Origin of the sequence: Sulfitobacter sp. CW3 (genome assembly GCF_019392245.1) — a bacterium.
In the GTDB taxonomy this organism is placed as follows: Bacteria; Pseudomonadota; Alphaproteobacteria; order Rhodobacterales; family Rhodobacteraceae; genus Sulfitobacter.
On sequence record NZ_JAHXRL010000002.1, the window covers coordinates 625,909 to 674,526 of the forward strand.

Here is a 48,618-nt window from a genome sequence, read left to right on the forward strand (position 1 = left end):
CTTTTCCAACATGGTGCGCAGCGCCTCGGAAGCCGCGCTTGAAACCGTGCGCGCAGGCGAGGCAACAGCGCAGGCCGGACTGCGCGGCGAGGCCGACACCCAAAATGTAGTGGAAGCAATGTTGGCGATGGAATCCACCGTCAAAGTGGCCGTTTCCGTCCGCGACCGCTTTGTCGAAGCGTATCAGGAAATCCTGCGGATGCCGATCTAGGCCATGACAGAGGTCGAAGCCTATGATGTCATCTCAGACACCGTGTTGGCCGTGCTTTTGGCATCCGGTCCGGTGCTGGGCGTGGCGCTGGTTATCGGGCTTGTGATCGCATTCTTTCAGGCGCTGACCCAAATTCAGGAAATGACCCTGACTTTCGTCCCCAAGATCGTAATGATCTTTGTGACCCTGCTGGCCGCGACCCCCTTTATGTATGCCACGCTCAAAAGCCTGTCGGACACGGTTTTCGATCTAATCGGGAGCGGCGGGCTATGAAAGGCGCACGGTCGTTGGTTTGGGCCGGAGTGTTGGCGCTGATGTTGTGCAATGCGGCAGGGGCCGAAGGCTGGGCGCGGTTCTATGTGCCCACCCAAAAACCCAGCGTCGCACCATCTGCCAACAGCCGTTCGGCACGCGGTGACGACATTGGCATCTGCATCCGCGAAATTCTTGCTGCACAAGCCCGCCACGGCATCCCCGACAACCTGCTGTTGGCCATCGGGCTGCAAGAAGCGGGCACCCGGCGGAACGGGCATTTCACGGTCTGGCCCTTTGCGGTCAACGCCGCTGGCACGGGGCGTCTTTTCGACAACCGTGCGGCCGCGCTGGAATGGGTGGCGAAACGGCAGCGGGCGGGCGTGCAATCAATCGATGTGGGATGTATGCAGATTAACCTGCGCTGGCATCCCGACGCCTTTGTTGATGCCAGCCAAGGGTTCGATCCGCGTACAAATGTCGATTATGCGGCGCGGTTTCTGAAACGGCTGCACAAACGCACCGGCGACTGGATGCAGGCCGCAGGCGCGTATCATTCGTTCGAGCCACAGTACCGCGATGCCTATCTGAGCAGGCTGCAAAGAAATATCTCGGCTGCAAACGCCGGTTTGCCGGAATTCATCGCGCTCGCCAGTGCCACGGGAACATATCGTGCCGCCCCCCGCACCGCGCCGCGTAAACCTGCTGGCAGCGTAGCGGTCGCGCGGGGCACATGGGGTGCCGAGTTGGGCGGGGATGAAAATTCACGCACCTCGCTATACTCGGCCCAAGAAATCCAACCCGTGCTACCACAGTTCACGACCATCACCTCCGAGACAACGGGATGAGCGATACACCTCCTTCCACGCTGCCAAGTCTGGCCATGCTGCGCGCCAACAAAGACATCGGTTTTGCCGTCGGTATGGCGCTGGTGCTGGCCGTTCTGTTCCTGCCGCTCCCCCCGATCCTGCTGGATTTGGGGCTGGCGCTGTCGCTCTCTCTTAGTGTGCTTATCTTTATGGTGGCGCTCTGGATTCCCTCACCGCTCCAGTTCAACTCCTTTCCCACGTTGCTGCTGGTCACCACCATGTTGCGGCTATCGCTCAACGTCGCCTCGACCCGGTTGATCCTTAGTCAGGGCCATACCGGGCTGCATGCCGCTGGTGACGTGATCCAAGGCTTTTCCAAGTTCATCGTGGCAAATAACTTCGTCATCGGTGTGGTGATTTTTGCGATCCTCATCGTGATCAACTTTGTCGTCATCACCAAAGGTTCGGGCCGCATCGCCGAGGTCGCCGCGCGGTTCTCTCTTGATGCGATGCCGGGCAAGCAGATGGCGATTGACGCCGACATGGGTGCAGGTCTGATCGACGAAGACGAGGCACGCAAACGTCGCAAGGAACTGGAAGACGAAAGCGCCTTTTTCGGGGCGATGGACGGTGCATCGAAATTTGTACGTGGCGATGCGGTCGCTGGGCTTATCATCACCTTGATCAACGTGATTGGCGGCATTCTGATCGGTGTCCTGCAACGCGGTATGTCTGTGGGCGATGCGGCAAATGTCTTTACCTCATTAACCATCGGGGACGGGCTGGTCAGCCAGATTCCGGCGCTTGTCGTGTCTCTTGCTGCCGGTCTGATCGTCACCAAGGGCGGTACGCGCGGCGCTGCAAACGAGGTGGTTCTGAACCAACTGTCGAGCTTTCCCAAGGCGCTTTATATGGCGGCCCTGTTGCTGTTTGGCATTGGCCTATTGCCGGGCTTTCCGCTGTTTGTCTTTGCCGTTCTGGCAGTCGCAATGAGCGTTCTGGGCTATTTCATCCAACGCGCCGCAGCGGAAGCCGCCATTGAGAAAAGCCACGCGGAAGCGCTGGAAAAACAGCAAAAATCCATCCCCGACGCCGATGCCAATTCGATGCGCCTGGACGAGCTGCGGCTGGTCATGGGCGAAGGATTGGTGGGACTGGCCAACCGGCCTGATGCGGTGTTGCCGAGCAAGATTAAATCCCTGCGCAAACATTTTGCCGAGGAATACGGATTTCCGATGCCGTCGGTCAGGATCAAGGACGACCCGACCCTGCCCATCAACAGCTATACCTTTCAGGTGCACGGCGTGGACGTGGCACGCGGCGATATCCGCGCCAATCAGATGATGGTGATCAATCCTGATGGTGCCGCACTGCATCTGCCCGGGGAACAGACCCGCGAGCCGACATTCGGGCTGGATGCGCTGTGGGTGGATCAAAACGTTGCAGGTCAGGCCGAGGCCAACGGGTTTACCGTGGTCGACCCCGAAAGCGTCATTACCACCCACCTGACCGAAGTGGTCAAAGAAAACATGGCCGAGCTGCTAACCTATGGCTGTGCCAAGGAAGCCATTGATGGGCTGGACCGCAATTATCAGAAACTGGTGTCCGACCTGCCTGTGCCATCGCCCGCGATCATGGTGCAACAGGTGTTGCAGGCATTGCTGCTGGAACGCGTATCCATCCGCAACCTGCCGCTGATCGTCGAAGCCATGGCCGAGGCCACACGTCAAACCAGCAAGCCCACCTTGATCCTTGAAACCGTTCGCCGCCGCCTGTCGAGCCAGATTTGCCAAGGGCTGGCCGATGATCAGGGTTTCGTGCCGGTGATCACTCTGTCGCCCGCATGGGAGACCGAGTTTATCGAGGCGGTAAAAATCGTCGGTGATGATCGCACCTTTGTCATGTCGCCAAAACGGGTTCAGGAATTCGTCCTGCAAGCCCGCCAACAAATCCAACGGTTTGCCAGTGATGACGCGTGGCCCGCGTTGATGGTCAACCCCGAGGCCCGGACCTATGTGCGTTCGATGCTCGAGCGGGTCAGCCCCATGACGCCGGTTATTTCCAACGCCGAAGTGCACCGCAAAGTGTCGTTGCGGACGGTCGCCACCATCGGGTCTTAAGCAGTGGATCTCTCTGCCTTTCTGACGGACGCGCTGATGGGGTACTTCGTGGTTTTTGCGCGGCTAGGGGCGACCTTGCTGTTTATGCCGGGCTTTGCCGAACCGTCAATCCCAGTGCGCCAGCGGCTGCTGTTCGGTCTGATCCTAAGCGCTGCACTGTATCCCGCCACCGGCGTGGGCCCCATCAGCGAGGACCGCCCCACAGCGCTTTTGTTGATCTTTGGCGCGGAAATCACCATCGGGCTGTGGATCGGTTTGGTCGCACGAACATTGATGTCGGCGATGCAATTCGCGGGCTATCAGATCGCGCTGATGTCAGGCCTTGCCAATGCGCTTGCCCCGAATATCGGTGCCTTTGAGGGGGCAACCAGCATGGCGGCGATGCTTTTGGTCGGGGCCACCGCATTGATCTTTGCCACTGATCTGCACCATCTGATTATTGAATCGCTGCTGATGTCTTATCAGGTGTTCCAACCGGGAAATTTCATGCTGTCCGATCTGATGGATCAATACGCGCGCGCGGTTCAGTACAGCCTGTACCTTGGCCTATCGATTGCCGCGCCGTTTTACGTGGCTGGGCTGGTGCTGAACGTCGGAATGGGTCTGGCCAACCGCATGATGGCCAGCCTGCAGGTCTTCTTTATCGCGCAGCCTTTGCTGATCGCGGCGGGGTTGGCATTGATGGTGCTGGCAATCCCGACCATGATGCGCGGGTTCCTTGAACCCTTTGCGGAATGGCTGGCAACCTACGGATTCTAGATAAATGTCGGAAGAAGACAAAAGTTCAAATACCGAAGAACCGACCGAAAAGAAATTACGGGACGCGCGCAAGAAAGGTGACGTGCCGCAATCACGTGAAACCGGCACCGCCATGGTCGTCTTTGCGCTGCTGTTGATCTTGACCTTTGTACTGCCGGAATCGGCCAGCCGCCTTGTCGAGGCACTGCAAAGCCCGCTGTTGGGGGCCGGCGTGACCGCCATTGGCACGGGTGATACAGGCGTTGCCGAAGCAGGTATTGTGCTAAAAACGCTGGGCTTTACGCTTGGCATGGCGATGGTCCCGATTGCAGCGATCATGGTACTGGCCGCGCTTTTCGGGGTCATGGTTCAGGGCGACACGGTTGTCGCAGTCGAGCGGATCAAACCAAAACTGTCAAAGCTTAACCCGTTGTCAGGGTTCAAACGGCTGTTCTCGGTCGATGCTTTCGTTGAATTCCTCAAGAACACGGCCAAGGTTCTTGTCATTGGCGCGCTCACCGTCTGGGCGGTGCGCGACGTGGCCCAACAGCTGGGACAAGCCCAAGGGCTCCTCCCTGAAAGTCTGGCTGCGGCGACGCTGGACAAAGTGCGCTGGATTTTCATTGCCACCACGGTGTTTCTGGTCCCGATCGCGCTGGCCGACATTCTGTGGAAACGGTCGCAATGGAAGAAAAAGCAGATGATGAGCCTGAAGGCTGTCCGCGATGAACACAAAGACAGCGAAGGCGACCCGCATATTCGCGCCAAACGCGCCGATCTGCGGCGGGCGCGGGCACGGCAGCGGATTGCGCAGGCGATCCCGACCGCCAGCGTTATTCTGACCAACCCAACCCATTTCGCCGTCGCGCTGAAATACGAACAGGGCAAAGATGACGTGCCCGTCTGTGTTGCAAAAGGTGCCGATGTGATGGCGCACCGTATCCGTGAACTGGCGCGCGAACATGACATACCGATGATCGAAAACCGCCCCCTTGCGCGGGCGTTGCACAGCACAGTCGAGGTCGATCAGCGCATCCCGATGGAACATTGGCAGGCCGTGGCGGAAATCATCGGGTTTGTGATGGACATGCGGCGGAACGTTCGGCGCAAGCCGCCCGAAGGTTCGACCCTGCGCGACCAGTAACAATCAGCGCAGGCGCAGACCCTCAAGGTTCCTGTCGGCGGGCAGCTTTGAACGCTCGAGGATGATCTTGGTGATCAGCCGGGCACGTACCAGACTAAAGGCCCCCATGATCTGCGCCGCGTCACGTTCAGGCATGGCGCCGATCACCTCTACTGCGGTCTCGATGTCAATTTCGTCCATGATGCCCGCAGCCACCTGCGGCTTCATGTTTCGATACAGCTCGACAAGCTTGGTCATGTCCTTCGCGTTGGAGTCTTCGATAAACTGCAACTGGGCACCGATTTCATCCCGAACTTTGGCAAGACGCACCTGTTCGGCTTTCAGGCTTTCCTGCGCAAGGGCCAGACGCGCCTCGCGGTCCGCCACGGTCTGGCGCTGATCATTAAGAAGGGCGCGTTCTTCGGCGATTGCTTCGGCAATCACATGGCTGGGTTCGCACATCCCGCTGCTGCCGGGTGCCGTGGCATCATAGGTTTCCGCTGGCAAGGTGGGCGCGATTTCAACCGACAGGGGCGCATTGCCGCTCGGTGTTTCAGCGGTGGCAGCCATCGGAACCAGCCCGACCGACAGCTTCAAAACCGCAGTAACACCCAACCCCAGAACAATGAGTTTCGGCACCGAGAGCCAGCTCATTCCTTGCGTTCCTTGGTGATGTCAAAAAACGTGCGGACCAAATCAGACTTCCCCGGAACCGAAGACTGACCCCGGACCGGGTTCTTTACCTTCATAGGCGCTTCTTTTTGCGGCGTACTCGCCATGTCACGCTCGGCCATCGGGCGGCGGGTCTTTTTCATGGGCGGCTCGACACGTCGGGTGACAGCGCTGAGCGTGCGCAGGTCTTCGACCGATTTGGTGGATTGATCCACGGCGCTGGAAAACGCCCCAACCATTGGTGCCATTTCACGCAGGGTCAGCATCAAGTTACGCACCCGTCGATCCAATATATAGGCATAGACCAGCGTGCCGATCAGCAACACGATAATGACGGCATCAATCAAGGCTGGCAGCATCTGCGATCCCCTCTTCCTTATTCTTTGGCAGCAAAGAATGAATGACCCGCAGCGCCAGTGCGCCATTGCTGCGCTGGCCAAACGATGCCTCGAACATCGGCTTTGCGTTCACCATGCCTATTACCGGCGTGTCCAATGTCATACCCAGATCAAGGACATCGCCGGGGGCCCAGCCCAAGACCTCGCGCAGCGGAACAGTCATCTCCCGAAGCACACCGGTCACCGTCACCGTGGTGCCGGATATCTGCGTGTTCATTTCGCGGCGCGAACTGCTGTCCCCGCCCGATCGCCCCCCCAAAAACGGTTGGGCCAACTGTGCGCTGACTTCGTCCAGTGCACCATAGGGCAGGATCAAGGTCATATGCCCGTTGCGATCTTCAAAGTTCAGGCGCAACCGGACACGCAATGTTGCTGTGGTTGGCGGTACCAGCAAAACGGACCTAGGGTTTGATTCTAGCGTATGCGTCGTGAAGGTGACCGGGCTGACCTCGGCAAAACAACTGCTGAGACCGTTCAGGCACAATTCGGCCAGACGGCGACCCAGCTTTTGCTCGATCGCCGTAAGCCCGCGCGGCTTCCATTCGTTGGGCTGTGCTCTGCGCCCGCCCAGCATGATCTCTAACACCGAAAACAACAGATCGGGTTCGATCACGCAGGCCACCTGGCTGTCCCAAGGATCAGCCGATGCTACGGCAATAAGCGACGGCGTCTTAACCGTTTCCATTGCGTCTTCGTAGGGCATGTAATCGAGCGACATCAGATCGATCTCGGGCGCGATGGTGCAATAGGATTTCAGATCGGGCACCAGCGCCAAAAGCAGCCGGTCGATGATGATCTCTAGCGTTGGCAATCGCTCAAAGCTTTCGCGGGCCTCGCGGATCATCGTTTCTTCAAGTGTTTCGTCGGGTCGGGTCGCTGTCATGCTCATTGAACCACCATATCTGCAATGAGAATTTCAACCGGCGCTTCGGTGTGGCCCACTGCACGTGCGCGCCGCAGCAATTCGGTTTTTATCAGGGCCAACCCCTGGCTGCCCCTTAAGTCGCTGACATGCAGTTGGCGCAGGAAATCCTGAAACGTGTCGCGCAGATAAATCTCGCGTGCCACCAACCGGTCGGCACCTTCGCGCGTGTCATCGTAAACCATCAGCATATTCAGCTTTAGAAACCGGCTGGACTGCCGTCCGTTTATACCGGTGTCGGTGACGTTTACGATGATTTCGGGAAAGGGGATTACCGGCATATCACCCGGATCGATCTCACTTACGCCATGCGCACCGGCGTCAGCTTCGTCGCCATGCTCTGCACCTGCGTGATCTTGGGCCTGCTCATCATCCGCGCCATCAGCGGGCGCGGCTTTGCTCAGGCCGACCATCGACAACACCTTGTCGGACCCGATAGCCAACGTAACCCCGCCGACCGCGGCAAGGATGCACAGTACGCTTACTGCAAGAATGACAAGAGTCTTTTTCACCTTCATAGCTTTGACAAAGACCTGTACATTTACATGAAAAACAAGAATAGATAGAACTCAAAACAAGTTTTAATGCAATACAAACATGTTTATTTGTTGAATAATCAAGTATAAACTTGTGTGTACTTGCCTCCTACGGGTCAACCGGGAACGTTGGAGGCCATACTGCCAAGCGAGGACACGTGCGTCAGATTGTCGATAACCTTAAGGATCTAGGCCCACGGCGACTGGCGCTGTTGGGCGGTATCGGGCTGGCCATCGTTGCGGCTGTGTTTATCGGTGCCCGTACAATATTCGCGCCCGCCTTTGTGCCGCTTTACAGCCAGCTTAGCCCCGGCACTGCATCGCAGATGATGCAAACCCTTGAACAAGCAGGCCTGTCTGTCGATCTGTCACGCAATGGCGATACGATATCGGTCGCAGAAACCGAGATTGCCCGCGCGCGTATGGCCCTTGCCGATGCTGGGTTGCCGGGCGAAGGCGTGCCTGGTTGGGAAATCTTCGACAACATGTCCGGCATGGGGATGAACTCCTTTATGCAAAAGGTGAACCGGCTCCGTGCGCTTGAGGGTGAATTGGCCCGGTCCATTCAGACCATCAACGGCATCACGGCCGCGCGGGTACATCTAGTATTGCCCGAACGGGCCGCGTTCTCGCGATCACGCCCCGAGGCCAGCGGATCGGTCATCGTGCGCTCACAGGCCAACACAACCATGTCCCGCAGGCAGGCGCAGGCCATTCAGGCGTTGGTCGCTTCGGCTGTGGCTGATCTAGACGCCCAAGACGTAACCGTGCTTTCCGCCTCGGGCGAGACGATATTGGCCAAAGAAGACGGCGGGACATCAGATTTTTCGTTGCAAAGCCAACGCGGTATGATCGAAGAGCAACTGGCCCAGAAGGTAGAGGCGATCCTGAACGCCCGTGTCGGCCCCGGCAATACCCGTGTGCGGGTCAGTGTCGATCTGACCACCGAAAGAGAAGTCCGCGTCTCGCGCAGCTTTGACCCCAACCAACAAGTCGCCCGATCGATTGAAACCCGCGTACGGAATTCGAACGAAACAGACCCGGCGGCGGGCACCGTGGACGTGGCCAACAATATCCCCGATGAACTGCGCGAAGACGGGGCCGGAGGCGGCGGACAATCAACCCGCAGTGAAAACGACGAAGTCATCAACTATGAAATCGGCTCCGTCCAAAGCGAAGTGGTCCGAGAGCCCGGTGATATCGAACGGATATCCGTTGCTGTGCTGGTCAATGGCAGCTACGGAACCCTGCCCGACGGCACAGAAGGCTATATCGAACGCTCGGATGAAGAGATGCAGCGTCTGCGGCAATTGGTCAGCACCGCCATCGGTTTTGACGAGACACGCGGTGATCAGGTGCAGGTCGACAGCCTTCAGTTCTTGGATTTCGATGCCGATTTCAGCAACCCCATCGGGCGCGGCTTCGGTGCCATTTTGGCCGACAACACCATGTCTATTTTACGCGCACTGTTCGGACTGGCGCTGGTTGCCATCATCATGGTGTTTGGTGCCAAACCGTTGCGCATGATCCTTGATGCCACCACGCTTACGCCGTCTTTGGCGGGTGCCGGTGGTGACGCTGCTCTGCTCGCGGGGCCTGAACCCACGCAACGCGCGCTGCCCGGTAAAAACACCCCGCCCCGACTGGGAACCTCGCCTTCTGGACAGACCGGAACGCTGCTTGACCCACACGAAGAAATCCCCCGCGAAATGGTGCAACTGGCCTCGGTCGAGGGGGCGGTACGTCACAGCCAGATCAGGGCCGTCGCGGCACTGGCAGAGAACAACGCAGACGATGCCTTGCGAGTGCTGGGTGAATGGCTGACGGAAAAGGATGACAAATGATCTCCAGATTGAACCTGCGCAATTTTGACGACGATGGCACCGCACCGACCGGTAATCCGGACGTCACCCCCGACGAAGAGATCGCGGCGCGGATCGCCAAGGCGCATAAACAGGGCCACATCGAAGGCTATCTGACCGGCGCAGACGCCGGGCGCGCGGAAATGGCCAAAACAATGGAAAAGGCGCAGACCGAAATGGTCGAGACGCTAAGCCAAGAACTGGCGCGGCTTGCCGTTGCTGCCGAACAGCGGCACGAGGCGCTTGTCGCACAGGTGGTCGGCTTTACGCTGCAAACCTGCGAGATCATCTTTCCCGAAATCATCGAACGCATGTCCGCCGAACGGGTCAGAAAAACCGCAACGAAGTCGTTGAAAATGGCCATCGGATCAAGCCGGATCCGGGTCCGTCTTTCCCCCGCCACACTGGCCGAAATCGGTCCGGAACTGCGGATGCAAGCCGTCCGCCACCAATGCGATCATGCGCTAGAGCTTCAGGCCGATCCCGACCTGCACGTAGGCGATGCGCGCATGGAATGGGACCACGGCAGCCTCGACTACGGTTTCCAAAAAATCTGCGACCGGCTTTTGGCCGAACTGCGCGACACTCATAAACGGGCGATAGATGCTCAGAAGGATAAGGACGGACATGGACAAGCCTGACCTGGAAAACCCTAAAACCAACGCTGAAACCGATGCGCAATCGCCAGCGTCGCCCGCCCTTGCCGACGCGCTTGGCCAACCTGTTTCACCCGACGCAAACCACGACAAAACCGTGTTCCCCAACCTAGACAGAGAAGACCCCACACTTGACGGGGTCGACGCGGCGCGCCTTCAACAAGGCGGTGCTGGCATCAATGCGATGCTGAACGTCGGGCTTGATGTGCAGGTCGTGCTGGGACAGGCGCGCATGCCGATCTCGCGGCTGTTGGAACTGACACGCGGTTCGATCGTGGAACTGAACCGCAAAATCGGCGCACCTGTCGATTTGATGGTCAGTGACCGGTTGGTTGCCCGTGGGGATCTTGTCAAAGTCGGAGAAGACCGTCTGGGCGTGTCGTTGACCCAGATCGTCAAGGATTATGTCCCTGACTAATTTCGATCATCTGCTTCGGTACGCGCCGGGCCGGCTTTTGCTGGCCGGGCTGGTGCTGTTTGGCACCGCCGGGATTGCCGCTGCACAGGATGGCGGGTTTCTGGGGGCGTTGTCCGATGTGGTGGGCAATGCAGCCCCCGGCAGCGACGAAAACGCCAATCTGTCGGGCCGGATCGTACAGTTCATTGCCCTGATCACTGTGCTTAGCATTGCCCCGGGGCTGCTGGTCGTGATGACCAGCTTTACGCGGTTTGTTATTGTTCTTTCCATGCTCCGCTCGGCCTTGGGCCTGAACCAGACGCCCCCTAATATCGTGCTGACATCGCTTGCGCTGTTTATGACCTTTTTCGTAATGCAACCGGTGTTCGAGGATGCTTATGAAGGCGGGCTTGTCCCCCTGTTGAACAACACGCTGGCCGAAGAACAGGCGATCGAGCGGATCGCGGACCCGTTCCGTGCCTTTATGTTCGTCAACACGCGGCCTGAGGATTATGCGCTGTTCGTTAACGTCACTAAGACGGATGAAGAGGCAGAGCAAACGGCCCTACCAGAAACCGCCTCAGAGGCCACCTTTCGCCATCTTGTGCCGGCCTTCATGATCTCGGAGCTGCGCCGCGCCTTTACCATCGGGTTTTTGATTTACCTGCCCTTTGTCGCCATCGATCTGATCGTCGCCTCGGTCTTGATGAGCGCAGGGATGATGATGCTTCCGCCCGTTCTGATCTCGTTGCCGTTCAAGGTTATTTTCTTTGTGCTGATCGACGGTTGGTACATGCTCGCGGGGTCATTGATCGAAAGTTATGTACCGTTGGCCAGCGGATGACCTGCGCTTGAGAAGGAGTGTTTTATGACCACCAATACCCTTACCGAAGGTCGCAGCACCGCGATCAAGCTCAAGAAGATGAAAGGCCCGACCAAGGCCGCCATCACCTTTTTATGCTTGGGCGAACAGGCCGGATCAAAGCTGATGCAAAGGCTTGGCAGCACCGAAATTGAACGCATCACAGCCGCCATGAGCCAGCTGGGGCCGATTTCGTCCGAAGTGGTCGAGGCGGTGCTAGCCGAGTTCACGGAAAAGGTCGTGAGCGGGACCGGTTCCGTCGTGGGGTCGATGTCGACAGCTGAATCGATGCTGCGCAAATTCCTGCCCGACGATCAGGTTGCCGACATCCTGAACAACGTCCGCACCAACAAGCGGGAAGACGCGATGTGGCGCGGTTTCGGGGCGCTGAACGAAACGGTGATCGCAAACTACCTGAAGGGTGAACATGATCAAACTGCGGCGGCGATCCTTAACAATGTGGATACGGCAGTCGCGGCCAAGGTGCTGCCGCTTTTGGGTGCCGAGCGTATGCATGACGTGGCCGAGCGTATGATCACGATGGAGGCCGTCCCCCTCCACATGATGCAGCAGATCGAAGAAACGCTGAAACTGGACATCATGTCGGATGCGATACACACGAGTTCGGCTGAAACGCATCAACGCATGGCGGATCTGTTCAACAAACTGGATGTTCAGGCCTTTGAACAACTGTCCGGTGCCTTGAACACACGGGTCCCCGAGGCGTTTCAGGCCATAAAACAACGCATGTTCGTCTTTGACGATCTGATCAAACTGAACATGCAGGACATTTCCCAAGTGATGCGCGGGCTTGAGGGCGAGACGTTGCCGCTTGCCATGCGGGGCGCAAAGAAAGAACTGCGCGATCACCTGATGGAATGCCTGCCGCAGCGGTCGCGCCAGATGTTGATGGACGAAATGGAGGCAGCCGGGCCAGTGCGAGGACGCGATGTGCGTGCCGCTCAGGCTGACATGGTTAACTATGCCAAGACCCTCGCCGATGAGGGCGTGATCGAGCTGCCGTCGAACGCTGATGATGACGACGAGCTGTTCGAATAACGCTGCGGGTCAGCTGTAGCTGCCGTAACCGTTGCGCACGATGGTAGGGATATCGATTGTGATGATGTTAAAACTGCTCCCCTGCGACGAGGAAACAGCGCTTGCCATCAAGGTCAACGCGGCATTCGATTGCGACGTGATCCCCTCGAGCGCATCGTAAACAGCAGAGAAACGCGAAACGAGCCTGTCCACCTCTGCGGGGTCTTTCAATTTCTCGATGTCGAATTTCTGGGCAAACAGTTCTGCCTGACGGTCGATATCAATCTGAATGACCTCGTCGGGCAGGCCAAGCGCGCGGCGCATAAACGTGCCCAAATCTTCGTCTTTCAACACGTCGAACCACGTATTGATCTCGGACGCTTTGGCTTTGAACTCAAGCGCAAGACCGGCCCCGGTATTGTCCTCGGCGGCGCTGTTAAGCACGATACGTTCCTTGAACCGCGCGACCATGTCGGCCTGCCAGTCGGTGTCGTCAAAATTCGCGCTTGGCCCACCATCCGGGGCAAAGCCAAGGGTATCGTACATCTCGCGTATTTTGGGGTCGGTCAGGCGATTTACCAACGAAGTGTTATCCGAAACATCGCTTTCCAGCGCCTTGCGGACCAACGCCTTACCGAAAATCTGATCTTCAAGATCAAAGGCGCGCATCACGAATGTATACACTTCGGTATCTGCAATCAGCTCTTTGGCGGACCCGATCGAACCGATACGTTCACTAAACGCAGCAACCTGCCGGGCGTTCAGGGCATTATTCGCAACCAGATCAAGCTGCTTGTCGCGGGTCGCGTCAAACAGTTTAACGGCCAATTGCGTGCCCATCCCGCCCAGCGATATCATACGTGCACCATTTCCTGAGGGCGCGCGCGTGGCACCGGGCTAAGTTGCATCAGCTCTGCCTCGTATTTCAAGACGCCCCGCAATTCGCTCATGGCTTTGTAGTAGTCCGACATACTCACGTAGTTCGCCGCTTCCATGATGCGGCTTCGCATTTCCGGGCCAAAACAACAGGCCAGTTCGGCCAGACCTTGCTGGATCATTGTAAGCACCTGATCGCGGGTTTCTGGCCGGATCAATGCCGTCTGCAAAAGGAAATAGACCTTGGACACGGGGGTCGATTGCGCCTCGGGCTTTAGCAGATCAGATTCGCGCACGATGTCGGCACGGTTCTCGACTGTCAGTGCTTGGCGGCGGTCGCCGTTCCTGATCACGCAGCCGTTTACCACAACCCGTTCGCGCGGTTTCAGTGTTAATTTCAACATGTTAAACCTCCTGCACCGCAGCTGTGGCCGCCTGACCAGCAAGCCCGGCCACAATATTTGTATTGATCACGACCAGCCCGGCGACCGTACCTTTGCCGGCCATCAGGCCCGATGTTTCACGATCTACCCAAAGCGCCAACGAGATCAGCGATGCCTTGAGTGCCGGAGGCATCGCGTTTTCGGGCTCTGCCAGATCATGGCGCAGGGCGGCCCAAAAACGCTGGTTTTCATAAAGACTGTCGCGCAACCCGCCGGCAAGGATCGCCAGACGGTCTGCAGGGCTTTCGCTCGCGTCGAAGTCCTTGCCCTTTTCGGCAAGGTCATGTGTCACGCGCGACAGAATCCGGCGTTCAATCTGGCGGGGTGTATCGCTTTCCCGGATGGTCTTTTTATATGCGGCCAAGCTCATTTATTTGCCTCTTTTATCTTATTTTCTGCTCGTGTTGTCCCCGTCCGGGGGCACCTCTTACCTGATGTGGCGACAGCCATATCTATTGCCTTACTTGAATAGGCTCAGGATATTCTGCGGCGATTGGTTCGCGATCGACAAAGATTGTGTAGAAAGCTGCTGCTGCACTTGGAGAGACTGCAAACGCGCTGCTTCTTCTTCCATGTCGGCATCGATCATGGATCCAACACCCGAATCCAACCGGTCGGTCAATTCGTTAAGAAAGTTCTGCTGCGTCTCGATGGATTTTTCGACAATACCAAGCCCGGTCGCCGCATCAATCACAGAGGAGAGATATACTTCGGCGTTTGTCATAGCCAATTCCAGATCCGCTGCGGTCGTGGTGTTATCAATGGTAATTGCGGCAAACGTGGCTTGCACCGCTTCAAGATCGGTCGACGTGAAATCAATGCTTGTGGTTGACAGGGCACCGGCAGAACGGCTGACACCGGAAACCACTTCTTTGGCACCTGCGCCGGCGGTGGAAATCAGGTTTTCACCGTTAAAAGATGACTGGTCAATCGCGGTTTTCATCTGCGCAGCCAGGGCGGTAAGTTCTTTTTGAACGTCGGTTTGATCGACACCTTCAGTCTGGGCAAAGGCCATGCGATCAACGAACTGCTGTGCCAGATCCACCATGGTTTCAGCACCAAGACGGGCAGTAGAGACAGAGTTTTTGGCGAGTGTCAGGCCCTCGTTAACGGCTTTATTCATGCCGCTTTCGGAATCCATCGTCGTCGAAATCGAAAAATAGGAAGCGTTATCCTTGGCGGAGTTAACCTTCATTCCGGTCGAAATACGGTTTTGGGTTTCGCTAAGCTGATCGTTAATATTGCGCAAAGTCGACAGCGCATTCATCGCCGACGTGTTCGTGAGGATTGAGGACATGTGGTCTCCGTACTGTTCTAGTAAGTTTCAAGTCGTCTTCTGACAACCGCAAGCCATGTTCCGTCCTAGTTTGGTAGTGTTCCGGCCCCAAATATATACCCGGGGCCGGAAGAGTTATGATTGCCTAGGTTGGCATTAACGGAACAAGCTCAGGATGTTTTGTGGAGCCTGGTTTGCGATGGACAAAGATTGTGTGGAAAGCTGCTGCTGCACTTGGAGGGACTGCAAGCGTGCCGCTTCTTGTTCCATATCAGCATCAACCATCGAGCCGACACCGGCGTCGAGACGATCGCCCAGCTCGCTCAGGAATGTTTGCTGATTTTCGACCTGCTTCTCGCCGATACCAAGATCAGTCGCCGCATCTGTCACAGCCGCGAGGTACCCTTCGGCGTTTGTCAGCGCAAGTTCCAGATCAGCTGCGGTTGTGGTGTTATCGATCGCAATCGCGGCAAAAGTGGCTTGAACAGCCTCAAGATCGGTCGCGTTGAACGCAATCTTGGTTGTCGCCAAAGTGGCACCTGAACGGCTGACACCGGAAACAACGGTTTTGGCGCCAGCGCCAGCGGCCGAAATCAGGTTCTCGCCGTTAAAGGAAGACTGATCGATTGCTGTCTTCATTTGCGCAGCCAAGGATGTAAGTTCTTTTTGAACATCCGCTTGGTCAACGCCTTCGGTCTGTGCAAATGCCAGACGATCGACAAACTGCTGCGACAAATCAACCATGGTTTCAGCGCCAAGACGGGCGGTTGAGATCGAGTTTTTGGTCAGTGTCAGACCTTCGTTTACAGCTTTGTTCATGCCGCCTTCGGATTTCATCGTTGTAGAGATCGAGAAATAAGAAGCGTTATCCTTGGCGGAGTTAACCTTCATGCCCGTAGAGATACGGTTTTGGGTTTCGCTAAGGTTATTGTTCACGCTCCGCAGAGTGGAGAGTGCGTTCATTGCGGAGTTGTTTGTGAGGATGGAGGACATGGTATTCCTGACTATTCTTAGTACGTCATGTCGTCATTCTGACAACTGCGGGGATTAGCCGCGTTAACTGTTTTACCCGCAAATCTGTCAACATTGAGGCAAATCAAAAGCTTTTGTCCACGGATGTGGCAGGTGTTGCGCGGTTGACACGCTTTGCACCCCCACGTCCGTACAGCCCTGCGATGCTATGCCGTTCACGTGTGTCAGATACTTCTTGGATAATTTCTGCTGTTGCGCGCTGCGCCTGCTGAAGATGCTGCTGGTCCCGCAGGATCAGGTCTTTCAGCCCGCTTAGCTGCTCTTTACTCACCGCTTGGGGGTTTTCCTGCAATTGTTTTTCCAGAACTGCGCTCAAACGCGCTTTCTCCCCTGCGTATTCTACCAACTGCGAAAACTTGCCGCCCTCGACAGCTGCGATTTCCTTGCGCAAGAGATCGCCCAAGGCATCGACTGCGGCCAGCGCTTTGCGTTGATTGTTCATAGGTCTTGCCCTGTTTGATAACGCTGGATCGCGGCTTCGATGCCCTTGGCAATGCCTGTGGAATTCTGTTCGGCAATACTGCGCCCGATCGCGTCAGACAGGAAACTGCGCCACGTCTCTTCTGCATGGCCGCCACCGAAATCACCGATATTCACGGTCGACAACATTTCATCGACCATCTGGCCCAGAAACATCGCTTCGAAATCCTGCGATGATTTCGAGGGCACCTGCCGGTTCTGGCTGGCCGTCGTGGCACCAGACGTGGAAAGCGGCGTGGCGGAAATGGGAGGGAGTTCCATGCAAATACCTCCTAAATAATTTCAAGGTCGGCATGCAACGCGCCTGCCGCTTTGATGGCCTGTAAAATCGAAATGGTCTCGGTCGCACCCACCCCGATGGCGTTCAACCCATCGACCAAACGTTGCAGACTTACCGAACCGTCGATAACCGCAAACTTCGCATCGCGTTTTTCGACCGTGACCGTTGAATTGGGCACGACCACCGTGGTCCCGCCGATGGACAGCGATTCAGGCTGACTGACATCGAAATCGTCGCGCACGGTGACAGTCAGGCCGCCCTGGCTGACCGCGACCCGGTCAATCCGCACATTGGCACCGATGACGATAGTGCCTGATCGCGCGTCGATTACGACTTTTGCAACTTGATCCGGTTCAACCAACAGCGGCTCGATATCGGCAAGCAGATCGAACAGCGAAACCTTACCGCCCTCTTCTATGGCGATTGTGCGTGAATCCAGTGCCGTGGCAATCGGGCCAATCGCTTCGTTGATGACCGTTTCAACCCTTTTGGCCGTGACGAAATCGGGATTACGCAGCGCCAAAAGAACGCGGTCCAAATCCTTAAACGCAAACGCGACCTCGCGTTCGACAATGGCCCCGTTTTCGATCCGGGCCCCCGTTGGGACGCCCTCGACAATCGAGGCATTCAGCCCCTGCGCCGCATATCCTGCGACGGCAATCGGGCCCTGTGCCACGGCGTAGATCTCTCCGTCGGCGGCGGAAAGCGGTGTAACAATCAATGTCCCCCCGCGCAGCGATGATGAATCGCCCAAGGAGGATACGACCACATCAATGGTGCTGCCTGCGCGGGCAAAGGGTGGCAACGAGGCCGTGACCATAACGGCGGCGGTGTTTGACGTACGCATCTGGTCTTCGGTCAGGTTGCCGATGCCCAGCCGTTCCAGCATGCCTTCGATGGCGCTGCGCGTGAACGGCGCATTGCGCAATGTATCGCCGGTGCCATTCAGCCCGACCACCAAGCCATACCCGACCAGTTGGTTCGAACGCACGCCTTCGACCGTGACGATATCCTTGATCCGCACCTGCGCGCTGGCGGGCGCGCAAAGGCCAAACATCAGGCCGATCAACAGGAATTTGACGATGATATTCATGGTCTGCTGTACCGGCCTACATAAAATTCAGAAATGACATGTTCGAAAGCCGTGCCGTCACCGCATAGCTGGATTCCAGCTGGGTTTGCAGTTGGGTCAGGCGGGTCGCTGCATCATATTGATCGGTTCCTTCCAGCAGCAGTCTTTCACTGTCCAGAAAGCCGCCCCGGCCTTCTTGCGCTGCAATGGTGTCGGCCAGCCGGGTACGTTTCAGCCCTGTGTTGGTCTCAAGCTCGGTCAGTCCGCTTAATCCGCTGGCGATTGCATCGCGTGCTTCGCTTGCCCATGCTTCGCGGGCGTCGGGATCGCTGATCTGGTTTACGTCAACGGCGCTTAGCATCGCCAGCCCGCGCAATAGATCACGCATGGCCGGATTATTCGCCTGCGCGGTTTGGGCAATCGTTTCCGTCTCTGATATCCGCGCCGTCAGCGGCGAATTCGGCTGACCGCCACCATCCGTCGCCGGGGTACCATTGTAAAAGCTGGCCTCGAAGTTGCGCGCGGGATCGCCGGTGTTAAGATCGTTGAAAATATCCTTCATGGCGTCGATTGCGGTCTGCACATCGGCCAGCGTATTCAGCCCGCCGCTTACCACATCATCCACAATGCCCGATGGCGACAAGCCGGTATCAGGGTGCGGCGTGTCCCAGCCCTGCATCGGTTTCGTGTCGGTCGCGGTTCCCGACATAAGATAACCCGAACTATCACTAACCCCGCTACGTCCGATCAAGGTGTCGATTGCCGAACGCGCCGCCTGCGACAGCTGCGCCGAGGTCTGCCCGGCAGAGGATTGCGCCAGAAACGACTGTTCCAGAACGTCTTGCCCGGCATCGCGGATTGCACCCAGTGATGTTTCAACCGCGAGAAACCGACCGTCCAACAGCGCGTTTGACGCAAGAAAGCCGTCGTTGCGCACGATCTGCATGCGGATGGCGATGGCGTCGGCGGATTTATGGCCAAGCGCATCATAGGGATTGGCCTTCAATCCTGTCGTCACCTCGTATGACGTATCCGAGATTTGCGCAGCAAGACGGCTGGTGGTCTCACGCTGGCGCAGGCTTTGCAGGGCGGTCGATACTGTACGGGATATTTCGCTCATTTATCGCCTCACACCGAATTCAAAAGGGTATCGATCATGTCGCTCAAACTGCTGAGAACCTGCGAATTCGCCCCATAGGCTTGCTCGATCTCCAGCAGTTTTTGCAACTCGGTATCGATGTTGACGCCCTCGACATTGCTGCGCCCGTCTTCGTATGACACCAGCCGGATGCTGGCAGTCTCCGCACGGGCATCCGCGCTGACGCGGATATTGTGCTGATGGCCAACCAGTTCAGCCGCATAGTCGCCCAAACGCATGCTGGTGCCCAATCCTGCGGCGGAATCCATGGCTTGAACGTCATCAAAGATGCCGATCAGGGCGTTAATCTGGTCGGTGGCACCCGGATCTCCGGCTGTGACGGCACCAACACCGTCACGCAGCCGCCACAGCGCACCACCCTTTTCGGGCTGCACACTGTCGTTAACCGCCAAACGACCCGCAAGCCCATCAATATTCGCGGGATCAAAGGCCGCACCGCTATCGGTAAACAACCCCGGATCGCCCACCGCGATAGAGGTATCCGCCGCCTCAAAGCTTTGGACCAAGCCCCGCGCCAGTTCATCCAACTGAAGGTTCATTTGTGGAATGACTGAGGAAAGCATATCGCTAAGCCCCGCGAGCCGCCCCGACGAAAACCCGCGCCCGCCTGTTTGACCCGGCGTGATGTTGATCCCGTCGGCATATAGCGCGCCGGTCTGTCCGTTGGCGGTCAGTTTGGCCGCATCATTCCCGTTCACCAGTTCGGTGCCGCCTGCCGTGTGCAAGGTCAGGGTGCCGTCAACCTCCCAACGGGTTTGAAAATCCATCTGTTCGCCCAAGGCGTCCAGCCGACGGGTCATTTCATCCATCAAGCCGCCAGCGCCTGACGTGCCCGAATTTGCCCCGCGCAATTGTTGGTTCAACGCGGCGATCCCTGAAAGGGCATCGTTCACCTGTGCCACGCTGGTTTCAAAGCTGTCCGCTGCCTGTGCCCGGCTGCGGTCAAGCGCGCTGGCCGCGCTATTCAAACTGTTCACAAGGCTATTGGCGCGTTGTAGCAGATCATTTTGAACTGATGCATCGGACGGGTTATTGGCCAAAAGGTCCAACCCAACTTGAAACTCAGCCATACGCGCGGCGGGCGATACCTCGTCTCCGGGTTGGCCCAGCGTCAATAAGTAACCGCCCAGTATCTCTCCGGTGACGTTGGCGCTACCTAGTTCAGCACCGGCACCCCGCGTCATACCCGCAAGCCGTTCGTCGATCTGCCGCACCATGCGTAGCTCTACCGCGGTGCCTTGCCCGCCACCCGAGCTGACCTGTACGCCCTCGCGACGGGCATAGCCCGCCGTCTGCGCATTCGCGATATTGCCCGCAACCAAATTGGCCCGCCCTTCGGTGGATTGCAGACCGCTGCGAGCGATATTGTAGGCGGACGAAATGCTCATTCAGTTTTCCGGATTAGCGCTTGATACGAAGGGTTTCGTCCAACATCTCGTCGCTGGTTGTGATGATCTTAGCGTTCGAGGCATACGCCCGCTGGGTCTGGATCAAATCCGTAAGTTCTTGAGCGATATCAACGTTGGAGCCCTCCAACGCGCCGCTCACTACGCCGCCCATACCATTGGTCAGCGCCGAGTTCAGACTGATGACGCCGGAATCGCGGGTGGACACATAGGCGTTGCCATCAACCGAGCGCAACTGATCAGGATTGGTCACATTCGCCAATGGGATTTCGAACAAGGCACGGCGTTGGCCATTGCTGAACACACCATAAAGAACACCAGTATCGCTCATTTCAGCGCGGCTCAAGCTGCCTGTTTCTACGCCATCATCGGTAAAGGTTGGTGGCGTATAGTCACCGGCGAATTGCGTCACGCCCTCAAAGGTGCCGGGCGCACCAAGCGCGATATCCAGCACCTGCGGCGTGGTTCCGTTGTTTATCGTCAGACTGATCACACCGGTTGCGGGGTCAATCGGCAGACCGCCCGAAACATAGCTGGCCGGGCTGCCGGCGTCAGGGCCACTGTCATTAAACGTAACGGTGGCAGAACCATAGTTCGTACCGGCGTCATCTGTAATGCTGACCGTCCATTCGCTGCCTGTCGCACTCGGTTGCCACGACAGGTTCAGTTCCTCTGCGCCACCCAGCTGGTTCACATAGCGCACAATTGACGCGAAAGGATCACCCGGGGTGGCAAGCCCGGTTTCCTGTGCAGGAACGTTACCAGACATGTTGATCTGCGAACTGGGCGACCCGTCGACCTGATAAGATGAAACATTAACCGTACGCAGATCGGCGTAATCGCCACCAGCCACGGCACCGGTCGACCCCGAAGCGTCAACCGGAAAGCCACCTAGGAAATATCCCGCCGAATTGCGCAAATTCCCGTCTTGATCCGGCGTAAAGGAACCCGCGCGGGTCAGGTAATAGTTTGATTCAACTGGATCGTTAGGGGTGCGCGATACGACAAAAAAGCCGTCGCCCTCGACCGCGAGGTCAGCCGAACGTCCGGTATTTTGCAGGTTCCCGTTTGTGCTGATGCTGGCGCGCACCTCGGTAAGCACACCGGCCTGCGAACTGCCTGTATTCTGCGTCACAAAATCCGCGAACGTACGGCGATAGCCGACCGTGCTGGCGTTTGCGATATTGCTCGAAATATTCTCGACCCGAGAGGAGTTGGCCTGCAACCCACTAACCCCGATTTGAAGCGCGCTGGTAATGCTCATGAACTGCTCCTGCTTTCGCTTTGATTTATTCTTGATTTTCACATGATTAATGCAAATTTATAAATATAAATCAAGAATAAACTTGATAGGTTACATAAGATATTATTTGTACATGGTATCGCTGACTTCGTTTACTGCGTCCAGAACACGGTTGGCGCTATCCACGCTTGAACGGATCGTGTCGGTGTTCAGGTCAGTGGGCGGCGGTCCCTGAGTCTCAAGCCGCATTGCGATTTCGGTCCATCCGGGCAAATCCGTCAGGGATGGAAATGCAGTCATAGCCCTGCTGACAGTCACCCCGTCGCCAAGCTCGTACGCCGCAAGCGTCAGACGGGTGGCATCGGAAAAGCTGAACTGCGCCGGATAGGCGTCCCACAGCTCAAGCAATGCCTGACGTGCGGCGGCCCACTTACGGGTCTCGTACAATGCGACTGCCCTGCTGCGCCGCGAGTCTATGTCGAGCGCGCGACCACGCCAATCGGCCAACTCATCCGACCTGCCTGCCTGACTTAATGCCTGAATAAGCAGGCGTTCCGTTTCGACATCGTCGCCCTGCCCTGGCGCAAGACCCCCAAGCAAATCAACAGCCGCATCCGCCTGCCCACCAGCAAGCAGCGCACCGGCCTCGTCGCGGAACAGGTGTGTGATCAATTCGGGATCAGGCGTAAACAGCTCCAACTCTTCGGCAGCTTCGGCAATCGTGCGCAGGTTTCGAAACTCTCGCGCGGCAAGGGCTGTCATGCCGGAACTCAGAAGTGTCTGCGGCAGTGCCACGGCGCTTTCGACAAAGCCACTATCGTAGCGCCAGCCCGCCATAATGGCCGCATGCCCACTGATAAACTCTGCCAGATTAAGATCGCCAGCGGCTCCCGCCTGATAGTAACTTTCGATTGCCTCTCTGGCACGCTCGCGCACTGCCTCGGCCTCTTTGGGCGATTCCGCTTCGGTCAGCAACTGGCCCAATGCCCATAATGCTGTCTGATAATCACCAAGCTCCAAGGTGTAATCCGCCAAAAGCGCCACCCCTTCTTTGGCAAATACGTCTCCGCTCCATGCCCATCTGGCCGTCTTCAAAAGCGCGACAGCATCCTCAAGGGGCAATGTGTCGGTGCGCCGCCCCATCTGCACAATCGCCAGCCGCGCCCGATGCGCATAAGCATCGCGGCCCCCTGCTGCATGAGCATACCCGTCATAAGCCATCAGCAAATCACCCGAAATCTCGGACGTACGTGCCAGCAGAAACCGGTACGCAGCGGCATCGCGCAGCTCGGCGTGATCGGGGAAACGCGCGGCCAGCGCTTCGGCTACCTCCCAGTTCTCTGCTGCAATCGCTGCCTCAAACAGATCGGGCAGGATCGCCGCCGTCATGGCGGGTGAAAGCGCGGACAACGCCTCGATGGTGACGGGAAGCAGCCTCGCGGCTTCGTCGTTCTCGCCCAGCCGGGCAAAGGCTGCGGTGCGCAACGCTTGTCCTTGGGTCCAGCCGACGGAACGCGATACCGCCTGCCCCAACGCCGCCCGCTCTGACAACAAATCAAGCGCGAGCTGCAAGGTGCGGTGCCGCCGTTGCGCTTCTGGCGACGCGGTTTTAACATCGACCGCCGCCAGATAGTCCTCAGCTTCGAACCGCATCATCTTGGCCAGGTGAAGCTCTGCGAGATCAAGATACACGCGCGTGTGCGCTTCGGTAGATGGTGCTGCGTCCTCGTGCAGGGCTGGCGTGACCATCTCTAGCAGAAGGGATCGCCGCGCCTCCAAAAGGTCGCGCTGCCCAAAATCCACGAGTTTCAAAGGCGCAAAGACATCCTCCTCTTGGCCCCACACCGGCGGTGCCAACAGCAAGAAAAAAGCAAGAACAATGTTAATTTTGTGCATCATTTATATGAATAGATGCAATTTATTCTTGTAAAGGTCCATTCTTTATTTCACACTGTCTCTTAATGTTGCCACATTTCGCTCGCTAACCTTGAGGTCACTGATGACAGAAACCAGCCATATCGGTATGTCCCTAGCCGCATCCTTGCAGCGGCAGCTAGACATGACGGCGAACAATATCGCCAATGCCAGTACCGCTGGGTTCAAGGGCGAACATGTTGTGTTCGAAAGCCTTCTGCAAAAAGATGCGGGCGCAGGCCAGGACCCGGCAGCATTCGTCAGCGATACAGGATCCTATATCGACACCCGGCCCGGTGCCTTGACGCAGACAGGCAATCCGCTGGATGTGGCCTTGCACGGCGATGGCTGGTTTAGCTACCAAACAGCCGAAGGTCAGGAAGCCTTTGGTCGGGACGGCAGCTTTACACTTGATCCCGAAGGCAATCTGACCCTGCTTTCCGGCGCAAAGGTGCTCGACGAAGGGGGGGCACCGATCATATTGCCAACCCAAGGTATCGGCGCACTGACCATTTCCGAAGACGGTACAATATCGGGCGTTGGTACCGGGCCATTGGCGCGTATCGGCGTTTTCGACATCCCCGAGATCCAAAGCTACAAACGGGCCGGATTTGGCATGCTGACAGCGCCCGAAGGTGTCGAAGCACCGAAACCGGCCGCATCTACACAGGTTATGCAAGGCACCTTGGAAATGAGCAACGTCAACCCGGTTCGGGAAATGACGCGACTGATCGACGTGCAGCGCGCTTACGAGCGCACCAACGCCCTGATGGGCAATTCAGACACCCTGCGCCGCGACGCGCTAAAGCGGATCGGGCAAAGCGTCTGACCCCCCTAACGGAAGGAGTGAAACGATGAAGGCACTTAGCATCGCCGCAACCGGCATGATGGCTCAACAGACCAATGTGGATGTCATTTCCAACAACATCGCGAACGCCAATACCACGGGCTTCAAATCAAGCCGCGCGGCCTTTCAGGATCTGATCTATCAATCCATGCAACGCGAAGGTGCGTTGACGTCCGAAACCGGGTCGGCCCGCCCTGTCGGCATTGACATCGGGTTGGGGGTGCAAACTGCCGGCACAGTGCGGCTGAACACCCAAGGCGGCATGGTATCTACTGAAAACTCGCTAAATGTCGCCATCGACGGACGCGGCTATTTCTCGGTTCTGATGCCGGATGGCAGCCAGGCTTACACGCGTGATGGTTCTTTCCAGCTGTCCGCCGAGGGCGAGATCGTAACGATGCAGGGCTATCAGCTTGATCCCGGCATTGTCGTGCCCGAAAATACAACATCGGTCGATATCAACGAACAAGGTATCGTCATGGCCTATGTCGAGAATGACCCCGTACCGGTGGAATTGGGCCAGCTGACCTTTGCGACCTTTATCAACGAACCCGGCATGCGTCCGGTCGGCAACAACTTCTTGCTGGCCACTGAAGCATCGGGCGAAGCGCAGACAGTGAACCCCGGTGATCCCGGCACCGGACTGATCCGGCAGGGCTATCTCGAAGCGTCCAACGTCAACGTGATTCAGCAGATCACCGATCTGATCTCGGCGCAGCGCGCCTATGAGATGAATTCAAAGTCCATCGAAACAGCTGATCAGATGCTGTCCTCGGCGAACCAAATCCGCTAATGCGATACCTCGCTGCGATCCTTATGGCGCTGGTGATGTTGGCAGGCCCGGCCCTGTCGGCACCAATCAACGTGCTGATCGAGGAACGCGCGCGCGCCGATTATGGCAGCGACCTGCCAGACGCGGGCGAATTCGACATCACTGTTAAGGATACGCTGCTGGGTGACGTCGTAACGCTGGCGGAATTCTGGATGGATGTGCGCACCGGCAAGTTTTTGGCAAATGCGGTGCTCAGCAACGGCGACATCCAACGGATCGCTGGGCTGGCACAGATCACCGTGCCCGTGCCTGTGCCGAACCGCCGGTTGTTGCCCGATGAGATCGTGAGCGAAGCCGATCTGGCCATGGTACGGCTTCCTATGGGGCGGATCGGCAGCTATGTCGTCACAGACGCGACCGAGGTCGTTGGCAAACAGGTGCGCCGCATCCTGTCGCCGGGGCGTCCGATCCAGGCCCAATCCATCATTCAACCCCTGATCATCGGCCGCGGTGACCGTGTCGAAATCCATTTCAGTGACGGGATTTTGGCGCTGTCATCCCCCGGACGCGCGCTCAGCGATGCGCACCGCGGTCAAGAAATTCGTATCGTAAACCTTATTAGCAACAAAACGGTCACTGCTGTCGCCACCGGCGATGGCACCGTGGAGATCAAACGATGACTTCCCTACGCAGCCATACAACTGCTCTTTTCATTGGCTCGGCTCTGGTCCTGACGGGCTGCAATGCCTCCAAGCATTTTGACCGTGAACCCAGAACCTCGGATCTTGTGGTGGATGGTGACACCATTCCCGAGGTCGCACGCGTGCAAGTACCAATGCCCGCCGTCACAATGGCGGCCCCGCGCACAGGCAGTGCCAGGGCTTCGCTTTTCTCGAACATGCGCGAACCGCTGTTTGCAGATCAGCGGGCGGACGATGTGGGCGATATCGTTACCGTCATCATTTCGATCGACGACAGCGCCCAACTGAGCAATTCAACCGACCGCCAACGTGACGGCGGCAGCACGATCGGTTTTCCGACATTCTTCGGCTATGGGGCAAAGATCGCCTCAATTCTGCCCGGAATCAGCCGGGACGATTTGCCGACTGGCGACATTGTCGACATCAATTCGCAAACTCAGGCCAGCGGTTCGGGCGCGATCAATCGTAACGAACAGGTCGACCTGAAAGTCGCGGCGCTGGTGATCGAGAAATTGCCCAACGGCACGCTGGTTGTTGCTGGACGTCAAGAAATTAAGGTGAATCACGAGCTGAGAGAGCTGCGTATGGCTGGCATCGTTCGTCCGGCAGACATCCGGAATGACAATACGATCTCGTATGAAAAGATCGCCGAGGCCCGTGTCGCCTATGGTGGACGGGGCACTATTTCGCGTACTCAACAGCGCAGTTATGGCGAAGATGCCTTGGATGTTATCCTTCCGTATTAACCATAACTAAGTCACAAAGTTAGACGAAAACTGTCTCAATCGACCGGTATCAATTGCTTAAGCATTTGTGGAAAGGTCGATCATGAACAAACTTGCAATCGCTATTATTGCGCTGCCTTTGGCCTGTTTGGGTGGCGGCTATGCAACCGGAATGGTGTTGGCTCCGCCCGCCTCCGAAAGCCACGCCGCTGCCGACAGTATAACAGACACGGGTCACCGCGCGGCGGAAGACACACAGGACGTCGAAGAAGAAGTGAGCATCGGGCATGTGCTGGCAGAAGACCGGACGATCATTCGCCTAGGGCAAATGACAATCCCGGTCGAAAAGGCCAATAGCGTTTCCTATGTCGTGGCCGACTTTGCGTTGAAGCTGGAAAACCTCGAATTTGCAGAGCGCTACAAACGTGTGGAAGATGCCACGCGGCTTCGCGATTCCCTTTTGACGGCAATGAACTTGGCTGCCGAAGGCGCGGTATTGCGCGGTGTGGCGATCGACAGTGACGCGCTGTCAGCGTTGATCCGCGATCTGCTGAGCAAGGATTACGAGGGCGTCGAGGATGTCCTGTTTGTATCGCTGTTCAAGCAAGACATCGCCCGGCTCTGATCTGGTTTCGGATCAGAGAACCGACTGAACGACCTGTGACAGTACCGTTTCACCATTGCTTAACTGCAACTCAGGCCCCCGCACGGTAAAGTCCACACGTTCGACCTCGGCCTTGGTCAGGCTGGTAACGCCGACGGGATCGCCATTCTCGTCACTGGCTGTGATCTCCACCTGAAACGTATCGGGTGGCACTGGCAAACCCACCGCATCCAGACGATCCCACGCAACATCGATCAGCTCACCTTCAGTGGTCGAGGGACCGTTAAGCTCGCGAACCAAGTTTCCGTCGGAGTAAATCTTGATCTTCACCTCAGACGCACCGGCAGCCACCTGATAGCTCAGCGGGAATTCCGTCTCAGTCATGCGGACCTGGTCCGAGGGGACCAAAACATCGCGGCCAATCAGCTGAAGATCAGACATAGCCGCCACCGCAGACAGCATACTGCCGATTGATTCCAGATTGGCGTTGGTTGCGATGCTTTGTTCGACCTGCGTCAGCTGCGCCAACTGAGACACAAACTGCGTTGAATCCACCGGTTCCAGCGGGTCCTGGTTGGAAATCTGTGCCGTCAACAAGGTCAAAAAGCTGTTATAGCTTTCCTCGAGCTCGGTCGTAGCGGTCTTAGACGCAGAAGTGCTGCTTGTTGCGGCAAGGTTGCTCGTAGTGGTGGCGTCGATCATGATTTTTCCTTTAGGTTAGGATATCCAGCAATCCCGTACCAGTTGACGGACCCTGCACCTGCACGGGTTCATTGCTGTCGCCCTGCGCTTCGGCGTGATCGGGATAAAGACCGTTTTCAGGCTGTTGTTGGTCATTGCGACCCCGCTCGCCAAAGGTCTGGAAATCCAGATCCGAATTCTCGGCTGCGATACCGCGCGATTGCAGCGCGTCCAGCAACTGTTCGCGATCTTGACGCAGCACATTTAGGACCGATGCGGTTTCCGTAACCATCGAGATTTGCACCCGCCCGTTTTCAGAGCGCCCGATCTCGACTTCGATCTCGCCCATGCCGTAGGGCGAAAGCGAAAAGCGGAACTTTGAATCACCCGTTTCAACCGTGCGGATCTGCTGCGCGACGTGCTGGCGCAGTTGAACATCCGCGGCTGTTGAGGGGGCTGGCATTCTTTCGGCTGTCGGGGTGCTGCGGTGTATTTCGGGCGGCAGTTGAACGCTGCCCGTCGCCTGCGACAGGTCGCGCGCGCCATCGACGACGACGGTTCCCGTCTGACCAGGCACCGCAATCGTGGCGTCCTTCGCGACGACTTTGTCAGGGGAAGTCATTGCCAAGGGTGTTTCATGTACCTTGTTTTCATTAGAAAAATCACGCAGCGGCATGGTGGTAGCGGCGGCGTTCACCTTGTCAGCAGCGATCACGGCCTCGGTCTTTGGTGTTGCTGAACGATCGACCGCAGGCACCCCAGCCGCAGCGATGCTTAACTGACTGATTGGCGTCGCTGTTTGCACGGCATTGGCAATACGCTCGGTCAATGTTGCCTCAAGCGTGGTATCCGCAAACTGCGCGACCGCCGCCAGTTCGCCGATGGTCAGGGCAGGCTCCGCGCCCAATGCCTCTGCGAACTCTGCCAACACCTTGGTACTGGTCAGCTGTTCGCCGCCGTTTTCAAGCTCTGTAATGATGTGATCAAGCAACGCTACCAACCCTTCGGCAGTATCGAGGTCGATCCCTTCGGGCAGTGTCAATTCCGGCGCGGCCTCGGTCGGCAGCCCTGTCTGCGGGCCCGTTTGAAGCGATGCCTGCAACCCCTCGGGGGATTGCAGCGCAGTCGTCTGTTGCATCAGCAATTCAAACGCGGATGCCTTACCGGCATCGGGCGCAGCACCGGCTCCGGCGGTTTTTTGCGGGGTATTTGCGGGCAGTGCTTGGGGTATCATATTTGCCCTCCGTGTCTGTGATCGGCGAATGAGGTTTCGTTCAGGCGATCCCAACATTGCCATGTAGCGGGGGCTGCGCAATACGCCCAGGATCGCCACCGATCAGCATCTTTAATTTCAACGTCCATTGGTTAAGCGTCGGTCTGACATCAAAATCGTTCAGCGCAGCCAAGGAAGGCGTCGCCATGTTGCGCCGGATAAACTCGCGCCGCTGGACAGGTTGGTTCTTTGGGGTCAAACCAGAGGAAAAGAGGCCACCATCCTCGCAAGGTTGCGCCCAATATTTCGTTAGAACCGCATTCAGTCCCGCCTGAAACGCGGATGGCTCCAGCCCCAGTTGCACCAGTTCTTTTGCTGACGCGGCGCGATAATACGCCAAACCCAATGCATAAAGCAGGCCGTCCTCGTCGATCAGCGGGAACAGACCACGCCCGACAACACGCAACAGAATTTCACCAACAAGCCGACCAGCGGCCTGCGAAAGGTTCGGAAACGCGTTCTGGCTTCGGATAACAACGATCGACCCATAAGGCACATCGGCGTCCAACTCTTCGGCAAGGATATCACCAAGGCAAATACCGGGAAACGGCTCAACGTCTTCCGGCATCGCCGCAGGGTCAAACGACCACCCGTGCATTTCGAAAATAGACGTTTGAACCGGGACAAGCGCACGGATCCACGTTTTCAAAAGCTGATTATCTGCAGCATTGCCTGAGTAACAGGCACCTTTCCAGATGCCCCCAATAACAAATTTCTCGTACACCTCGGCCCCCACCTTGGTTATTTCGATCCAAAACACACCAAATTAGGCAGCGGTATGAGCCTTGATCGACAGTTCTCGCAAGAAGTGTAAAGCTTTCCGAATCATTCGCCTAGTGCGAAAAATTCACTTTTTGAAAATATTTAGCTTATCTTGTTACGACGAAACCATTAACACTCAATATCTATGTGTGTTGGATATGCTGTATATCACGCGCCATCATTCCGCCTGGTACAGTAACTTAATCGAAATGCGGCGGTTTTCCGGTGCAAATAGATCCATAGTATTGATCGGCTGGGTGTCTGCCACACCGGAAATGCGCATAAATCGTGCAGATGATATGCCCGCTTCCATCAACATTCTTCGCGTTGCATTGGCCCGATCCGCCGACAATTCCCAGTTAGAATAACCAGTCGCGGCATCATATGTGGCAGCGTCCGTATGTCCGACAATCTCGACCGGCTCTGACTGGGATGCGATAACCCCGCCAATCGCCTCCAGCAGCTTGCGGGTCTTCTCGCTAATCTCGGAACTGCCGGTTTCGAACAACGACCGTTCATCCTGATCCAGCACCTGAACCGTCAGCGCGCCGTCGGATTTTTCCAACCGAACGTTGCGCGCCAGATCGCGCAGACCCGCGTCAGAGGTGATGCGATCGGCGATCTCTTCGGCCATGCGATCAATCTCGCGGCGTCGCGTATCGGCTTCTTGGGCCGCCAAAACATCTGCGGGGTTAGATGGGTCCTCTGCTTTGGCGGGATCGGGTGTCTTCGACGGCTCCGGCTCGTCCGCATATTCGACGATAACCTCGGCAGGCCGGTCGCGCAGGCGGCTGTCGAACACCATCATCGGATTATCACGCCCGAAACTGGGCGCTTTTATGCTGCCGGTATTTTCAACGCCGCCGGTCATCACACCTGGTGCCGTCAGTGGCCGCAAATCCGCAGCCGCATCCGATGCGGCACCACCATCAGACAGGGTGGGCGTGAAATAATTCGCCAACCCCCGCAGTTTTTCTTCGTCCGAAGCGGCAAGAATCCACAACAGCAAAAAGAAAGCCATCATGGCGGTCATGAAGTCGGCATAAGCCACCTTCCAACCGCCACCATGGTGGGCGTGACCGCCCGCCTCGTCATAGCGCTTGATGATGACGGTCTCGTTTTTCTTATTGCTCACAAGGATATCTCCGGACGCGTCATGGACAGTCAGACCACCGGATTAAGAGATCTCTGCGCTTTTGCCGAACTTGTCCCGGGTGTACTTTCCCAACCCGGAACTCTTGGCGTATTCAGCCTTTCGCTTGCTATAGCTTGGCGCAACCAGCGGCGTATCGGCAGACAGATCAAACATGACGCGGTATTCTTCTTCGGTCAGGCCGTGCTCTGCTCCAAGGTGACGTTTGAGCATCTTAAAGCCCTTACCGCAGCACAGACAAAAGATCGTGTCTTGGGTCATTTTCTGCTCGGCAGGCGTGGCCGGAATTGCTTTGGATTTTGGCGCGCTACGTGTACCGGCTTCGGGCGTAATTGCCATCAACCGCTCAACAAGTGTCAGAATATCGTCAATAGAAACATCGGAACGACTTGCAAATCCCGCTGCGATAGACGCAATCGCGGTATCGCTTAGGTTATTTTTTGTAATCAGGGTAGGCATGAGGAAACTTTCCTTGGATGAGTTAGTTTTGCCTTCTGCAAGTTCAATAAAAGCTCAAATTCGAGCTCTGCTTTATATGTCACAAAGATAAATACGACTTTGCGATCTATTCTTAACATGATTCGGACTGTTTTTGTAACAATAACAAGCTACGACAAGCATATTTTTGCTCAAACTGTCGGATCGCGTTATGGCTGCGACTGGGGTATCGCTCCGTAAATTGCTGTTTTTGGGAGCTTAGTTGCGACTTCTGTCGCAGTCGTCTGCGCGATAATTGTGCTGAAAAAGCCGGTTGCACCCAGCCCCGCAATCGCGATGAGCGGTATGTAAAAGTTTCTGAACGGCTGTTTGCGCCCGTTTGACGTGGGCAAAACCTGGGTAACATCACCCTCGGCCATCATCGTATCAGCGGCGTCTGACGCACGAACGGGTGCGCCAAATTCAACAAACACACCCCGGGGCATCACCGCGACCTGCACTTTGCGGTGCACGCAATTGTCCGAGAAACCGGCAGGAAATAATTCGGCAGGGATGTCGATGACGATCTGGTCTTCGGGGTGCCAGTGCCCAGGCAAAATGTTGCGCGGGATATATACAGACGAGAAATCATCGCGAAACGCGACCTCGCGGGCCAAGTTCGGCACCATCGGCAACGGCTGGTCAGAGTTGGCCGCGATGCGGATGCGGCCCCCAGTAAGCCACATCTCGAGACTTAGATAGAAACACTCTTCCGGTGCCGCCTCGTCGACAGAACCATAACCTTCGGGTGGCCCCGATTGCACTTTGCGTTTCTTGCGCGCGCTCTTTGAGGCCAACGGAAATATTTTGTCGGTAGTCACACGCAACACCTGATCGTCCTCGGCGCTCCGCCTCGGGCGCATGAGCGCATCGAAATCCAACCCCTCTTCGAGGGCGAAATCGTAGTTAATCAAATAGTCCGCCGCGATTTCCTTTAGGCTGTCGCTGTCCTGTATCGCCTTGAGCAATGCGTTCTCTTCGGAGAACAGCAAGCGGCGGCCAGGGTGGCCCGCGACCTCGGGACTAATCGCAAAGGAACCAAGCGGCCTGTCCAGAATTTCGGCGACACGTTCAAAGACAGCATCTTCCTCATCATCGTGGAAAACGACGAATTCGCACAATTCTGCCGAATCCATGCAAAGCAGCAGCCGCATCTCGGCAGGCCAGCCCGGCACAAGAAGGGACAGCTCTGCTGGATCAACGAAATAGGCAAACGCATCCACTTCGGAGGACGCTTGCGCATCCCCCAACGCACGGTTCTTGACTAAAAAATCACTATTCATTGAATAAATCCAAGTTCTTTTGGATATAATACTTGTAGAACCGCTACTACTCAAGGATAAACTAAGAATAGTTTTACTTGGAGGCGCGTACCTCAATGACACTCTTGCTTGGCCTTGTTATGGTCTTTGGGTTGGTTTTTGGCGGCTTTATGCTGTCAGGCGGCAACATGGACATCGTTCTTCACGCTCTTCCCTACGAAGGCATGATGATCGGCGGGGCCTCTCTGGGTGCCTTTGTCATTGCCAATTCATTCGCGGTGGTGAAATCGTCGTTGTCCGGGGTGATGCGGGTGTTCAAAGGGCCGCGCTGGAAGGCCGACGATTACAATAATCTATTAAGCCTGATGTTCGAATTGGCCCGGCTGTACCGGACCAAAGGCATCGTGGCGATGGACGAGCACATCGAAAGCCCTGAAAATAGCGCGATTTTTCAGCGGTATCCCAAGCTGATGAAGGATCACTTCCTGACTGACCTGATCGGCGACAGCTTTCGCATTATGTCGATGCAGTTTGATGACCGCTTTCAAATGGAAGACGTCATCAACCGGAAGATCAAAAAACACCACCACGAAACACTGGTGTCTGCCCGCGCAATTCAAAGCATGGCCGACGGTCTGCCTGCAATCGGCATCGTTGCCGCTGTGCTTGGCGTGATTAAAACCATGTCGTCTATCGACAAACCGCCGGAAATCCTTGGCGCGATGATCGGTGGGGCGCTTGTTGGTACATTCCTTGGGGTTTTCCTTGCCTATTGCATGGTTCAACCCATTGCGGGCCGCCTGGAACAAATCGAAGAAGAAGACGGCGCGATCTATACTGTGATCCGTGATATCATCGTGGCGATTGTCGCGGGCCACCCGCCCGGCGTCTGTATCGAACTGGGCCGCGGCAATATTCCCACAACCAAACAGCCCGGGTTTTCCAGCGTCGAGGCGTCGCAACGGGAACTGCCCGTCGTATGAGGGGCTGCGTTCTTTTGGCGGTGTTGGCGCTGGTCGCCATTTGGACTGTGCCAGACATTGGCCACGCTTCAGGGGCCACCAAAGCCGCGGAAGAAGAAGACACCACCGAGGTTATCACGACCGGGCCACCCCTGCCCGCGTCAATGCGGCATCATGGGGTGATCGGGCATGTTCCCCTTCCAGACGGAATGGACATCCTTGATGCAGATATCCTTGCCCGTATGCGTGACCGGTTGATCGTGTTTTCGCAGCACGTCGAAGAATGACGTCTCGGCGTACCGATGGGCTGGCGGTGCTGGCGCGGCTCAAACGCCACGAGACTGAAAATGTGGCACTAGAGATGGCAGAGGTGAACCGCGCCCTTGGCCTCATCGAAGCCGAACGGCAAGCGCTGATGGAGCAACTGAATGATCGCGGCGATCCCGACGCGGTAGAAGCCACGCGCGTCCTGTCTGATTTCATTCGCAATGTTTCAGCAACGATCCATCACAAGGAAACACAGGCGCGTCGCCTGCGGGAAAACAGCGCCGACATTCACAGGCAGTTGAACGATCTGTTCGCAGACGCAAAGCGCATCGACCTGATCAGAAATCGCCGCGCAGAGGCACGCAAACGCGCGTCCGACGACGCCGCAACCGCCGCACAAGACGAGGGTTTTCTGTCTATCTGGCTGCAAAACACCTCGGGGGTCTGACGCCACTAGGGCCGCGTGTGCCAAACTGCTTTGCCTCGGTTGGAAGAGTACCCTATCATCCAACCAAACCCACCAAGAAGGCTCAAAAATGCTGATCAGAGTTGGCGATGAGCGTACTGCAAATATCGATCTCGCGCTGGCCGGGCTGTTGTCGTCGGTTGCCGGGGCGCTGAACGCCGTAGGGTTCCTGATTGCGGGATCCTTTACCGCGAACATGACCGGCAATATCTCGGCCTTTGCAGATACCCTTGCGAATGGTGCAGTGTTTGTAGCGTTGTCATTTGCGGGGTTGGTCGTGGCCTTTATATGCGGGGCGGGCGTGGCTGCCCTTGCGATCCAAACCGGCGAACGCAGGAAAATACGTTCGATCTATGCTCTGGCGATTGCCGCCGAAGCCGTCATTCTTATGCTGCTCAGCGCGATGCTCGTACTGGCCCCCGTGGGCATGCATGAGACATTTCTGGTCGTGGTCTTAAGCTTTGTGATGGGGCTTCAGAATGGCGTTACCACCATGATATCGCGGGCACGGGTACGCACGACCCATGTGTCAGGCATGGCGACCGACATAGGGATCGAACTGGCCGCGTTGGTCGACGGGGATGCATCGCGGCAAGATGCGCTTCCCAAGCTTAGCCTTCACAGCTTGACCCTTGCCTGTTTTGCGATGGGGGGTGTCTGCGGCGCAGTATTGTTCGGGTTTGTCGGATATTGGATGTTTGCAATCGCCGCCGCGATACTCTTGCTCATCGCCGCACCCGAAGCGCTTCGTGCCCATCGCCCCTAGCTATCAACCTTGCAAGAACGGCAGGCATTATGCCGTTAATATTGCCCCCTGCGAGCCGGTTTGCAGCCTAAGAACACGGTCAGCCAGAACGTCAGCCTCTCGGCTATCATGTGTCACAAACAGCGTCGCGGGGCGGGTTTCGGCGATCAGTTCCTTTGTCAGGGTCAACATGATTTGAGCCGTCTCAGGGTCAAGCGAAACGAACGGTTCATCCATAATCAGCATTTCAGGCGCACCGACAAAGGCGCGGGCCAGCGACAGGCGGCGCTGCTGACCCAGTGAAAGCTGACCGGGAAATAATGCCCCCGCCCCGCCCAGACCCACACGTTCAAGCATATCCAGCGCACGTTTTTTGGACAGTTCGGGATGAATGATCCGCAGGTTTTCAAGGGTCGACCGCCATGGCAGCAACGTCGGTTCCTGGAAAACGACGGCCTGATTTTCGGGCCGGGTAACAGCACCCTCAAAATCCGTATCAATGCCCGAAATGATGCGCAGCAACGTTGATTTACCAACGCCAGACGGGCCCACAAGCGCAACTGTGTGGCTGGGGGAAACATCGAAACGGATCGCCCCTAGAACGGGCACCGCGCCAAAGCTTTTCGATTGAATATCAACCTTGATCATGCGCGCCGCCATCTGCTGACGTGCCGTTCAAGCCGTTGCAAGATCAGCCATTCGACCAGCAGCATCACACCGATGAAAGAAAGCGCGTAAACCAGCACCATCGCGACATCGAACAGTTGAAAATAAAGGTGGATCTGAAAACCCACACCGGATGAACGGCCCAGAAATTCAACCACAAGCACGATTTTCCAGATGACCGCCACGCCCGACCGTGCGGCAGCGGCAATAAACGGTGCAAGCTGCGGAAATAACACATGGCGCATGCGGGTCCGCCACGGCATCCGGTACACTTGGCCCAATGCATCAAGCGCCGGATCACATGCGCGCGCGCCCTCGCGCAACACCACGGCGACATTTGGCACCTTGTTCAGGGTGACGGCGATGATTGCGGCCGCTTCGGTCAGGCCGATCCACAGATAGCACAGCACGATCAGCACCAGCGCAGGCAAATTCAGAAAGATCACCAACCACGGGTCCAGCCAGGCATTCAACCGTGCAGAACGGCCCATCGCAAGGCCCAGCGACACGCCCAATATCATCGCAAGGCAAAACGCCCAAATCACGCGCGATAGGGTCGCGCCCAAATGTCGGATCAGTTCACCCGATGCCAATTCCTGCTGGAACGGCCCGAGCAACCCCCACGGCGGCGGCAGCACCTGCGCATCACCGGTAAGAAGGGCGGCCACACTCCAAAGAGCCAACAAACCTAAGATCGAAAAAAGCGGCGTCAGGCGCGTGTAAGGACTTTGCATCGTCGGTCAGTTTACGTCGGCGAACAGGCCAGCGGGCACCGACGTTGCCTTGCCCACCAGCTCAGCGCCGCCGAGGGTATTCATCAGCGTCAGCATTTTGTCGACAGCTGCCTGATTAACGGGTGCCCGTTCGGGAATGCCCGAAATCCAGTCGGACCTGAGCTGGTTAAATTCCGCATCAGAATTGGCCTTCATGATAGGGCGGATAGCATCCCACGCGGTATCAGAGCTGGCAAGCAGATCCTTGGCGTCACGGCTGGCATTGAAAAACGACTGAGCCAGCCCGGGATGCTGCGCCAGAAAACTGTCCTTCATATAGTATCCCAACAGCGGGGTGTTTGCATCCAGGCCAAGCGCGCTACCGGCCTCTTGAACGGAAATAAGCTCTCTCATCCCGGCGGCCTTGCTTTTGGCAAGGAAGTGCCAAAAGTTGATTGCACCGGCGTATTCGCCCCCCATCGCGGTCTTGAAGATCAGCGGGGGCGCGCCAAAAACCTGCTCTGTCTCTGCCTTAAGGTCGATGCCGTAAGCCTGCTGGGCATAGGCGCGCAGGATGAGCCATGATTTATCAAGTGGGCCGCCAGCGATGCCGATTTTACCGCCCACAAGATCCTTGAGCGATGTCGCGCTGCTGCTTTGGGGCACCACAATCCCGCCCACAGCTTTCGAATATGGGACAAAGACGTAATCCTTGCCAGCCGCCCGTTGCCGCGCGACCCAGACCCAATCAGCAACGGCCATATCCGCCACATTCCCCTCGACCGCGATGCGCGTGGCACCATTGTCGGCAAAGGGCTGCACCTCAAGAATAAAGCCGTGCTTGCGATCCAACCCGTTCGCAGAAATCGTTGCCAGCTCCCAATTCACCGTCCCGATCTTGAGGACGGCAGCGCGGATGGTTGGCAGGTCTTGCGCAAAGGCCGGCACTGACAGCATGCCCACAAGGGCGCATACAAAGTGGATCAGTCGCATGGGTTTATCCTTATCGATAGGTGGGCCTATTCTGCGCGGCGCGAAACCTCGTTCAGGTCCTTGTCCAACACGATATCGAACTGAAGACCGCCTTTGCAGATCACATCATCCAATTCATAACCGCCATCCTCGACCTCGATATCATCGGGGTCCATCTGGCACTCAATCGACGCAAGATACGCCTCGATCTTTTGGACGGTTTCGGCGTCAACCTCGTCACTGCCCAGCGCCGGACCCGCGACACAAATAGCGATCATCAAAACAAGTTTTTTCATCTTATCCTCCAAGATTGTTATTGAATGGAAATGGTCACGGATTGGCTGTCCCCGGTGCTGCCGGGAATGCGCAAAACATGGTTTCCGGGTTGAATGGCGATAAAGGACAGCTCGACCGTGCCTGCCTTGTCGAATTCGATACTGTCGATGGCCATCGGTCGAATTTCGATCTTGTTGATTACGATCTCGTTCATCCAGATCGCGCGGAAAAAGCTGGGGCCCTCAACGGCAAGCTCAGCGGACCCGTCTGCCGTGATCTCTAGCTTGTAATAGGCCCCGGATTGCAGTTGAACGTCTTGCCCTAACGGTTGCCCAGAGGCGAGCAACAGGTTGATCGTTTCGCCCCGATTGCATTTCGCCAAAAGCCCGGCAAACCCCATGTCATTGCAAAGCGGTGCCGATATCGCTGGCGCGGCCAATGCGGCAAAAACCGCAGCTATCATTGCTTTTTTCATCATCTGTTTCCCTTAATTTTGGCATCTGCATCCGTTTGTCAGGTCATTTCACGACGACAACACCCCAAGGCTGCTGACCCACTTGCACTGATTTGATCGCTTTTTCCTTGGCGACATCAATCACGGTAATATCGTTGGAATTGCCGTTGGTGGTCAGCAGATATTTTTCGTCCGGCGTAAACCCAAGTTGCCAGACACGTTGACCCACCAAAATATAATCCAGCACCTCAAGTGTTTTGGCATCAACCACAGCCACCCTGTTTGCAGGCCCCAAAGCCACAAACAAACGGGTGCCGTCAGACGTCACCCGCGCGCCAACGGGTTGCAGCCACTCGGCCTGAACGCCCGCAACTTCAAAGGTGATCTTGCCCTTAACCGTTGGTGTTCCATCCTCGGCGATATCCATCACCGTCACCGTGCCGCCGATTTCAGAGGTGACGAAAAGCAGTTTCCCGTCACCAGAATATTGCGCATAGCGAGGCCGCTGATCGACCAGCACATTATGTTTGATCTTGTAATCATCCGTCGAAATGAAATGCGCCATATTGGTGGTCTCGGATGTGTTGACCACAAATTTCCCATCCGGGCTTAGCCCCATGCCTTCGGGCTCTACCCCGACGGGAACTTCGGCGATCACGGTACGGGTGTCGGTGTCCGTCACCGTCACCAGATTGTCGTCCTCGTTCGCAATATACAGCCGCTTGCCGCTTTGCTCGAGCACGAACAATTCAGGGTCCGGGCCAGAGGGCAGGCTTGGCAGTTCTTCATAGGTTTTTGCATCAAACACCCGCACCAGACTGTCGTCAGAGGCACAGACGTAAATCTTGGTCCCATCAGGGCTGGCCGTGATCCCGCGCGGCCTGTTTCCCGCGAAAAATTCGTGGATGACCTCCCATGTCGCGGTATCCACGACGCTGATCGTGTTGCCGCGTTCATTAGATACAAACGCCTTGTCTGCCATCACAGGAAAGGCGGGCAGAAGGGCCAAAACCGTGGCTAGAAAATGGTGTCTCAATGCAAACTCCAATTAATTAAATGCGGTGCAGCCGGATTCAGGGCGGTCCAGACCCAACGTATCAAGCGGCGAGGTCTGGTGCAGGAACCCTTCTTGCGGGCTGACACTGACGGTAATGGACCCATCATACAAAAGGACCGGCTGACGCAATTGACCGTTCCAATCGCGAAAGGTCACTTTTTGTCCCTTGAATGCAGCCAGCTCGAACTCGTCCGAGATCGCGTAATCGCGTACGGTTTTCGGGTCAGCGCTTGAGGTGCGGGTTACCGCCTCTCCGATGATCCGCAGGGCCAGCCAGACATTGTAATCCTCGGCTTTGATATACCGTCCAGTCAGGCCCTCGAACCGGGTATGGAACTGCGTGGCACCCCATGCCTCGTGCGCACCGTGAAATGTCACAGGGACCAGCCCGCCAGACCCCAAAACCGGGCGCGGTGTCCACAAGTGATAGCTTAGGTAGCGTGCAAAATAATCTGTTTCATCGGCGGCAATCACAACGTCATGTTCTGCGGCACCTTGGGTAAAGGCCGGCAATTGCCGTTGCACCAATACATGGCCAGAATCCGTGCGCCGCGACCCGCCCGTATCCTCAAAGGAACGTTCTTCGGTGATCTTGGCCCCGAATTTGCGTGCGGCTTTGCGATAGGCATCTGCCAGCGCGATATCTTGTGGGTTTGATCCTGAAATCAGGAACCAGTTACGCCATTTTTTCCAGACGGCGAACTGCGCCACGGTATCTGCCATCATGCCATGCGACGGGGCAACATGCAGCAGGTTGGCGCGGCACCCCTCGCTGCGCAAATCATTGTCGGGGGTGGTCGCGTTGAACACCAGCGCCCCGTTTTGTGCGGCCCTGTCCGTGAGCCGCAGCAGGTCCTCTTTGCGCGCTGCGATCACGATCAGCCGGATACCGTCGGTCAGCATATCCTCTAATGCGCTGTCGGCCTCTGCCGGGGGCACGGCGCGCGTCGTTGTTTTATATGTATGTCCCAGAAAACTGCCCGTGGTGCCGTTGTCCTCATCCGCCAAAACAGCCCCGGCCAAACCGATATCCGACGGCCGCAAATCATAGCGGCTGATGGGCAGTAAACTGGGGTAGTCTATCCGCAGCACCGCCGCTTTTACCTCGACGGCGATTGCCGCTTCGGTCGATAGAAATAGGGCGACTGCTGCTGCGAACAGCGTGTGAAGTTTCAAAACAAAGACCTCCCTCCCCGACCTTAGGTGTTGGGTTCTTGCACTACGCACTGATTGCAGGGGCGCGTGAACCAATACTTTTGGCCGGGTTGTGACAATCAGCCTAACAGGGCCACGATAGAGCTCGACTCTTATTTTTTAAGAACGGTGTTATGCGGCTGGCTTTATGTTTTCATCCCCCTTTGGCGACGATGGTGGGCATACAGACGCGCGACATGCGCTATCGTCCGAAGAACAGCTTTTTTGTGGAGGAGAAGTAATGCAAAAGCGGAAATTCTTGATGATTTTGGCGGCGGCATCAATGCTGCCCGTCGTGGCACAGGCCCACGGCCCCACACGGCAAAAGGTCACCATAACCGCCGAGGTCGCCGCAGACCCCGCCACGGTCTGGGCCACTGTCGGGAATTTTCAGGACATGTCCTGGCATCCGGCGGTGCGATCGTCGGTCGGGGAAAACGGCAATGACGTTGATGCCACCCGCGTGCTGACGTTAGCCGCGACAGGCGACCCGACGATTTCGGAAGTCCTGTACAAATACAGCGCCGAAAAGATGAGCTATTCCTACCGGATCACCGATGTCTTGGTGGAGGTTCTGCCGGTCACGAATTATTCGTCGCACCTGACGGTCAAACCCCGCGATGGGGGCGGGTCGCTGATCGAATGGCGCGGCGCATTCTATCGCGGTTACCCCAATAACGATCCGCCCGAAAACCTGAGCGATGCGGCGGCGATTGCAGCTGTGACCGGCGTATATCAATCCGGTCTGGACGCACTGGTCGAGAAGTTCGGTGCGCCTGCCAGTTAGGTTGGTTGCTGCAGCAATGGGTTTGGCCCTTGTTGCAGCGCCGACAACCGCGGGTGATCTGGCCTTTGTTACCTGCCAGAACGGCGATGGTGTCAGTGTGCTAGATCTGGACGCTGGCACGCAAATCTCACGATGGTCGGTGCCCGGAAAACCTGCAGGCGTTGCGGTGGCGGGCGGCGATGTTTTCACCGTCGCACCCGACAGTAAAACCGTGCGGCGTCATGCTGCTGCCACGGGCAAGGTCACAGCAGAAATCCAGCTTGAGGGCGGGCCGATTGGTGTCACACATGATCGCGCGCGCGGGCGGCTGTTTGTCTCGGATTGGTACAACGCGCGGATCTGGGTGCTGGCGGAACACGATCTGGCGCATTTGGGTGATTTGTCGACAGGTGCGGCCCCTGCCGGACTGGCCCTGTCAGACGATGGTCGTTTTCTTGCTTCGGCAGACAGGGACGCGGATCAAGTATCGATCTTTGACGCGGATAACCTGACCCTGCATCGCCGCATTGATGTGGGAAGCCGCCCGTTCGGTCTTCGGTTTGCGCCGGATGGCCGGTTATTTGTGGCGAATGTCGGCAGCAACGATGTCACGGTTATTGGCCCGCAGATGGACAAAACAGTCGCGACGTTTGCCGTGGGGGAACGCCCCTATGGCGTCGCCTTTGCCCAAGGTAGGGCCTTTGTCACCAATCAATATGCCGACACGGTCAGCGTCGTTGACACCAGCACTTTCCAGACCATCGCCACCCTGCCATCCGGTGAATACCCCGAAGGGATCGACACAAGCACCGACGACCAATCCATCATTGTCGCCAATTGGTTCGACAATTCAGTCACAATAATCGACGCAGGTACGCTTTCTGTGATAAAAGAGATCGAGACCTGCGATGGTCCCCGCGCTTTCGGGGAGTTTGTTCAGAGGGACTTCAAATGAAACGAATTGCGTTAACCGCCGCCTTGATCTGCGCGACCGCACTGCCCGTCTTTGCCAGTGGTGAATCGTGGGATGCGGTCAAAACCCAGCTTTATGGCGAACGCACAATGCTGGACGGCGCGCAGTTCATTGCGATTGATGCGCCCTACCGCACTGCTGACGATGCGCGTACGAATTTGGCGGCACAGATTGTGGCACCGCAGGGTGTGAACCTGGGCAAAATCACCGTGGTTCTGGATGAAAACCCCATGCCGGTTTCGGCTGTTTTTGCGCTGAATACACCCCAGCCAAGTTTCTATTTTGACATCACCATGCGCGTGAACGGGCCAACCCCGCTGCATGTGATTGCAGAAACCACAGACGGTCGGCTGTTTGTCACAGAAACCTTTGTTAAGACATCCGGCACGGGGGCCTGCGCGGCCCCACCCGGCACCGATCCCGAACTTGCCCTTGCGACGCTGGGGCAGATGAACATCAGCGTCACGAACAAAAAACCGGGGCTGGCCAGTGGTGCGCTGACCAGCCTTGCGTCGCGGTTAAGCCGGATGGATGTGGATATTTCGCACCCCTCGCTGTCTGGCATGCAGATGGATCAAATATCGCTTTTGTTCATACCCATGCGCTATGTTGATAAGGTCGAGATTGACCTGGATGGCGCGGGGTTCGTGGATATGACCGGATCGATCTCGTTATCGGAAAATCCGCGTGTCGGGTTAGCTGTCCCGCAAAGCACCCGATCTGTTGATGTCACAATGACCGACACAGATGGCACCATCAGCACGGTACATAAGGATCTTGCCGGTTTCTGATCACTGCGTTTGCGGCTGACCCGGTGCAGGTTCGACCCGTTCAAGCGGATAGCCCCATAATGCCCAGCCATCGGTGCCTTCAGGCAGCCAATAGACGGATGTATATCCCCATTCTATAGCACGTTTGGCGGCGTTCCAGCTCATCCAGCAATCTTCGAGGCAAAAGAAAACAACCGGATGCGCCGTGTCGCCCTGTGCCGCGCTGTCCAATCCTGTGCGAAAGTACTGCGCTGTCACATCGGCAATGGCACCGTATCCAACATTCGGCAGCCAGATTGCCCCGGGGATCGAATGACGCGGTTTATCGCGCCAGATCGTGCCTTTGGGCAGATTGTTCGGCTTGGGCGGTTGCGGCAATACATCTACAAAGGCAGCCTTGCCCGCGCGCCATATATCATAGGCTTCTTCCGGGCCGACGACCGTTCCGCCGGACAGCACACTGGGTACCGGGCTTCGATAGTGGTCCATGCGGTAGTCTGAAGGTTCCGGCACCGGCTGCGCCACCACACCGGTCTGAGGCAAGATTGAAAGCATTGCGATTGCTAAAAACCGTTTCAATTCGAAACCTCCAGAACCTCCGTCCCAAGATCGTTAACCAATGGCACCCCGGCGTTATGAAGCAACGCGTTGATTTCGTCCTGATTGCGCCGGATCAGCGAATTGAGCTTGCGCTGCCAGACTTTCTCGCCCTGACGCACACCCATGGTAATCCGGTAAAACAAGCGGGGCGGCAGTTGTTCTTTGATCAATGGAACCAGCTTGAAATCGGGATGATCCGTATGGACAAGCGGCCCACCCAATGGCCCCCACAGGATCGCCGCGTCAATGTCGCCGTTCTCCAAATCTGACAGCATGTCTTCGGCGGGGCTTGCGTGACGGCGATCAACGACTAGGTTGTAGGGTTTGGCTTTGCCGATCAAACCGTTGCGCGCCATATGCGCGGACGGCGGTGTACCCGCAATAACGCCAATACGCCGCCCCTTTAGCGCCGGATCTGACAGCGTTTCCACCCCCGCCAAATCACCGTCTTTGGGTACGATCAGAACGTAAACGGATGTGAAATAGTGATTGGTATTCAGGACCAGCTCGTGACCCTGCGCATAGGCAATCACCAGATCACATTTCTTGGCCCCCAGCGAGTTACGGATGAACCCCGTCGCCATCGGATACCATGTGTATTGCAGCGGCAGGCCCAGTTTATCGGCGACAAGTTTGGCCAGATCGTTTTCAAAGCCTGACTCGTCTTTGGCCGACATGGGGTAATTCGCAGGGTCCGCACACACCCGCAATGCGTTGCCGGACACCAGATCAGACGTTTGCGCCTGTCCCACACCTGCAAAAGTGACCCCCATGATAAGGGTCACCAACAGGGCTAAAAACCTATGTCCCCAAGCACACATTTTCGGCTTCGCGAATGGCTTCATGTTTGGATTCTTTCTTGCGGGGGCGACCGCGCGGTATCGTCTCGGCACCGCGTGCCTTTAGGTAAACATAGATATCATCAAGATAGCACATCACATTTGGGTTGTTCCCAAAGGACGGCATCACCGAATTTTCCGCAGCACCAACGCGCGTGCGTCCATTCACGACGACATCCACAAAATCATAGTAGTCCATGTCGATGGCTGACTTCTTCAGCGCCGGGGCATAGGAAGACCCTTCGCCCTCTGGTCCATGGCAGACATGGCATTCGGAATGATAGCGACGAAAGCCAGAATAGCTGGGCCAATCAATGGTTCCATCTTCCTGAACGTTGTACGTCGGCACATCATCTTCGGTAAAATACTTGCCGTCCTCGTTATAGGCGGCTGTCAGGTTGTCGATGTCCTGAGCAATGGCGGTTTGCGATATGCCTGCTGCAAGGAACAAGGCCAACAATCTTCCTGTGGTGTTCATTCGTCTCGCCTTTTTCATTTTGATGCAGGCGCGACCGCAAGGCCGCGCCCATCTAGTGGTTTTGGTGTATCAGTTCGGCAGTGCGAACACTGTCAGCTGTCCACCCAAGGCAGTGTAGTCGCTAAGAGCGGCATAACCACCCACAGCACCCAGACCATCGTTAGGGTTGGTCAGACCAGCCGCCAGACCGATGCCGGCCCAGCCACCAACACCTGACAAGATGCCGATATACTGCTTACCAGCATGCTCGTAGGTCATCACGTTACCGATGATGCCCGACGGGGTTTTGAACTTGTACAGTTCCTCGCCGGTGTCTGCGTGCACAGCCTTCAGATAACCTTCGAGTGTGCCGTAGAACACGACGTCACCCGCCGTTGCCAAAGGACCGGACCATACCGAGAACTGCTCGGGCAGCGACCATTTGATCTCGCCTTTGGTGTTGTCCCACGCGATGAAGTTACCCATGCCGCCGTGGCTGTCAGGGGCAGGATACATCGCCAATGTGGCACCCACATAAGGTTGACCAGCGGTATAGCTGACGCGGAATGGTTCATAGTCCATACACACATGGTTGGTCGGAACGTACATCAGCTCGGTCTTTGGCGAATACGCCGCAGGTTGCTGATCCTTGGACCCAAGGGCCGCAGGACAGATACCGGTCGAGTTGACGTCTTCGCCGTTCTGCTCGGTCGAGTATTGAGCAACAACCGCAGGACGACCATAGGTATCCGAACTTGGATCCATATCAACGCCTGTGGTCCAGTTGACTGCTGGGTCAAACTTCTCAGCTACCAACAGCTCGCCCGATACGCGGTCCATGGTATAGCCCAGACCGTTACGGTCAAAGTGGGTCAAGAGCTTGCGCTCCACGCCATCAATTTCCTGCTCCGAAAGGATCATTTCGTTGATGCCGTCAAAGTCCCACTCATCATGCGGGGTCATCTGATAGAACCACTTGGCCACACCTGTGTCGATATCGCGGGCCATGATTGTCATGGACCAGCGGTTATCGCCAGGACGCTGGGCAGGGTTCCATGTCGACGGGTTACCGGTGCCATAGTAGAACAGGTTCTCGTCCATATCAGCCGAGTACCAGCCCCACGTGGTGCCGCCACCAATCATCCATTGATCGCCTTCCCAAGTGTTCGTACCCGAGTTTTCGCCAACAGGCTGACCCAGATGCGTGGTGTTCACCGGATCAATCAGGATGTCGCTGTCTGGCCCCATCGAATAGGCGCGCCATTCTTGTGCGCCTGTTTCCATGTTATACGCTGTCACCGACCCACGCACACCAAACTCACCACCCGAAATACCGACAATGACTTTGTCTTTGACGGGCAGAACCGTGGCAGTGTTGGTTTCGCCAATCGCCGCGTCACCATTTTGAACTTCCCAGACGACATCGCCTGTATTTGCGTCCAGCGCGACAACCTTGGTGTCCGCCTGATGCAAGAAGATCTTGCCGTTCGCATATGCCACGCCGCGGTTTACGGTATCACAACACATGACCGGGATAACATCCGGGTCTTGCTTGGGTTCATATTTCCAAACGATCTTGCCTTCGTCAGCAAGGTTCAGAGCATACACGATATTGGGGAACGGTGTATGGACATACATCATATCCCCGATCACCAGCGGCGAACCTTCGTGCCCGCGCAAAACACCGGTTGAGAACGTCCACGCAACTTGCAGATCATCAACGTTGTCCGCGTTGATCTCATTGAGTTCTGAGTAGCGTTGGTTTTTATAGTCGCCGGTTTGAATGGCCCATTGAGCAGAATTGCTCATCTGGGTCATCAGATCGTCGTTTGCAGATGCCATACCGGCAACACAAACAGCAATCCCAGCCGTTAAAAGCGATAGCCTTTTCATCAAAGTACCTCCCTAGTATGCGGCGGTATTGCCGCTAAATGACGCACAGTCCCAACACAGGGAAATGCATCAGTTCTTCTCCGTTCACCCTAATTGAGCCTGGGCAATACGAGGAAATTCTGGCCTCACGATCCCCCTTCTTCGAGGGTCGCGAGATACGCAATTATGTTCACCCGGTCGTCTTCCTTGCGCAGCCCAGCAAAGGACATCTTGGTCCCTTTTGCATAGTCGCGAGGCTTTTCAAGAAACGCCGTCAGCTCTTCTGGGGTCCAGGTTTTCCCGGCCGCGCCCATGTCGCTCAGAACAGAAGAATATTTGAAATCCGGCACAGCGCCGACAGCGCGGCCCACGATCCCGTTCAGGACAGGGCCAACCTTGTTCTTGGCCTCCGCCCCCACATCGTGACAGGCCTTGCACTTGCGGAAAACCTTTTCACCCGCTTCCGCATCACCAGCAACATCTGCGAATGCACCAACAGGAAGCATCGTCAAAAAGGTAACAGCAACAATTTTTTTCAACATATCAAGCCTTTCTGGGCCTTTCGTTATTTAACTAGTTCAGACGTCCGGCGTGCCATGCCACATGATCACCGGCGAAACTGTTCACAAAGAAATACGAATGGTCGTATCCGTCTTGTATCCGCACCTGCCCCGGCTGCCTGCGACGGGCCATCGTGTCTGCCAGCGCTTCGGGTTTAAGCAGGTCCAGAAACTGATCCCGTGACCCCTGATCCACCAGCATGTCACCCTTCCAACCGTGCTCTTCCAACAGCAAGGTCGCGTCGTATTCGGCCCATGTGCTCTCGTCGTCGCCCAGATACGCGCTTAGTTGTTTGCGGCCCCAATCGGATTGGGTCGGGTGCGCGATCGGCGCAAACGCCGACAAGGATTCAAACAGATCGGCGTTGCGAATGGCGATGGTGATTGCCCCAAGGCCGCCCATCGAATGGCCTGTAATGCCATGGCGGTCCTGCAACGGAAGGTTCGACATAACGACCGACCGCAACTCGCTCACGATATAATCGTACATCCTGTAATGGCTTTTCCACGGATCGCGCGTCGCATTGACGTAAAACCCGGCACCTTGCCCCAGATCATAGGATTCGTCGTCGCTGACGCCCGCCCCACGCGGCGATGTGTCGGGAAAGATCACCGCCAACCCGTGTTTGGCAGCGTGTTCCTGAAAACCTGCCTTGGTCATCGCGTTTTCATGGGTGCAGGACAGGCCACTGAGGTACCATAAAACCGGCACGGGGCCAAATTCGGCCTGCGGCGGTAAATAGGCCGCAAACGTCATCTCGCATCCACAGGTGTTCGACGGGTGCCGAAAAACCTGCTGACGCCCCCCAAAACTCCGATTCTCCGAGATCAGCTCCATATTCTTCAAAACTCCACGACGGCGCGGATTGATTTGCCTTGGTGCATCAGTTCGAAGCCATGGTTGATTTCGTCCAATGTCAGTTTGTGGGTGATCATCGGGTCGATCTCGATCTTGCCGCTCATGTACCAGTCGAC

Annotated in this window: 58 protein-coding genes and 1 pseudogene (1 of these 59 only partly in view); 23 read left to right on the forward strand and 36 right to left on the reverse strand. The window is 56.7% G+C overall.

Going from position 1 to position 48,618, the window contains the following annotated elements:
• The 6 genes in view from KZZ06_RS06460 to flhB are tightly spaced (at most 36 nt apart) and all read left to right on the forward strand, a layout consistent with a single transcriptional unit that may run on beyond the window.
• Positions 1–211: the 3' portion of a flagellar hook-basal body complex protein FliE gene (locus KZZ06_RS06460; protein ID WP_219579211.1), read on the forward strand. Its footprint begins 116 nt before the window's first position; 211 of the gene's 327 nt are visible here — the last part of the coding sequence; the start codon falls outside the window, past its left edge; the stop codon is at positions 209–211.
• Between the two features lie 3 nt (positions 212–214).
• Positions 215–484: a flagellar biosynthetic protein FliQ gene (locus KZZ06_RS06465; protein WP_219579212.1), complete on the forward strand. Its 270-nt coding sequence runs from the start codon at positions 215–217 to the stop codon at positions 482–484.
• On the forward strand, positions 481–1,311 hold the full coding sequence (locus KZZ06_RS06470; protein ID WP_219579213.1) for a lytic transglycosylase domain-containing protein: 831 nt from the start codon (positions 481–483) through the stop codon (positions 1,309–1,311). The genes KZZ06_RS06465 and KZZ06_RS06470 overlap by 4 nt, the downstream gene beginning before the upstream one ends.
• The gene (flhA, locus tag KZZ06_RS06475) at positions 1,308–3,392 is read left to right on the forward strand and encodes a flagellar biosynthesis protein FlhA (RefSeq protein ID WP_219579214.1); all 2,085 of its coding nucleotides are present in this window, start codon (positions 1,308–1,310) and stop codon (positions 3,390–3,392) included. The genes KZZ06_RS06470 and flhA overlap by 4 nt, the downstream gene beginning before the upstream one ends.
• Before the next feature lie 36 nt (positions 3,393–3,428).
• Positions 3,429–4,151 (forward strand): flagellar biosynthetic protein FliR, encoded by a 723-nt coding sequence (locus tag KZZ06_RS06480; RefSeq protein WP_257884217.1) that lies wholly within the window; start codon positions 3,429–3,431, stop codon positions 4,149–4,151.
• A gap of 4 nt (positions 4,152–4,155) precedes the next feature.
• Positions 4,156–5,274, forward strand: coding sequence for a flagellar biosynthesis protein FlhB (gene flhB, locus KZZ06_RS06485; protein ID WP_219579216.1), 1,119 nt, complete (start codon positions 4,156–4,158; stop codon positions 5,272–5,274).
• A 3-nt stretch (positions 5,275–5,277) separates the two neighbouring features.
• Here flhB and KZZ06_RS06490 read toward each other — a convergent pair whose 3' ends face one another.
• Genes KZZ06_RS06490 through fliL form a run of 4 tightly spaced genes read right to left on the reverse strand, consistent with a single transcriptional unit; the run spans position 5,278 to position 7,757 of the window.
• On the reverse strand, positions 5,278–5,907 hold the full coding sequence (locus KZZ06_RS06490; protein ID WP_219579217.1) for a MotE family protein: 630 nt from the start codon (positions 5,905–5,907) through the stop codon (positions 5,278–5,280).
• Entirely contained in the window at positions 5,904–6,284 is a 381-nt protein-coding gene (locus KZZ06_RS06495) for a flagellar motor switch protein (protein WP_219579218.1), read from the reverse strand. The genes KZZ06_RS06490 and KZZ06_RS06495 overlap by 4 nt, the downstream gene beginning before the upstream one ends.
• On the reverse strand, positions 6,265–7,212 hold the full coding sequence (locus tag KZZ06_RS06500) for a flagellar motor switch protein FliM (protein WP_219579219.1): 948 nt from the start codon (positions 7,210–7,212) through the stop codon (positions 6,265–6,267). Before KZZ06_RS06500 ends, KZZ06_RS06495 begins: the two co-directional genes overlap by 20 nt.
• Positions 7,209–7,757 (reverse strand): flagellar basal body-associated protein FliL, encoded by a 549-nt coding sequence (gene fliL, locus KZZ06_RS22655; protein ID WP_219579220.1) that lies wholly within the window; start codon positions 7,755–7,757, stop codon positions 7,209–7,211. Before fliL ends, KZZ06_RS06500 begins: the two co-directional genes overlap by 4 nt.
• A 182-nt stretch (positions 7,758–7,939) precedes the next feature.
• Between fliL and fliF the strand changes: the two genes are divergently transcribed.
• From fliF to KZZ06_RS06530, 5 genes are read left to right on the forward strand one after another with little or no spacing between them, the layout of a single operon-like run.
• Complete coding sequence (fliF, locus tag KZZ06_RS06510) at positions 7,940–9,625, forward strand: flagellar basal-body MS-ring/collar protein FliF (protein ID WP_219579221.1); 1,686 nt, start codon at positions 7,940–7,942, stop codon at positions 9,623–9,625.
• Positions 9,622–10,284, forward strand: a complete 663-nt coding sequence (locus KZZ06_RS06515; protein WP_219579222.1) for a FliH/SctL family protein — start codon at positions 9,622–9,624, stop codon at positions 10,282–10,284. Before fliF ends, KZZ06_RS06515 begins: the two co-directional genes overlap by 4 nt.
• On the forward strand, positions 10,271–10,717 hold the full coding sequence (locus tag KZZ06_RS06520) for a FliM/FliN family flagellar motor switch protein (protein ID WP_219579223.1): 447 nt from the start codon (positions 10,271–10,273) through the stop codon (positions 10,715–10,717). The genes KZZ06_RS06515 and KZZ06_RS06520 overlap by 14 nt, the downstream gene beginning before the upstream one ends.
• Positions 10,704–11,540, forward strand: a complete 837-nt coding sequence (gene fliP, locus KZZ06_RS06525) for a flagellar type III secretion system pore protein FliP (protein ID WP_219579224.1) — start codon at positions 10,704–10,706, stop codon at positions 11,538–11,540. The genes KZZ06_RS06520 and fliP overlap by 14 nt, the downstream gene beginning before the upstream one ends.
• A 24-nt stretch (positions 11,541–11,564) precedes the next feature.
• Entirely contained in the window at positions 11,565–12,617 is a 1,053-nt protein-coding gene (locus KZZ06_RS06530; RefSeq protein ID WP_219579225.1) for a flagellar motor switch protein FliG, read from the forward strand.
• A gap of 9 nt (positions 12,618–12,626) precedes the next feature.
• Here the strand turns inward: KZZ06_RS06530 and KZZ06_RS06535 are convergent, their stop codons facing one another.
• The 12 genes from KZZ06_RS06535 to KZZ06_RS06590 form a co-directional block, all read right to left on the reverse strand.
• Entirely contained in the window at positions 12,627–13,454 is an 828-nt protein-coding gene (locus tag KZZ06_RS06535) for a DUF1217 domain-containing protein (RefSeq protein ID WP_219579226.1), read from the reverse strand.
• Positions 13,451–13,876 (reverse strand): flagellar biosynthesis repressor FlbT, encoded by a 426-nt coding sequence (locus KZZ06_RS06540; protein WP_219579227.1) that lies wholly within the window; start codon positions 13,874–13,876, stop codon positions 13,451–13,453. Before KZZ06_RS06540 ends, KZZ06_RS06535 begins: the two co-directional genes overlap by 4 nt.
• Position 13,877: 1 nt before the next feature.
• A complete protein-coding gene (locus tag KZZ06_RS06545; protein ID WP_219579228.1) occupies positions 13,878–14,285 on the reverse strand; it encodes a flagellar biosynthesis regulator FlaF in 408 nt (135 codons plus the stop codon).
• 90 nt (positions 14,286–14,375) lie between these two features.
• Positions 14,376–15,212: a flagellin gene (locus KZZ06_RS06550; RefSeq protein WP_219579229.1), complete on the reverse strand. Its 837-nt coding sequence runs from the start codon at positions 15,210–15,212 to the stop codon at positions 14,376–14,378.
• A 135-nt stretch (positions 15,213–15,347) separates the two neighbouring features.
• Entirely contained in the window at positions 15,348–16,184 is an 837-nt protein-coding gene (locus KZZ06_RS06555; protein ID WP_219579230.1) for a flagellin, read from the reverse strand.
• A gap of 103 nt (positions 16,185–16,287) precedes the next feature.
• Positions 16,288–16,665, reverse strand: a complete 378-nt coding sequence (locus KZZ06_RS06560; protein WP_219579231.1) for a hypothetical protein — start codon at positions 16,663–16,665, stop codon at positions 16,288–16,290.
• On the reverse strand, positions 16,662–16,964 hold the full coding sequence (locus KZZ06_RS06565; RefSeq protein ID WP_219579232.1) for a rod-binding protein: 303 nt from the start codon (positions 16,962–16,964) through the stop codon (positions 16,662–16,664). Before KZZ06_RS06565 ends, KZZ06_RS06560 begins: the two co-directional genes overlap by 4 nt.
• Before the next feature lie 11 nt (positions 16,965–16,975).
• Positions 16,976–18,076, reverse strand: coding sequence for a flagellar basal body P-ring protein FlgI (locus tag KZZ06_RS06570; protein WP_219579233.1), 1,101 nt, complete (start codon positions 18,074–18,076; stop codon positions 16,976–16,978).
• A gap of 16 nt (positions 18,077–18,092) precedes the next feature.
• The gene (locus tag KZZ06_RS06575; protein WP_219579234.1) at positions 18,093–19,175 is read right to left on the reverse strand and encodes a flagellin; all 1,083 of its coding nucleotides are present in this window, start codon (positions 19,173–19,175) and stop codon (positions 18,093–18,095) included.
• Positions 19,176–19,183: 8 nt separating this feature from the next.
• Positions 19,184–20,602, reverse strand: coding sequence for a flagellar hook-associated protein FlgK (flgK, locus tag KZZ06_RS06580; protein ID WP_219579235.1), 1,419 nt, complete (start codon positions 20,600–20,602; stop codon positions 19,184–19,186).
• Positions 20,603–20,615: 13 nt separating this feature from the next.
• Entirely contained in the window at positions 20,616–21,884 is a 1,269-nt protein-coding gene (locus KZZ06_RS06585) for a flagellar hook protein FlgE (RefSeq protein ID WP_219579236.1), read from the reverse strand.
• A gap of 102 nt (positions 21,885–21,986) precedes the next feature.
• Positions 21,987–23,708 carry a hypothetical protein gene (locus KZZ06_RS06590; protein WP_219579237.1) on the reverse strand — a complete coding sequence of 574 codons (1,722 nt, stop codon included), beginning with the start codon at positions 23,706–23,708 and terminating at the stop codon, positions 21,987–21,989.
• Positions 23,709–23,862: 154 nt separating this feature from the next.
• On the opposite strand from KZZ06_RS06590, the gene flgF reads away from it, so the two are divergent.
• The 5 genes from flgF (at position 23,863) to KZZ06_RS06615 (ending at position 27,447) form a co-directional block, all read left to right on the forward strand.
• Complete coding sequence (gene flgF / locus KZZ06_RS06595; RefSeq protein ID WP_219579238.1) at positions 23,863–24,606, forward strand: flagellar basal-body rod protein FlgF; 744 nt, start codon at positions 23,863–23,865, stop codon at positions 24,604–24,606.
• A gap of 25 nt (positions 24,607–24,631) precedes the next feature.
• Entirely contained in the window at positions 24,632–25,417 is a 786-nt protein-coding gene (flgG, locus tag KZZ06_RS06600; protein WP_219579239.1) for a flagellar basal-body rod protein FlgG, read from the forward strand.
• Complete coding sequence (gene flgA, locus KZZ06_RS06605) at positions 25,417–26,076, forward strand: flagellar basal body P-ring formation chaperone FlgA (protein ID WP_219579240.1); 660 nt, start codon at positions 25,417–25,419, stop codon at positions 26,074–26,076. The genes flgG and flgA overlap by 1 nt, the downstream gene beginning before the upstream one ends.
• Positions 26,073–26,843, forward strand: coding sequence for a flagellar basal body L-ring protein FlgH (locus tag KZZ06_RS06610; RefSeq protein WP_219579241.1), 771 nt, complete (start codon positions 26,073–26,075; stop codon positions 26,841–26,843). Before flgA ends, KZZ06_RS06610 begins: the two co-directional genes overlap by 4 nt.
• A gap of 82 nt (positions 26,844–26,925) precedes the next feature.
• A complete protein-coding gene (locus KZZ06_RS06615; RefSeq protein ID WP_219579242.1) occupies positions 26,926–27,447 on the forward strand; it encodes a hypothetical protein in 522 nt (173 codons plus the stop codon).
• A 12-nt stretch (positions 27,448–27,459) separates the two neighbouring features.
• Here the strand turns inward: KZZ06_RS06615 and KZZ06_RS06620 are convergent, their stop codons facing one another.
• The 6 genes from KZZ06_RS06620 to KZZ06_RS06645 all read right to left on the reverse strand — a co-directional run bounded on the left by KZZ06_RS06620 (position 27,460) and on the right by KZZ06_RS06645 (position 33,055).
• Positions 27,460–28,128, reverse strand: a complete 669-nt coding sequence (locus tag KZZ06_RS06620; RefSeq protein WP_219579243.1) for a flagellar hook assembly protein FlgD — start codon at positions 28,126–28,128, stop codon at positions 27,460–27,462.
• A gap of 10 nt (positions 28,129–28,138) precedes the next feature.
• On the reverse strand, positions 28,139–29,341 hold the full coding sequence (locus tag KZZ06_RS06625; protein WP_219579244.1) for a flagellar hook-length control protein FliK: 1,203 nt from the start codon (positions 29,339–29,341) through the stop codon (positions 28,139–28,141).
• A 40-nt stretch (positions 29,342–29,381) separates the two neighbouring features.
• A complete protein-coding gene (locus KZZ06_RS06630; RefSeq protein ID WP_219579245.1) occupies positions 29,382–30,104 on the reverse strand; it encodes a hypothetical protein in 723 nt (240 codons plus the stop codon).
• Between the two features lie 216 nt (positions 30,105–30,320).
• The gene (locus KZZ06_RS06635) at positions 30,321–31,277 is read right to left on the reverse strand and encodes a flagellar motor protein MotB (protein ID WP_219579246.1); all 957 of its coding nucleotides are present in this window, start codon (positions 31,275–31,277) and stop codon (positions 30,321–30,323) included.
• 42 nt (positions 31,278–31,319) lie between these two features.
• On the reverse strand, positions 31,320–31,754 hold the full coding sequence (locus KZZ06_RS06640) for a MucR family transcriptional regulator (protein ID WP_219579247.1): 435 nt from the start codon (positions 31,752–31,754) through the stop codon (positions 31,320–31,322).
• A 188-nt stretch (positions 31,755–31,942) separates the two neighbouring features.
• On the reverse strand, positions 31,943–33,055 hold the full coding sequence (locus KZZ06_RS06645; protein WP_219579248.1) for a hypothetical protein: 1,113 nt from the start codon (positions 33,053–33,055) through the stop codon (positions 31,943–31,945).
• A 95-nt stretch (positions 33,056–33,150) separates the two neighbouring features.
• Here KZZ06_RS06645 and motA point away from each other — a divergent pair, with 95 nt between their 5' ends.
• The 4 genes from motA (at position 33,151) to KZZ06_RS06665 (ending at position 35,495) form a co-directional block, all read left to right on the forward strand.
• On the forward strand, positions 33,151–34,017 hold the full coding sequence (gene motA / locus KZZ06_RS06650; protein WP_219579249.1) for a flagellar motor stator protein MotA: 867 nt from the start codon (positions 33,151–33,153) through the stop codon (positions 34,015–34,017).
• The gene (locus KZZ06_RS06655; protein WP_219579250.1) at positions 34,014–34,283 is read left to right on the forward strand and encodes a hypothetical protein; all 270 of its coding nucleotides are present in this window, start codon (positions 34,014–34,016) and stop codon (positions 34,281–34,283) included. Before motA ends, KZZ06_RS06655 begins: the two co-directional genes overlap by 4 nt.
• Positions 34,280–34,711, forward strand: coding sequence for a hypothetical protein (locus KZZ06_RS06660; protein WP_219579251.1), 432 nt, complete (start codon positions 34,280–34,282; stop codon positions 34,709–34,711). The genes KZZ06_RS06655 and KZZ06_RS06660 overlap by 4 nt, the downstream gene beginning before the upstream one ends.
• Positions 34,712–34,799: 88 nt before the next feature.
• Positions 34,800–35,495 carry a YoaK family protein gene (locus KZZ06_RS06665; RefSeq protein ID WP_219579252.1) on the forward strand — a complete coding sequence of 232 codons (696 nt, stop codon included), beginning with the start codon at positions 34,800–34,802 and terminating at the stop codon, positions 35,493–35,495.
• Positions 35,496–35,522: 27 nt separating this feature from the next.
• Here the strand turns inward: KZZ06_RS06665 and KZZ06_RS06670 are convergent, their stop codons facing one another.
• The 7 genes from KZZ06_RS06670 to KZZ06_RS06700 form a co-directional block, all read right to left on the reverse strand.
• Positions 35,523–36,122, reverse strand: coding sequence for an ABC transporter ATP-binding protein (locus KZZ06_RS06670; RefSeq protein ID WP_219579253.1), 600 nt, complete (start codon positions 36,120–36,122; stop codon positions 35,523–35,525).
• Positions 36,119–36,874 (reverse strand): ABC transporter permease, encoded by a 756-nt coding sequence (locus KZZ06_RS06675; RefSeq protein WP_219579254.1) that lies wholly within the window; start codon positions 36,872–36,874, stop codon positions 36,119–36,121. Before KZZ06_RS06675 ends, KZZ06_RS06670 begins: the two co-directional genes overlap by 4 nt.
• Before the next feature lie 6 nt (positions 36,875–36,880).
• Positions 36,881–37,846, reverse strand: coding sequence for an ABC transporter substrate-binding protein (locus KZZ06_RS06680; protein ID WP_219579255.1), 966 nt, complete (start codon positions 37,844–37,846; stop codon positions 36,881–36,883).
• A gap of 26 nt (positions 37,847–37,872) precedes the next feature.
• On the reverse strand, positions 37,873–38,121 hold the full coding sequence (locus KZZ06_RS06685; RefSeq protein ID WP_219579256.1) for a PepSY domain-containing protein: 249 nt from the start codon (positions 38,119–38,121) through the stop codon (positions 37,873–37,875).
• Positions 38,122–38,138: 17 nt separating this feature from the next.
• Positions 38,139–38,576 (reverse strand): hypothetical protein, encoded by a 438-nt coding sequence (locus KZZ06_RS06690; protein WP_219579295.1) that lies wholly within the window; start codon positions 38,574–38,576, stop codon positions 38,139–38,141.
• Positions 38,577–38,619: 43 nt separating this feature from the next.
• Positions 38,620–39,537, reverse strand: coding sequence for a PQQ-dependent catabolism-associated beta-propeller protein (locus KZZ06_RS06695; protein WP_219579296.1), 918 nt, complete (start codon positions 39,535–39,537; stop codon positions 38,620–38,622).
• Between the two features lie 66 nt (positions 39,538–39,603).
• Complete coding sequence (locus KZZ06_RS06700; RefSeq protein ID WP_219579257.1) at positions 39,604–40,788, reverse strand: ABC transporter substrate-binding protein; 1,185 nt, start codon at positions 40,786–40,788, stop codon at positions 39,604–39,606.
• 259 nt (positions 40,789–41,047) lie between these two features.
• Between KZZ06_RS06700 and KZZ06_RS06705 the strand changes: the two genes are divergently transcribed.
• The 3 genes from KZZ06_RS06705 to KZZ06_RS06715 are packed head-to-tail and all read left to right on the forward strand — an operon-like array spanning position 41,048 to position 43,336.
• Positions 41,048–41,593 carry an SRPBCC family protein gene (locus KZZ06_RS06705; protein ID WP_219579258.1) on the forward strand — a complete coding sequence of 182 codons (546 nt, stop codon included), beginning with the start codon at positions 41,048–41,050 and terminating at the stop codon, positions 41,591–41,593.
• Between the two features lie 16 nt (positions 41,594–41,609).
• Complete coding sequence (locus KZZ06_RS06710) at positions 41,610–42,527, forward strand: YncE family protein (RefSeq protein ID WP_219579259.1); 918 nt, start codon at positions 41,610–41,612, stop codon at positions 42,525–42,527.
• A complete protein-coding gene (locus KZZ06_RS06715) occupies positions 42,524–43,336 on the forward strand; it encodes a quinoprotein dehydrogenase-associated SoxYZ-like carrier (RefSeq protein WP_219579260.1) in 813 nt (270 codons plus the stop codon). Before KZZ06_RS06710 ends, KZZ06_RS06715 begins: the two co-directional genes overlap by 4 nt.
• Here the strand turns inward: KZZ06_RS06715 and KZZ06_RS06720 are convergent, their stop codons facing one another.
• The 7 genes and pseudogenes from KZZ06_RS06720 to KZZ06_RS06750 all read right to left on the reverse strand — a co-directional run.
• Positions 43,337–43,870 carry a PQQ-dependent catabolism-associated CXXCW motif protein gene (locus KZZ06_RS06720; RefSeq protein ID WP_219579261.1) on the reverse strand — a complete coding sequence of 178 codons (534 nt, stop codon included), beginning with the start codon at positions 43,868–43,870 and terminating at the stop codon, positions 43,337–43,339.
• A gap of 20 nt (positions 43,871–43,890) precedes the next feature.
• The gene (locus KZZ06_RS06725) at positions 43,891–44,688 is read right to left on the reverse strand and encodes a substrate-binding domain-containing protein (protein WP_257884218.1); all 798 of its coding nucleotides are present in this window, start codon (positions 44,686–44,688) and stop codon (positions 43,891–43,893) included.
• 28 nt (positions 44,689–44,716) lie between these two features.
• Positions 44,717–45,232, reverse strand: coding sequence for a c-type cytochrome, methanol metabolism-related (locus tag KZZ06_RS06730; RefSeq protein WP_219579262.1), 516 nt, complete (start codon positions 45,230–45,232; stop codon positions 44,717–44,719).
• 69 nt (positions 45,233–45,301) lie between these two features.
• On the reverse strand, positions 45,302–47,104 hold the full coding sequence (locus KZZ06_RS06735; RefSeq protein WP_219579263.1) for a methanol/ethanol family PQQ-dependent dehydrogenase: 1,803 nt from the start codon (positions 47,102–47,104) through the stop codon (positions 45,302–45,304).
• 125 nt (positions 47,105–47,229) lie between these two features.
• Positions 47,230–47,625, reverse strand: a complete 396-nt coding sequence (locus KZZ06_RS06740) for a cytochrome c family protein (protein ID WP_219579264.1) — start codon at positions 47,623–47,625, stop codon at positions 47,230–47,232.
• Between the two features lie 31 nt (positions 47,626–47,656).
• Positions 47,657–48,481, reverse strand: coding sequence for an S-formylglutathione hydrolase (gene fghA, locus KZZ06_RS06745; RefSeq protein ID WP_219579265.1), 825 nt, complete (start codon positions 48,479–48,481; stop codon positions 47,657–47,659).
• A gap of 5 nt (positions 48,482–48,486) precedes the next feature.
• Positions 48,487–48,618: pseudogene (locus KZZ06_RS06750) on the reverse strand (S-(hydroxymethyl)glutathione dehydrogenase); the annotation flags it as partial.

Coding starts and splice junctions, on each gene's coding strand:
- KZZ06_RS06490 (WP_219579217.1), bottom strand. CDS start 5,907: ATGAGCTGGCTCTCGGTGCCGAAACTCATTGTTCTGGGGTTGGGTGTT.
- KZZ06_RS06640 (WP_219579247.1), bottom strand. CDS start 31,754: ATGCCTACCCTGATTACAAAAAATAACCTAAGCGATACCGCGATTGCG.
- fliP (WP_219579224.1), top strand. CDS start 10,704: ATGTCCCTGACTAATTTCGATCATCTGCTTCGGTACGCGCCGGGCCGG.
- KZZ06_RS06660 (WP_219579251.1), top strand. CDS start 34,280: ATGACGTCTCGGCGTACCGATGGGCTGGCGGTGCTGGCGCGGCTCAAA.
- motA (WP_219579249.1), top strand. CDS start 33,151: ATGACACTCTTGCTTGGCCTTGTTATGGTCTTTGGGTTGGTTTTTGGC.
- KZZ06_RS06715 (WP_219579260.1), top strand. CDS start 42,524: ATGAAACGAATTGCGTTAACCGCCGCCTTGATCTGCGCGACCGCACTG.
- KZZ06_RS06645 (WP_219579248.1), bottom strand. CDS start 33,055: ATGAATAGTGATTTTTTAGTCAAGAACCGTGCGTTGGGGGATGCGCAA.
- KZZ06_RS06610 (WP_219579241.1), top strand. CDS start 26,073: ATGACTTCCCTACGCAGCCATACAACTGCTCTTTTCATTGGCTCGGCT.
- KZZ06_RS06550 (WP_219579229.1), bottom strand. CDS start 15,212: ATGTCCTCAATCCTCACGAACACGTCGGCGATGAATGCGCTGTCGACT.
- KZZ06_RS06530 (WP_219579225.1), top strand. CDS start 11,565: ATGACCACCAATACCCTTACCGAAGGTCGCAGCACCGCGATCAAGCTC.
- KZZ06_RS06740 (WP_219579264.1), bottom strand. CDS start 47,625: ATGTTGAAAAAAATTGTTGCTGTTACCTTTTTGACGATGCTTCCTGTT.
- KZZ06_RS06560 (WP_219579231.1), bottom strand. CDS start 16,665: ATGAACAATCAACGCAAAGCGCTGGCCGCAGTCGATGCCTTGGGCGAT.
- KZZ06_RS06705 (WP_219579258.1), top strand. CDS start 41,048: ATGCAAAAGCGGAAATTCTTGATGATTTTGGCGGCGGCATCAATGCTG.
- KZZ06_RS06670 (WP_219579253.1), bottom strand. CDS start 36,122: ATGATCAAGGTTGATATTCAATCGAAAAGCTTTGGCGCGGTGCCCGTT.
- KZZ06_RS06465 (WP_219579212.1), top strand. CDS start 215: ATGACAGAGGTCGAAGCCTATGATGTCATCTCAGACACCGTGTTGGCC.
- KZZ06_RS06625 (WP_219579244.1), bottom strand. CDS start 29,341: ATGATACCCCAAGCACTGCCCGCAAATACCCCGCAAAAAACCGCCGGA.
- KZZ06_RS06545 (WP_219579228.1), bottom strand. CDS start 14,285: ATGAGCTTGGCCGCATATAAAAAGACCATCCGGGAAAGCGATACACCC.
- flgK (WP_219579235.1), bottom strand. CDS start 20,602: ATGAGCATTTCGTCCGCCTACAATATCGCTCGCAGCGGTCTGCAATCC.
- KZZ06_RS06725 (WP_257884218.1), bottom strand. CDS start 44,688: ATGGGGGTCACTTTTGCAGGTGTGGGACAGGCGCAAACGTCTGATCTG.
- KZZ06_RS06480 (WP_257884217.1), top strand. CDS start 3,429: ATGGGGTACTTCGTGGTTTTTGCGCGGCTAGGGGCGACCTTGCTGTTT.
- flgF (WP_219579238.1), top strand. CDS start 23,863: ATGACAGAAACCAGCCATATCGGTATGTCCCTAGCCGCATCCTTGCAG.
- KZZ06_RS06495 (WP_219579218.1), bottom strand. CDS start 6,284: ATGCTGCCAGCCTTGATTGATGCCGTCATTATCGTGTTGCTGATCGGC.
- KZZ06_RS06695 (WP_219579296.1), bottom strand. CDS start 39,537: ATGGCAGACAAGGCGTTTGTATCTAATGAACGCGGCAACACGATCAGC.
- KZZ06_RS06735 (WP_219579263.1), bottom strand. CDS start 47,104: ATGAAAAGGCTATCGCTTTTAACGGCTGGGATTGCTGTTTGTGTTGCC.
- KZZ06_RS06515 (WP_219579222.1), top strand. CDS start 9,622: ATGATCTCCAGATTGAACCTGCGCAATTTTGACGACGATGGCACCGCA.
- KZZ06_RS06585 (WP_219579236.1), bottom strand. CDS start 21,884: ATGAGCATTACCAGCGCGCTTCAAATCGGGGTTAGTGGGTTGCAGGCC.
- KZZ06_RS06665 (WP_219579252.1), top strand. CDS start 34,800: ATGCTGATCAGAGTTGGCGATGAGCGTACTGCAAATATCGATCTCGCG.
- KZZ06_RS06570 (WP_219579233.1), bottom strand. CDS start 18,076: ATGAATATCATCGTCAAATTCCTGTTGATCGGCCTGATGTTTGGCCTT.
- flgA (WP_219579240.1), top strand. CDS start 25,417: ATGCGATACCTCGCTGCGATCCTTATGGCGCTGGTGATGTTGGCAGGC.
- flhA (WP_219579214.1), top strand. CDS start 1,308: ATGAGCGATACACCTCCTTCCACGCTGCCAAGTCTGGCCATGCTGCGC.
- KZZ06_RS06615 (WP_219579242.1), top strand. CDS start 26,926: ATGAACAAACTTGCAATCGCTATTATTGCGCTGCCTTTGGCCTGTTTG.
- KZZ06_RS06720 (WP_219579261.1), bottom strand. CDS start 43,870: ATGCTTTCAATCTTGCCTCAGACCGGTGTGGTGGCGCAGCCGGTGCCG.
- KZZ06_RS06710 (WP_219579259.1), top strand. CDS start 41,610: ATGGGTTTGGCCCTTGTTGCAGCGCCGACAACCGCGGGTGATCTGGCC.
- KZZ06_RS06690 (WP_219579295.1), bottom strand. CDS start 38,576: ATGAAAAAAGCAATGATAGCTGCGGTTTTTGCCGCATTGGCCGCGCCA.
- KZZ06_RS06520 (WP_219579223.1), top strand. CDS start 10,271: ATGGACAAGCCTGACCTGGAAAACCCTAAAACCAACGCTGAAACCGAT.
- flgG (WP_219579239.1), top strand. CDS start 24,632: ATGAAGGCACTTAGCATCGCCGCAACCGGCATGATGGCTCAACAGACC.
- flhB (WP_219579216.1), top strand. CDS start 4,156: ATGTCGGAAGAAGACAAAAGTTCAAATACCGAAGAACCGACCGAAAAG.
- KZZ06_RS06730 (WP_219579262.1), bottom strand. CDS start 45,232: ATGAACACCACAGGAAGATTGTTGGCCTTGTTCCTTGCAGCAGGCATA.
- KZZ06_RS06555 (WP_219579230.1), bottom strand. CDS start 16,184: ATGTCCTCCATCCTCACAAACAACTCCGCAATGAACGCACTCTCCACT.
- fghA (WP_219579265.1), bottom strand. CDS start 48,481: ATGGAGCTGATCTCGGAGAATCGGAGTTTTGGGGGGCGTCAGCAGGTT.
- KZZ06_RS06680 (WP_219579255.1), bottom strand. CDS start 37,846: ATGCGACTGATCCACTTTGTATGCGCCCTTGTGGGCATGCTGTCAGTG.
- KZZ06_RS06470 (WP_219579213.1), top strand. CDS start 481: ATGAAAGGCGCACGGTCGTTGGTTTGGGCCGGAGTGTTGGCGCTGATG.
- KZZ06_RS06575 (WP_219579234.1), bottom strand. CDS start 19,175: ATGAGCGAAATATCCCGTACAGTATCGACCGCCCTGCAAAGCCTGCGC.
- KZZ06_RS06685 (WP_219579256.1), bottom strand. CDS start 38,121: ATGAAAAAACTTGTTTTGATGATCGCTATTTGTGTCGCGGGTCCGGCG.
- KZZ06_RS06675 (WP_219579254.1), bottom strand. CDS start 36,874: ATGCAAAGTCCTTACACGCGCCTGACGCCGCTTTTTTCGATCTTAGGT.
- KZZ06_RS06620 (WP_219579243.1), bottom strand. CDS start 28,128: ATGATCGACGCCACCACTACGAGCAACCTTGCCGCAACAAGCAGCACT.
- KZZ06_RS06535 (WP_219579226.1), bottom strand. CDS start 13,454: ATGATATCGCTGGGCGGGATGGGCACGCAATTGGCCGTTAAACTGTTT.
- KZZ06_RS06540 (WP_219579227.1), bottom strand. CDS start 13,876: ATGTTGAAATTAACACTGAAACCGCGCGAACGGGTTGTGGTAAACGGC.
- KZZ06_RS06500 (WP_219579219.1), bottom strand. CDS start 7,212: ATGAGCATGACAGCGACCCGACCCGACGAAACACTTGAAGAAACGATG.
- KZZ06_RS06655 (WP_219579250.1), top strand. CDS start 34,014: ATGAGGGGCTGCGTTCTTTTGGCGGTGTTGGCGCTGGTCGCCATTTGG.
- KZZ06_RS06565 (WP_219579232.1), bottom strand. CDS start 16,964: ATGGAACTCCCTCCCATTTCCGCCACGCCGCTTTCCACGTCTGGTGCC.